The following is a 57,671-nucleotide window of genomic DNA, read 5'->3' on the forward strand; positions in this document are numbered from 1 at the left end:
CCGCTTGCGTTCCTAAGACTCGATATGGATTGGAGCGAATCGGATATCGTGCATCTTCGAAGATCTCATCGGATTCTTTTGGGAATTTTGAATCTTCAGAGTACAGCAAACCATTTACTAATTTTAAATAAGGCGGGGTTTTGATTGCAGAACTTGGAGTGATTTTTCGATCGTATTCTAATTCATATAAAAACTTAGGAATGACTGAAGCCTGGGAATATAAATAAGGTAGTTCTTCGATTTCCGTTATAGGAAAATCATAAAAGGGAGAAATTTTAGAGTGTACTCTTGCTACGGAATCTGGATTACAAAATAGAAAATGATAATTTTCTCCCTCGAAATAGATCATGGGAACTTAGGCGAGATTAATCTTCTTCTATTAAATCCGGATGTAAAACGGAAAGACCTGGAGCTTTTGTTTCTCTTTTCGAAAGTTTAGAAACCAGTTGTTTTTTGAATAGGGTCCAGTCGTAAGTTTGTTTTAAGGAATCCAACTCTTCTTCAAAGCCGTATTGTAGAAAGTCCAGCGTTTCTTCTTCTGATAACCCTGTGACAAGACTGCTATCGGAAACCACCCGCAAAATTTTACGAATATCTCTCTCATTCCAGAGTAGGATTCCTGAAAGCCGTACGACCCAATATTCATGGTCCATTCTTACAGATTCGCCGATTATTTCTCTTTGTTCAAGAGTAAATTAGGATCTTAAAATTTTCTGATCACTATAAGACTCATATCGTCTTGTATTCTTCCGCCTGTATGTTTCACGACGTCAGAAAATAGATCATCCATTAGTTTTCTGATATTCTTTTTAGGAGCGGTTTCCAGAAATTTATATAAATTTTCGCCGTAGTATCCGCCAATACTTCTGTTCTTTTGTTCGAATAGACCATCCGTAAAACAGAATAGAATATCGTCCTTATCCATTTTGAAACTTTGAGAATGTTTTGGTTTTTTAAGGGGCGAATTCATCACTGTGGAAAGGAATTTTCCGTCGGTGCTTACAACGTAAGTTTTGTCTTCTTTACTTTTGTATAAAACAAGGCTTGGATGAATTCCTGAGTGTAAAAAATTGCCCTTATTGTCCGCTCTCATCAAAAGAAAAGTAGCATACAGACTTCTGTGGATATGAGGATAAGTGTTGGTTCTTTCTTCCAAATGTTCCAACATCTGGTCTATGATCTCATGAGGAGTTTCAAATTTATGGACCAGATGACTCATTTGGTTCATGATCATAAGACTGAATAATCCTGCCACATACCCATGACCAGAAGTGTCTCCGATCCCCATCCAATAATTTCCATCTTTGTCTTTTAGAAAATTATAGAAGTCTCCGCCGATCGGATTATAGGTAATACATCTTCCACGGATCTCATAATTTTCATCTACATAGTCCAGAGGAAGAACGTAGTTTTGCATTCTACTATCTCCTCTGCGGAAACGTTTGATTATTTTACCAAACTCTTGTTCCCGGGGTAGGACCTTCTCAGTTAAAAACAAAACGAATGCAGAAAAATTAATAAATAAAGTAAAACAACATACTAAAAGTAGAACGATCGGAACTCTAACAGGGGGAGTATAAAATTTAAGTCCTATTCCTAAAGTTCCTAGAATGGAAAGATTTAGCACGATCAAAACCGGCCAGGCATCTTTCATATACTGTTTGATCGTAGTGGAACTTCTCATCTTACCTTGAAATAGGCATGGCCTTGATATTCCTTCTTGGAATAATTCCTGCGAGCGATCTTAAATAATTCGTCTTCCGCATAAGGAGTATTTGTTCCTTCCACAACTCCGAAAGGTTTTTCTCTGTATCCTGATTCATAGATCATAGGAATTAAGGAATCGTTAGAAGGATCGTAATGATACAATAGTTTATGAGAAGTTTCCAGGAAATTTATTTTAGGACCCGAGATTTGTTTTCCGTCTTTCCAAACGGATTCTTCTTTTTTGATTTTTTGAGTAATTAAAAGCAGCCAATTTCCTCGAGACTCATATTTTCCGATTCCTTCTATTTGGATTCGACGGATTTCTCCTCTTTCTTCGATCTCCCTCAAGTAGTACTTTTGGAAAGATTTTTCTGAATGAGAAAACTCCAATCTTTCAGATTGATTTTCCCTATAAGTGACTGATGTGAAAGGAGAGAAGGGAGGAAGCTTTTTACTATAAATTCCCTTTAGAGTTATATCGCTGGAAGACTCAGGTCTTTCGGGAAGTTCCCGGATCCAAGAAGGAGGAAAACATCCCGTGAAAAGTGAAAGAAGTACAAGTATTCTCAAAACTGTAAGTCTATCTTTCATAGGAAATCTAGAGAAAAGAAACACATTATTCGCGATTTTTAATTCTCGCTTACTCTTCCAAATTCCGCTTTAGGCCAAAGAAAGGCAAACCGGAAATATTGGAATAGTCCGGCTTATAATATGGGCGATTCGTTTAAAATTGGAAGTATATAAATTCTCCGCCTCCGTCCCCGAATATACCCATTAATAAAAGTATGATGATGGAGAAGGAAGGCAATAACCAGCGGAATCGGATTTGAATCTTTTCTCGGATGCTTGGGTAATATTGAACCGCATTCCACAGAAAGGTAAATAGAATGAATGCAGCCAACTCTTCCCAGCGCACAAGTGCCTTGCCACCGACTATATTTAAGAAACCTGTAAAATATTCCCAAGCCAAACTAAGTGAATTTTTACCCGCAGCAGCGGTTCTGAAGAAGATACCTGAGATAGCAAATAAATGAACGATAAGTGCTATTTTCCAGAAACGTTTCCAGCCTCTTGGTTCCTGTTCTTTTTTAGGATCACCAGGTGAGAAGAATCTCTCTACTCCCAAGATCAAACCTAAATAAGCTCCCCAAAGCACATAACCGAAGTTTGCTCCATGCCATAGGCCACCTAAGGTCATTGTGATCATTGAATTTGCTTGGGTTCTCCAGAATCCACCTCTGCTTCCACCTAAAGGAATATATAGATAGTCTCTAAGCCAAGTGGATAAGGTAACATGCCAACGTCCCCAGAACTCTCTGAAACTTGGAGAAAGGAAAGGTCCTCTGAAGTTCTCCGGGATCTCATAACCAAGTAGATACGCAGAACCTCTTGCCATATCAGTATATCCGCTGAAATCACAATAGACCTGGCAGATAAATCCCAATGTTGTTATATATAAACTGAGAAAATTATATTCCCCTGGATGCTGATAAATCCCAGAGATGATCCCGGAAATATTGTCTGCGATCACTACCTTCTTAAATAAACCGGAAAGAATTAGAAAAATTCCCCATTGAACTCGATTGAAATCAATTGCAGGTTTATCCAGTTTAGGAAGGAAGTCAGTCGTTCTCATGATCGGTCCTGCGATCAATTGAGGGAAGAATAGAATGAATAAGAAATAATCTAAGGAAGAGATCCTTTCCGGAACATGGTCCCTATGAATATCCACCTGCAAAGCGATCAGCTGGAATGTATAAAAGCTGATGGCAAGTGGTAATGGAATATGGATCCCTTTTCCGAATTCGGAAAATTGCAAAGAACCTGTGAAGAAGTCCAGTGAATCCAGGAAAAAATAGAAATATTTAAAAAATGCTAGGTTAATAAAATTGAGAACTATAATCCCAATTAGAAGTTTAGAAGTGGATTTACCTTCTCTTTTATTCTCCCAAAGTTTAAGAGAAAAGAAGAAGTTCACTGCAATCACGAGTAAGAAGTGAATAGAGAACGCAGCGCCAGAATAAAAATAGAAAAGAAGAGAAGAAACTAAAAGTAAAGGTTTTCTTCCTTTTTGAGGAAGGCTCCAATACAATAAGAAAGTAAGCGAAAATAAAGCTAGATAGGGTAGGGAATTAAAAAGCATTTTAGAATTATTTTATAAAAACCTTATTCGGGTGAAAATAGATAATGCAATTTATGATCCGGAGAGATCCGGAAGGGAAGCAAAGATTCTAATATAGAAGGACCGATTCCTGTATTACTGTCTATCTGGTAGAAGTTCTCTGGTTGCGGGCCCTTATAAGAATAGAATACGATCTTTGGATTAAGTGCAGAGGAAGCCTTATATCCTGGAAGTTTAGTCATTTGTACGACTGCATCTTCGAAATAACCGATAGAATCGATAAGTCCAGTTTCCAACGCTTGGTTTGCAGAGTAAATTCTTCCATCCGCTAACTTTCTAAGTTCGGATTCTTTTAACTTAGGTCTTCCTTTTTTGATAATACTTAAAAACCTTTCGTAATTTTCCATGATGATATCTTGGAAAACTTTCTTTTGTTCCGGAGTAAATTCTTCTACAGGGTTTCCTGTGGCCTTGTTTGGACCGGAACGAATTGTACTACTCTTGATCCCTAACTTGTCTAAGGCTTCTTTTACGTTGATCCCGAACCTAAGAACTCCAATGGAGCCCGTGATCGTTGTAGGATGAGCCTGGATATGGTCTGTTGCCATACTCAGATAATATGCACCTGAAGCCGCAGTATCCATGAATAGAGAAAGGACCGGCACGTTCTTCTTCTTTTTGAATTCTAAAATTTCGTGATGGATTAGATCGCTCGCAGTAACCGAACCGCCGGGAGAATCTATTTTTAAGATCACACCTTTAATCGCAGGATCCGCAGCTGCCATGGACAAATAGGTTTTAACTCTGCTGACTATGCTGTCCTTTTCTCCGCCTAAAAGTCCTCCAGAGGATTTTTGTCCGGAGATCTCTCCTTCGATCGGGATAAGTAATATTTTATCAGGGCTTTCTGTAGAAGAACCAGTGACTAGTTTTTCTTTAGGGATAGGAGAAGTTTGGTTCGGAAAAGAAAGAAACAAACATTGGCTTAAAAACAAGATTCCTAATACAAATAGAATGGATTTGTGGAAAAGGAATTTCATCTGCAAGCCTCCTGCCCATTCTGGGAGCCCTGGGTATCGCTTCAATTCCTTTCCTTTCAGTTTGGCGGCCAAAAAAAAGTCTCAGATCCGTTTTTTACTTTCCCTCTCAGCTAGTTTTCCCAACCTCCTTCCCGCAATGTATGAATTTCGGACGGAGAACTCTAGTTTTTTGACCGACGGGACCCAATGGTTTTCTTGGGACTGGACTCATCCAATTACTAGGGAAAGTTTTCCGATCATTCTACCTTATGACAAAAACCTAAGTATATTCGAATCCGGTAATTTTCTCATGTTCCCTTGGGTGAATCGCCATGCTTCTACAGAATTCATCCTAAACGGAAAAGAGTGGAATGTTAAGGAAATGATCCGAGATTCCAATCAGTTTCCGGTCCATGGCCTTGTGCATTCTCTAGAGAGAAAACTTTTAAAACTAAAGAATAACCAAAAGGGTGCAGAGTTCAGATTGAACTTTCCAGAAGAATGGAAGGATTCTCCTCTTTCAGGAATTGCAATTCGGGAAGAATATTCAATCGAAGAGACTTCTTCAGGGACTCTTCTAAGTGTGAAGACTAGATTTAATAATCTTAGATCTGATTCTATCAGATTTGCGTACGGTTATCATCCTTATCTAAATTTAGGAAAAAATAATGAAGAATGGAAACTTCATCTTCACTTGGATAAAAATTTGGAGCTGGGAGAAACTCTAGTTCCGATCCAACCAGTTATTTCCAATCCGATTTCTTCCGTTTTGGAAGGAGAGAAGATCCCAAGTCTGGACCATTTGTTCTACGGAAAAGAACCTAGAGTAGTTTTGGAAAATGGGACCAAAAAATATTCTATCACAGTCTTAAGTCCTCCGCCGGAAGAAGGACAGATTCCATTAAATTATTATCAAATTTATACAAAACCGGATCGATCCGCGATCGCAGTCGAACCTTGCAGCTCTCCAGGCAACGCGCTTTTGTCAGGACTGGATCTGAAAGAGCTGAAAGGTCACTCCGAAACCTTCGGAGAATTCAGGATTTTGGTGAGATCGTTATGATTCGGCCTTATAATCGCTTTCTTCTTGACAAGGAAGGGGTCATTTTCAGTCTAAGTTTTAGGGGAGATTCCACGCCGTGAGTAAACCGTTAATCGTTCAAAGTGATAAGACTATGCTTTTAGAGGTGGACAATCCTGAATTCGAAGCCTGCCAGTTAGTCGTATCCAAATTCGCGGAATTAGAAAAAAGTCCCGAATATCTACACACTTATAGAATTTCTCCTCTTTCCTTGTGGAATGCTGCATCTATCAAGATGAGTGCAGACGAGATCGTAGAATGTTTGGAAAAATATTCTAGATACTCGGTTCCGAAAAACGTAGTCAACGAGATCAAAGAACAGATCGGAAGATACGGAAAAGTAAAACTAGTCAAGGAAGAGAATGGGGATCTTTGTATCATCTCCAATGAAAAAGGATTTTTACAAGAGATCTCAAATCATAGAGCGGTCCAGCCTTATATAGAAAAGACTGAGAATGAAAAGATCTATATCAAAAAAGAATTCAGAGGCCATATTAAACAAGCTCTGATCAAGATCGGTTTCCCTGTTGAGGACCTTGCAGGTTACGACGAAGGAAACAAATACGGATTCAATCTAAGACCTACTACCAAGTCCGGTAGAAAGTTCGGAATGAGAGATTACCAAAGAGCCTCCGTGGAAGTATTCCATGCCGGTGGTGGGAACGAAGGTGGATCCGGAGTGGTGGTTCTTCCCTGCGGTGCTGGTAAGACCATCGTAGGTATAGGTGTGATGCAGATCGTGGGAGCAGAAACTCTGATCCTCGTCACGAACACACTTTCTATCCGTCAGTGGAAAAACGAAATTTTAGACAAAACCGATATTCCTGAATCGGATATCGGGGAATACTCCGGAGAAGTGAAGGAGATCAAACCGATCACAATCGCAACTTATAATATTCTCACACATAGAAAGAAGAAGGGAGGGGATTTCACCCACTTCCATCTATTCAGTGCGAATAACTGGGGACTTATCGTTTATGACGAGGTTCACTTACTTCCTGCTCCAGTATTCAGAATGACTTCCGAATTACAGGCAAAAAGAAGATTGGGGCTCACTGCAACTCTCGTCCGAGAAGACGGATTGGAAGAAGACGTATTCAGCCTCATCGGACCTAAAAAGTATGATGTACCTTGGAAAGAGCTGGAAAGCAAATCCTGGATCGCGGAAGCAAAATGTAAAGAGATCCGTGTTTCTATGGAAGACGATCTTCGTATGAGATATTCTATTGCAGACGATAGAGAGAAGTTCCGCTTAGCGTCTGAAAATCCTGAGAAGTTGAAAGCGATCGGAATGATCATGAAAAAACACTCAGAATCTCATCTACTTGTGATCGGACAGTACATCAATCAGTTGGAAGAGATTTCCAAAACCTTCAAAATTCCTTTGATTACAGGAAAAACTCCTTTGGGAGAAAGACAGGAATTGTACGATGCGTTCAGATCGGGAAGGATCAAGTCGCTAGTTGTGAGTAAGGTTGCGAACTTCTCTATCGACTTACCGGATGCGAATATCGCAATCCAGGTTTCCGGAACCTTTGGTTCTCGTCAGGAAGAGGCACAACGTTTGGGCCGGATCCTAAGACCGAAAGGTGAGGATAACACTGCGGTTTTCTATTCTTTGATTTCGAGAGATACGAACGAAGAAAGATTCGGTCAGAACAGACAACTTTTCCTTACAGAACAAGGTTACGAATACGAAATATACACTCTTGACCAATTCAGAGAATCCCTCGAAGAAAAAGTCGGAGCATAATAAAAAGAGAGGTCTAAATGGAATGGAACGCAAGGAGGCTAGATGTAATCGAGCCTTCACCCACCCTAGCAATCAGCGCTAAGGCGGCAGAACTAAAAAAGAAAGGCGAAGACATCGTAAGTTTCGGAGCAGGAGAACCTGATTTCGAAACACCGGCCCATATTAAAGAGGCTGCTAAAAAAGCGATCGATAAGGGAATGACCCGTTACACTGCCGTTTCCGGTACGGTGGAATTACGAGACGCAATCATCACTAAATTCAAAAGAGATAATGGACTGGAATATTCCAGAAACCAGATCATTGTAGGAACAGGCGGAAAGCAGGTTATCTATAATTTCTTCTTAGCTACTTTAAATCCTGGAGACGAGGTTGTGATCCCGGCTCCTTATTGGGTAAGTTATGCGGATATAGTACGTCTGGCAGAAGGTAAGGCAGTTATTGTTCCTACTAGCAAAGCAGACAATTTCAGAATTTCTCCGACACAATTAGAGAAAGCGATCACACCTAAAACAAAGGTAGTGGTTCTGAACTCTCCATCTAACCCGACAGGTTCCGCATATTCCAGAAAGGAATTGGAAGCGATCGGAGAAGTGATCTTAAAACATAAGGTTATGGTTTTAAGCGACGATATCTATGAGAGTATCGTTTTTGACGGATTCCAATTTTCGAATCTGGCAATGCTTTCTCCTGAATTAAAAGAGCTTACATTCGTTGCGAATGGTGTGTCCAAGGCATATTCCATGACAGGTTGGAGGATCGGTTATGGTGCCGGGCCTTTGCATATTATCCAGAACATGGATACGATCCAAAGTCAGTCTACTTCCAATCCTTCTTCTATTTCCCAAGCTGCTGCAGAAGCTGCATTGAATGGAGATCAGGCATGTGTAGCTGAAATGGCTAAAGCATTCCAAAAGAGAAGGGACCTGATCGTAGGACTTCTAAATGAGATCCCAGGTGTGGAAGTGAATGTTCCTCAAGGTGCATTCTATGTATTCCCTTACCTGACTGGAGCTTACGAAACTGACGGTTTCAAAAAATTGCAAGCTGCAAGTTCAGAGACAAGCAAGAGTAAATTATTCTGTGCTCATCTTCTGGATAAGTATAAAGTAGCCGCGGTTCCAGGGATTGCATTCGGAGATGATAATGCACTTCGCCTATCTTATGCGATGGGAGAAGAAGATATCAAAAAAGGTGTCGCAAGGATCTCCGAAATGGTAAAGGATTTCTCCCGTTAAAAGAATGTATGTACGTCGGTTAGTATATCTGATACTGATCGCGACCTGTACATTCTCCATTTCTGCGCAAGGCAGAAAACAGTACATCGTTTTGGATCCGGGGACGGAACTCTATCTGTTCCCGGAAAAAAAATCGGAAGTATTACGTAAACTTTCCTTTGGAGAAATCCTATCTGCAGAAAACCAAAAAGAAGCAGATTCCAAATTCCAATTACTCACGGACAAAGACGGACTCACTGGTTGGGTGGATTCTCGTTCTTTATTTAGAATGGGAAGTAAGGGAAGTTATCCTGTAATCACAAAGGCTATCGAAAAGCTTCTATACCAAGATTCTGGGCCGAATGAGTTAGAATCCGTTTTTACCTATCTAACAAAAATAGAAGAAGGTCCTATCTTCCAAGGAAACGAGTATTTGTTCCTGAAGATACGTAGGTTAGTAGTCTTACAAAGATACTCAGAAGTTTTACAATCACCTGAATACAGATCCAAATCCAGACAAAAGTTAGAAGACCTTTTAAAGAATAATCCGACTGAGCTTGGAGTATATTCCAAAACAGGAAATTGGACAGATACATTGTCCAATGCTCCGGAAGGTTCTAAACTAAAAGTCAGACCCGAAACTTTTTGGAAAGTAGCCGAAGCCTATCCAAATTCTAAACCGGGAGACTTTGCCGCATACTTAGCAGTAAAATACACGCCTGAGATCAGATGTGGAAGAGATCCAATTTGTGTTTTGCAAGACGAAGAAAACCGCAGATTAAAATATCTGCTTCTGCAACCGAACGGCAATTATGCTCCTATCTTCTCTTCTCATTTAGAGAAACGACTACTTCATTTTTCTAAAGATAGAGAGACTTTGGTTTGTGATACCAAACTTCCTAAAGAATCAGGGCTCAAAAATTTCAGAAATAAAGTACAGGAACTTCCTTCCAGATACGGAAAGAAGTTCTATTCTAAACTGAAAGTGATAGAAGAGGAATGTTTAAAGAAGTGAAACTTTTCTTTAAAGAATATCCCGCTAAAGAAACTGCAACTCTTACTACTCCTATCTTAATATTACATGGACTATTCGGTTCTTCCAAAAACTGGGTAAGTGTTTCCGATTTTTTAAGCTCTTATTCCAAAGTATATAGTTTGGATCTTAGAAACCATGGAGATTCTCCACATTCTCCGGAACATTCCCTTAGTTTAATGGCAGAAGATGTAAAAGAATTTATAGAAGATCATGGACTTGAGAAAGTCATTCTACTCGGACATTCTATGGGTGGACTCGTCGCAATGACATTCGCACTTAGGTATCCTGAAAAGGTAGAAGATCTGATCATCCAGGATATCGCTCCCAGAGACTATGAATTCAAATACGAAGGGGAGCTTACAGTTTTAAGAACGGATCTTTCCAATTTTAAGAACAGACAAGAGATAGATTCGGCTACTTCAAAGTTCGTTGATAATCCGTTTATCCGGAACTTTTTACTCATGAATTTGGATAGAACGGAATCAGGACGATATCGCTGGAAATTGAATGTGGATGCGATCTCTAATTCCAAAAATATGTTCCAGGCAGAATTTTCCGGGGCAGATAAACAATATTCTGGGAATACAATATTTATCATTGGAGGAAATTCTGAATATTTTCATACAAGCGATAAGATTGTATGTTTAGAATACTTCCCGAACTCTAAATTTGAAACTATTCCAGGTGGAGATCATTATATCCATTTTACCAAAGCAGATGAATTTCGTAAGATCTTAACTACCTTTATGGATTTTATCGTTTCCGGCTCGGAAAAATAAATCCTAAGATTAGGGCAAAAGTCCAGAATAAGATCATTCCAAGAGGAACGAGAACCGTAAAATTGAAGTTCTTCACAGTTCCCGAAATCCCCGTTATTAAGATAGAACCTGCGAGCGCTAAGGCTAAACCCAGATCGGAAACAATAATCCTTTTTCTTAAGAATGGGATCACCTCTGTTAAGAAGACGGCTACCATTGAGCCAACTGTAAAAGAAGAAATCTTTAATCCTAATTCCAAGAGACCTTTCGTATAAGTTTCGGGAAGGGAAAAAAAGAAGAAGGAGCTAAGGAAAAGTAAAATCCCGAAGAATACAGAAGAAAGTTTTTGCCCTCCTAAATTCCAACCGAAATCTGCTTTCGCAGTTAATGATAAAGAGTTTATAGAACTGGATAATGTAGACATTGTAGATGCCAATATTCCTGAGAGTAAAAGTCCTAAAAACGGTGCTGGAACTTCTTCTATTAGAAATTTAGAAAATACTTTGTCTTGTGCAATTGTCTGTCCGTTAAATTTATAGAACAAGAAAGTCCCAATTGCTAAGAACAAAATCATTTGAAAGAAAACTGCAATTCCCGAACTGATCATCGCTTTTTGGGCGTCTTTTACGTTTCTGGCAGCAAGAGATCTTTGGATAAACATTTGGTCTGCACCGTGAGTTCCTAAACTGAGTAATGCCCCTCCAAGAACTGCCCAAGGCATAAAATAAGTCGCGGAAGCGTTTTCCCATTCTAGGACTTTCAGTTTGTTTCCTTCCCAGGCAGAAGTTAGGATTGTTAGCGGTTCCGAACTTGCTTGGTAAAGTAAAACTAATGCGAATACTCCACCGAATACATATACAAAATATTGTAATGTATCCACCCAGACAACGGATCTGAATCCACCTTGCATCGTATATAAAACAGTGATCAAGGTAACTATTGCTAAGGTCCAAACTCCGATCGAATATTGGGTAAACGAATAGGGTAGAATTTTAGGAAGTCCTAACTCCAATAACATTGCCACTGGCAGTGTGGACGCATAAAGCCTGACTCCATCTCCCAAGACTCTAGTTACCGAAAACAAACCCGACATCGTTTTTTGGGATTTTCTTCCGAATCTAGTTCCTACCCATTCGTACACGGAAAGAAAATTATGATGGTAGGTGAGCGGGATCAGAAATAAAGCAACTACTGTTCTTCCTAAAATGTATCCGAACACCACTTGCAAGAATGTGAAATTTCCTGAATATGCAATTCCCGGAACGGAAAGGAAGGTCAATGCAGAGGTTTCCGTCGCTACAATGGAAAGTGAAAGTGGAACCCAGGAAAGAGATCTGTTCGCTAAGAAGAATTCCTTGGATTCTGAACTATTACGTCCGGATTTATAACCGGAATACAAAACGATCCCAAAATAGAAAAATAAAACAAGAGCATCGGACCAAGCAAAATGCATACGCGAGCATTCTTTCTTTCGTGAAGTTAAGCGCAAATCAGAATTCTTTCTATTTTAGAAAAGCAAATGACGATCGGAGAAATTCCCAAAAGATGGCAGAAAATCCGGATACTCGGTTATGAGCGCGCCAAAATACAAATTCCAAATTAAGGTCCCAGGAACTTCCGCTAATTTAGGTCCTGGTTTCGATCTATTGGGATTGGCATTCCAAATTTATAACGAGTTCAGTTTTGAATTCGGAAAAACTTCAGAGTTCACTAGAAAGATCAAAGGATCTTCTGCTCCTGTCTTTACCGATGATGAGGATCTAGTTTTACAATCTTATAAAACGTATTTTTCCGTATTTGTATCTCCGCAAACCAAGTCTGCCTCTTCTCCCATTCCTTATTCTGTGACTATGGAACTTGGACTTCCTTTAAAGGGTGGTTTGGGTTCCAGTGCGAGCGCAGTGGTTGCCGGATTTTCTGCTGCAAGATTCGCTCAAGAGAAATATTTTCCGGATACAAAACTCCCGAGTGAGTCGGAGTTTTTATACCAACTCGCTTTGTTAGAAGGCCATCCTGATAATACAACTCCAGCTTATTTAGGTGGATTTGTTTTCTCTTATTTCGCAGAAGAGAAACTGTATTATTTTAAGAAAAAATTCCCTAAGAATGTACATTGTTTTTTCCTAATTCCTGAATTAGAGATATCAACAAATCATTCTAGGAAATGCCTTCCTGATACGTATCCAGTTTCTGATATTATTTTTAATTTGAGTAGAATGTCTACTTGGTGGGAATTTTTAGAATCAGGCGAACCTGGACTTCTAAAAAGAGCGTTGGAAGATAAGATCCATACTCCTTATAGAATGAATTCTGAATTTCCTCTTTTACCTTTGGTGCAAGAGATCGAAAAATTTGCGATCGGTGTTTCTCTTTCCGGAAGTGGTCCAGCTGTTCTTGTTTATACAAGAAGAAAAGACTCTAAAAGATTGGAGAAAAAGTTCTCAGAACTTACAAAACAATTCACTGAAAAATCTGGCATAACTTGCAGATTAGTCCATCTTTCTCCAGATACAAATGGAGCTAAAATTTCTTTTAAGAAGATCTCTTAATCTTCTTCCGAAGATCTTTCTTTTCCGAAAGAGTAGAGTCCTTTTTTATCTCTGGATCTGGTAGCAAGCCCAGGATGGATCTTTTGGACCGAGAATACGAATCTCATTCTTTCCTTACCTAACTTATTCATAAAGAAGTTTGAAGTAATCCCGATCTCGAAGTATTGGGTCATACGATCTTTGATGATCTTATCAGAAATCCTAAAAGATGCAGTTTGCCCTATGATCTCATGGCTTTCTAGTTTTTCCTGGGATTCCATTTTGGAAAAGTACTGCATACGAGGAGGTTTCATAATTGCAGGACCGGAACGATTGATTAGAATATCATAATCTTCCGTATCTTTCCCTTTTTTTAAAATGAATACTAAATGATCATCTTGTATGGACTTACAGAGAGTAGGGATGTCTCCATAGACTTGGCCTACTGAAAATTTATAAATACGTGTGCTTTCCGGAACTACAATCTCGTAGACGTCTCCTTCTTCAGGAGGGTCCATTTGGCCTGGGCGTGTTTTGGCGGCGTAAGGACGTAGTACTTCCCAATAAAAAAAGAATCCCATGCCTGAAACTGCAATGAGTGACAGGACGCCTAAGGCTAAATCCAGCTTGGGTGAAAATACAAGACCTAATTCAAAAGACAAGTGTTAGCCTTTTAAATCAATCTTACCGCGACCGGTTTTCGTTTCTGAGAGGGAGCTAAATCTGGAACTTACGATCATAGATAAAAGATCTTTCATTTGTTCCGGACTGATCACTTGGCTCAATCTTTCTTCTGCGCTCACTGGACTCGGTTTCATTACCAATTCGTCTGCTTTTGGTTCGTTTTTCAGTTTGATTCCTTTCCAATCGGGTGTTTGGATATCCAATACATCGCCGGCTGGTTCTTGTTCGGGTTTGATTTCTCTCTGCACCGGAGACCAAGTCACCGGATACTGTCCCGAATGTATCCCATTTACGTTCATAAACCTAAACCTCCGTTTTCAGGTCTCTATTAATTCCTATCGGAAATCCGGTTGCTTGCTTAATTTTTTTTCGAAATAATTCCTTTATAAGCCTTAATTTGAACGTTTTTTTTCCAATGGATTCTCGCGAATTCCTGCCTTTTTCATCCCCCGAATTATTCGTTTGCCTCCCATACTCAGCTTTCTAAATTGGCTGGTAGGGGAGCTTTTCTCCCTTTGGTAAGGATATTATGTCTGAAGAAACTTCTTCCACTCTACTCGACCGACTTTTCGGCGAGAAATTCAAGGCGGCACTTCCTTGGGTCTTTTTAGGTTACGTTCTATTATCCATTTATCCTATAGTAAAGTTCTTCATCCCTGAACATTATATGAGGATCGGGACTTTCGGGTTTTATACCATCTCCGATATAAAAAAGGATAACCCATCCGCTTATCGTAAATACCTGCAAGAAAACAATCAGCAGATGTATAGAATGTTTTCCCAGCTTGCTTCTCAAGAGATCTTAAAAAAAGAAGCTGCTGCGAAAGGAGTTCCTGTTGAAGAGCTGACTAAATTTGGAAGAGGATACGAGCCTGTTCCGGATGAAATAGTCGCAGCATATAATCAATTCAAGAATGAGCCAGGCTTAAAAGGAAAATCCTTAGCCGAAGTTAAAGTTGAAATTGCAAAGTACTTAAAAGCAGTCCAAGCAGATAGAGAAAGACAAGCATTCTTCGGAAGAATGAGAGAAGAGTATAATACAGAGATCATCGGACCAGAACTTCCTCCCCCTACAAGAGTTGCGATCGAAGCTAGCGAGAATCCAACGATCGGGCCAGATGATGCAAAAGTTACTATAGTAGAATTTTCAGATTTTGAATGTCCTTACTGCGCGATGAGCCAAACCACTACTAAAGCTCTGAGAGAACAATATAAGGATAAAATAAAATGGGTCTTTAGGGATTTTCCTATGGATTTCCATAGAAACGCAATGTTCGCTCACGTTGCTGCGAACTGTGCAATCCCTCAAGGAAAATACTGGCAGTACAATAGTCTCCTTTTTGAGAACGGAAGAAAATTAGAAAAAGGGAATGTAATCAAACTAGCCGGGCAAGTCGGTCTAGACATGGGAGCATTCAATCGTTGTATCGCTGACGAGGAAAAGATCAAAGGCGAGATCGAAGCTGATATGCAAGCAGGACAAAGTTACGGAGTAAACGGAACACCTGCATTCTTCATTAACGGTATTTTAGTGGAAGGCAATATGCCGATCCAAAATTTCACGAAGATCATCGACGAAGAGCTAAAAAATAACTAAGCTCTTCTATATAAAAAGTTAGGAGTTTCAAATGGCAAAAACAGTTAAGGTAGCAGTTACGGGTGCCGCAGGGCAGATCGGATATTCATTATTATTCAGGATCGCATCCGGTCAAATGTTCGGAGCGGATACACCTGTAGAGATCCAAATGTTGGAACTGGAAGCGGCTCTTCCTGCTGCTAAAGGTGTTATCATGGAATTGGAAGACTGTGCCTTTCCTCTTTTGCAAAAAGTAAGTGTTTCCGCGGATCTAGACGTCGCTTTTAAAGACATTAACTGGGCGCTTCTTGTAGGTTCCGTTCCAAGAAAAGCAGGAATGGAAAGAAGTGACCTTCTTAAAATTAACGGCGGAATTTTCGTAAACCAAGGAAAAGCAATCGAGAAAAACGCTGCTTCCGATGTAAGAGTTTTAGTCGTAGGTAACCCTTGTAATACTAACTGCCTTATCGCTATGAATAATGCGAAAGGAGTTCCTACAGATCGTTGGTTTGCAATGACTAAGCTGGATGAGAACCGCGCTAAATCCCAACTTGCTATCAAGTCTGGAAATTTAGTGAAAGATGTAACTAATGTTGCGATCTGGGGAAACCACTCTTCTACTCAATACCCTGACTTCTATAATGCTAAGATCGGTGGAAAAGTGGCAACTGATGTGATCAAAGATCATGATTGGTTAAAAGGCGATTTCATTAAGAATGTTCAACAACGTGGAGCAGAGATCATCAAAGCAAGAGGAGCTTCTTCTGCTGCATCTGCTGCTAACGGAGTTGTAGATACAGTTCGCCAGATTATCACTCCTACCCCGGCAGGAGATTGGTTCAGCGTTGCTGTGACTTCCGACGGTTCTTACGGTGCGGACAAGGGTCTGATCTTCGGATACCCTGTTAAGTCCGATGGTAATAAAGTTGAGATCGTTAAAGGATTGGAATTGAACGACTTTGCAAAAGAGAAGTTCAATATCACTCACGACGAACTTAAATCAGAAAGAGACGAAGTAAAAGGGATGTTATAATCCCTTTCGGAAAACCCGTGCAGGAAACTCCATCCACGAAACTTCCTTTCTTTTCGGAGCTTCCTGCCTTCTTTTCCAGGTTAGAATCTCAGAATAGGATCCGGACCTTGGATCCTCCTTCTGGCCTGGACCTCTGCTCCAATGATTATCTGGGGCTTTCTACTCATCCTGAAATCATCCAAGCTTTAAAAGAAGGCATCGATATCTACGGCGCAGGTTCTAGTGCGAGTCGATTGGTTCGAGGCCATAGAACAGTATTCGAAGAATTAGAGAACGATTTTTCGAACTGGGTGAAATCCGAAGATTCTCTTTTCTTCGCGAATGGTTATGCAGCGAATTTAGGAACAATTTCTTGTGTTGCTGATCCTTCTTATATAATCTTTTGTGATCGTAAAAATCATGCTTCTTTAATGGACGGGGTTCGACTTTCCGGAGCCAAAAAAGTATATTATAAACATTCCGACCTAAACGATCTGGAAAATTCTTTAAAAAAGTATTCCGGCACTAAACATAAGATGATCGTCACAGAGTCCCTATTCAGTATGGATGGGGACAAAACCGATATTCGTGCATTAATCGATTTGAAAGAAAAATATGGGGCACTTCTTTATATTGATGAGGCGCATGGAATCGGACTTTTCGGAGAAGAAGGCGCCGGAGTTTCCTTAGAAGGAAATTCATCTCGAATATCTGAAATAGATTTTAGAATGTCTACCTTAGGAAAAGCATTAGGGTTAGAAGGTGCTGTTATATCTACCACTAAGGATGCCAGAAAATATTTACTCCATTCTGCTCGTACTTTCGTATTTTCGACAGGCCCACTTCCTGCGATTGCCCATGCGGGTAGAGTTGCGATCCGTCTAGCAAGACAGATGGAGAATGAAAGAAGAATATTAACTGAAAATTCTGAGTTCTTCCGCGATTCTCTTCATCAAATTGGAAGAGATACTGGAAATTCTAATACTCAAATCATACCTATACTTTTAGGTTCAGAAGAAGAAGCGCTGCAACTTTCCTCTCGTCTAGAGCAAAACGGATTCCAGGCCAAGGCGATTCGTCCTCCTACGGTCGATATTTCTAGGATCAGAGTTTCACTTAACTCTAAGATCCAAAGAAAAGATCTGGAAAAATTCATACAATTGGTTCGGGAGAATTAAGTTTGTCCATTTTTGTAACCGGAACCGGGACCGATATTGGTAAAACATTTTTCTGCTCTCTTATAATGGCTAAGTATGCGGAAGAGCTTGGTCTAAAATATCTTAAGCCAATCCAAACAGGCACAGATTCAGACAGAGTGAAGATCATGAATCTTACCGGTCTTAATGAATCTTATTTTTTAAAAAATTATTATACATTCGAACTTCCTGCTTCTCCACATTTAGCTTCTGAAATGGAAAATACAAGTGTAGATACTGACGAACTTTCCAGGCATTTATTCAGTATCAAAGACGCTAAAATTTTGGTAGAAGGTGCTGGCGGCTTATATGTCCCTCTTAACCGTTATTATTTTACTGTAGATCTAGTGGAGCAGGCGAAAATTCCATTGGTGCTAGTTGCTTCTACAGAACTTGGAACAATCAATCATACATTATTGTCGATTGAGGCTCTTAGAAAAAGAGAGATCAAGGTTTTAGGAGTCTATTTTATTGGCCCTGAAAATCCACTTCGTTCAGACAATATCAGGACAATCATAGAAGCGGCTGAAATCGGACTTTTAGGGACATTTCTTCTTCCTGAAAGAAAGTTGTCTAGAAAAGAATTCTTAGATAAGGTTGCAAATGAATTCGATCCGGATAGGATCCTCCCGGACTTACTTTTCCCTTGATCTGGCATCCATACACAATCCAACTAGATTCTGATCCTCCTTTAAAGATAGTTTCTGCAAAAGGTGAATTTCTCTATGATGAGAATGGAAAAGAATATATAGATGCGATCTCTTCCTGGTGGGTAAGTATCCACGGCCATAATCATCCTAAACTTGTGGAAGCTGTGAAAAAACAGTTGGATTCTTTGGATCATGTACTCCTAGCAGGCTTTACTCATCCCCCCGCATTAGAACTGGCTCATGAACTTTTAGAATTCACTGATTGGAATTTTCGCAAAGTAGTCTATTCAGACAATGGTTCCACTGCATTGGAGATCATGTTGAAGATAGCTCTGCAGTATTTCAGGAATCAAGGAAGAGAGAAGAAAAAGGTATTTATCAACTTCTCCTATTCATATCATGGAGACACTATTGGTGCAATGAGTGTAGGAGGGGACTCAGTTTTTAATAGAGTTTTCCAAAGTCTCTTATTCCAGACCAAAAATTTTCCTTCTCCTGCCTGCCATGATTGTCCTGTTTCGAAATCCCCTCATTCCTGTATGGAAGATTGTTTGGATGAACTGGAGGCATATTTATCCGCTCACTCCGAAGAAGTAGTAGGAGTGGTCATGGAACCTTTGATCGCAGGCGCTGGCGGAATGTTATTCCATAAACCAAGCGTTCTCACTAGGCTAAGAGAGATTACTGAACGTCATGATGTGCTTCTTCTTTTGGATGAGGTATTCACAGGATTCGGAAGAACGGGTACAAACTTTGCCTACCAAAAGGCAGGCATTCGCCCCGATATGGTGGCGCTCGCAAAAGGACTGACAGCGGGAATTCTGCCCTTAGCGGTAACCCTAGTCAGAGAAGAAATTTATAAAGAGTTTTTATCCTCTGAACCTATGAAAGCATTCTATCATGGACATACTATGACCGGATATCCTCCAGGTTGTGCTTCCGCGCTTGCATCATTACGAATTTATAAAGAAGAAAATAGACTCGCAGATGTAAAACAATTGGAGTCTTATTTGGAAGAAGGTTGGGCCAAACTAAGGGCTGAATTTCCCGATAAGATCAAGAACACAAGAGTGCTTGGTTCAGTAGGTGTAGGAGAACTTTTTACGGGAAAAATGAGACCAGGTTATGTGAATCCATTCGCTAGAGAATTTCGCAGGATATGCCAAGAGAAAGGTGTTATCCTTCGACCTTTAGGGAACGTGATATATATCACTCCTCCATATAATATTTCTAAATCGTCTTTGGATAAGGTATTCCAAGCGATCCGAGAAGGTCTTTCCGCTTACAAAATCCAAGAGTAACGAACGCCTGTTTTTAAGGCCGAATATAGATTGCCAAGAAAAACACTGCCTCGGAAGCTATCGGCAGAATGAAACTTAGTCTAGAAACTCCTCCAGTCGCTGAAGAAAAAGTATTTTCAGAGGTACCAAGTATTATTGATCGGGAGGAAACACATGCAATTCTAAGTGGTCAGATCCCTTTGACAGAGGCTTTGGACAAGGCATACAAAGTCCGCGAAAAATACTTCGGTAAAACAGTCAGAATTCATGTTCTAGACAATATTAAGAACGGACATTGTCCGGAAGACTGCGGTTACTGCGCACAAAGAAAGAATGCAGGTTCCGGAGTCCAAGAATACTCTATGAAATCTCCTGAGGAGATCTTCCAGGATGCGGTCCAAGCTAAGGAAAACGGTGCGTACCGTTTTTGTATGGTTACTGCAGGAACGGGACCTAATTCCTTAGCTACTGAAAAGCTAGCATTCACTATCGAAAAGATCAGTAAAGAACTTGGACTAAAAGTATGTTTGTCCGCCGGTCTATTAGACAGAGAAAAAGCAGAACGTTTAAAAGCCGCAGGTCTAGACAGATATAATCATAATCTGAATACTTCTAAGGCACACTATCCAGAAATCTGTGACACACATACCTACGAACAAAGAGTGGAAACAATTACTCACCTGATGAAGGCAGGAGTAGGAATGTGTTCCGGTATCATTGTAGGAATGGGAGAGTCTCTTTGGGATCTAACTGATGTTATATACGAGATCAAAAATCTAAAAGTGATCTCTATCCCTGTGAATTTTTTCATCCCAGTTGCTGGCCATGCGATCAAAAATCCGCAAAGCCTAACCCCTGAATTTTGCCTCAGGACCCTCATAGCATTTCGTTTAGTGAACCCTGACTCGGAAGTCCGGATTGCTGCAGGAAGAGAAGGGCATTTAAGAGGACTGCAAGGAATGGCCTTATACGCAGCGAATTCCTTGTTTGCAAGCGGGTATCTGAATGTAAAAGGTTCCGATGCAGCAGACACGATCCGAATGATCTTAGATTCGGGATTCTATCCTGAGTTCTCTTCGGGTGTGGGAGAAGAAATAGATTGGGAATCCGCTCTTGGAAAAGATCATCCTTACGCGCCTGAAAATTTCCCGGAACTTTACAAATATCGGAAATCCTTGAAATAGATTTTTTCAAGTTGAGAACCAAAATCGTATAGCATTTTCCAACCTAGTATGGGAAGATTCCCAGGCTCGGTGGTTTTCCAAGATTAATTTCGGAATAGATTGAAACTCTGGTAGGGGTGAAAATCCTGGATATAACGGAGATTGTCGGATGAAATATAAAATAGAGATCAATAAACTAAAAAACGGCTATATTGAAGCTAAATTGATCGATACTGTTTCCAACAACCCAATTGAATTTCGTATTTGTGATACAGAAGAATATCTGCAAGCTCAGATCGCAGACTGGCATAAACGATTTCATATGAAAGATTCCGAGAACTGAGAGTTTTAGAGGGATTTGTCAAATGAAAGTATTAGGGATTTGTTTTTTTCTACTTTCCCTAATCTCTTGTTCTGTTTTCCAAACTCGTACAATATACGATTATTATAACCCAGATTTCAAATGTGTGGACAAGGTCGGGATCAGAGATTCCGACGATTGGGAAACCTACCAGAAACTGTACCTGGAAGCAGTTTTACTTTACACGAATGAGAATGAAAAATTAAAAAAAGCGAATATAGTTTTCGTAGGAAATAGCCTGATAGCTGCTATTCCGCCTGATCTGATCCAAGCAGACTTCCCAGGTTCAGTGAACCGAGGAATTGCAGGGGATATGACAGAGCTTCTTTTAAACCGTTTGGACTCGACGGTTCTAAATCTAAAACCTTCTACCATCATCCTTGAAATTGGCGGAAATGATATTCGAGATGGTAAATGTTTGGATTATATAGAAGGGATCCATAGACTTCTGATCCAAAAGATAAGGACAAGCCTGCCGAATACAAAGGTGCTTATCCTAGGGATTCCGCCTGTTTTGAGCCGAAATGTGAATTCTATCTCCCCAATCGTAAACGCTTGGCTTTTACGGATCGCGAATGAGAACCAAAATGTTCAATTTCTGGATATCTGGCCTGAGTTTAGACAGAAAGGAATTCCATTTATCCGAGAAGAATTGGCTTTCTCTATTGGTGAAAAAAAAGATCCGATCCATATCAATCGAGACGCCTATATCATCTGGCTTCGCAAAATTAAATCTCTCGTTAAATAACCGAAGTGATCTTATTTTTCAGTCCTAAAAACGATTCGGATCCCCAAAGATTATCGGAAGTACTTTCTGATCGATTCAAACAGCCTGTGTTTATCGAAAGAAAGCAGGAAATTTCTAAAGACTTTGTATGCGATGTTTGGAATACGGATCACTCTCTTCCAAGAGAAGAATTGCTTTATCTTAGACAAGAATTACAAAGATTCCGTAAAATTGATCTAATACAAATCTCTTCTTTTCTAAATAGCGGAGCATTATTCTGCTTCGATATGGATTCTACTTTGATCAGAGAAGAAGTTATAGACGAACTTGCAAGATATGCAGGCGTTTATGAAGAAGTGGCATATGTAACCAAAGAAGCAATGGAAGGAAATTTGAACTTTCAAGAAGCTTTGCAAAAAAGATGCTCTTATTTGAAAGATCTTCCTGTTTCCGTATTCGACGAATTATATTTTAAATTACATCCCAATCATGGTGTCCCGGAACTATTCCATGGTCTAAAGAAAAAAAATGCAAAAACAGCCGTATTCAGTGGCGGTTTCACAGACATATTAGAAAGATTTAAACAAGAATATTCGATAGACGAGATCCGTGCAAATTATCTAGACAGGGGAGAGGATAAACTTTTAGGAACAGTATCCGGAACTGTGGTAGATAAAAATATCAAAAGAGATTCTCTTTTAGAACTTCAATCCCGATTTAAATTGGGAAGGGAAAACATTGTAGCCGTAGGTGACGGTGCAAACGACCAACTGATGTTAGAGGCTTCCGGTATCGGCATAGGTTTTCACGCGAAAGAAGGCCTTAAGTCCAATATTTCCAATTGGATAGACTTTGCATCCATGGATGTTCTTCTGTATTTGTTTGAGGAGTGAATCCGTTCTGTTTTTCGCGGCTTTGCGTGAGAAAAGTGTGGAACCGCCTTCGTCTTAGCCCCTTGAGCTAACTCTTTTCTTCCAATCATCCAATAGTTTTAAAGCTTCTATTGGAGTCATGGAATCAATCGGAAGATCTGTGATCTCTTTTTTGAAGTCTTGCCAGAATTGAGTATCACCATTAGGCGCGCTCATATCTTGGAATAGAGAAGGTTCTCTGGTTTGGATACGTATTTCCTTCTTCCTGGATTCCATATCTGTAAGAATTTCAGCGGCTCGTTTTACAACGGAATCAGGAACTCCTGCAAGTTGAGCCACATAGATACCGAATGATTTTTTAGCCTTACCAGGTTTGACTTTTCTTAGGAAAATTACCTTATCATCCTTTTCCACTGTTTCCATATGAAGATTCCAAACTCCTGGGAGCCTGGAAAGTTCAGTAAGTTCATGATAGTGGGTGGCAAAAACCGTTTTGGGGCGAGGAAACATTTCTGAAAGAGATTCCAAGATCGCCCAAGCAATACTCATCCCGTCATATGTGGAAGTTCCTCTTCCTACTTCGTCAAAAAGTAATAAAGATTGAGAAGTGCAGTTTTTGAGAATATTCGCAGTCTCTTTCATTTCCACATAGAATGTGGATTCTCCCGCATTCAGATTATCTCCCGCACCGATACGTGTGAATAGCTTGTCTAAAATAGGAAGTTTTGCAGTTTCTGCGGCAACACTTCCTCCGATCTGGAAGAGAATTTGGTTGATCGCGATCTGCCTCATGAATGTGGACTTACCGGCCATATTTGGACCTGTTAAGATAGCGATTGAATTCTCTTTTCCGTCTAGACCCACATCATTCGGAGTAAATTTTGCACCAACCGGGAGGCTTGCTTCTACAACAGGGTGCCTGGAGGATTTCATTTCCAAATTGGAATCCTCGCTTAGTTCAGGACGTATCCAGCCGAATTTTTCTTCTGCTTTTAAAAGAGATATTTGGAAATCCAAATCTCCGAATTCTTCGGAGACAAGTAAAAGTTCGGAAGAATATTCCAAAACGGTTTGGACCATTTTTTCGAATTCTGCCTTCTCCACTTTTTGGATGATCTCATCCGCTTCTAAAATAGTTCTTTCTATCTCTTCTAATCTTGCAGTAGTAAATCGTTCAGAGGTAACTAGGGTCTGTTTTTTGAGGTATTCTTTAGGAGCCTGTTCCGCTTGTGCACGAGAGATTTCTATAAAATATCCGACGATCTTATTATATTTGATCTTGAGAGTGGAAAGTCCTGTTTTTTTCTTCTCTTCTGTTTCTAATTCTAAGATCCAATCTGCACCTTTGGATCCAGCCTCTCTTGCTCGGTCCAGGTTTTTATCAAAACCATCTTTTAGAAATTTACCATTTCCTAATATAACAGGTAGTTCCTCGGTATGGATCCTTCCTTCAATATAATCCTTAAGCGTATCCAATCTATCTGGTTTTGAAATAGGATATCCAAGAGGAGAAAGTAGGCCGATCAAAGAATCCAAGGTTTGGATAGAAGATAGGATCGTCTTGAAATCACGAGGATAAGCCTTGTTTCCTCTAAATCTGCCCAGGATCCTTTCCAGATCTCCTAGGTCTTTGAGCGCCTGGGTTAAATGAGCAAGAGGGATTTTTTTGATGATGTCTTGTTTTTCCCATCTGGATTTTAGAATGGCAGGATCGGTTTCCGGAAATAAGATCCTTTGTTTCAGAACTCTTTTGCCCTTAGCCGTACTACAAAAATTCAGGACCGAAAATAGAGTATGACCCTTATCTTCCTTTTCGTTTTCGATAAGTTCCAGGTTTAGGATGGTCTCTCTGTCCATTTCCAAATAAGAACCGGTTTGTAAGATACGGGGCTCTCTTAAGGTTAGAGTTCCGTCCCTGTAATTTTCTCTAATATAATATTCTAATGTTCTGGTAACGGTTTGGAATGGATCATTAGAATTTTCCGATCCAACTTTAGTAGCGTCTAAAACAGTTAATTCTCTTTCTCCGAAATTCTGCCAGGTCCTAATTCTTTCTAAATCTTGGGAGAATACACAAATTTCACTAGGCCTAAATTTTACGAACTCAGATTCTAATACTTGGGTTCTGGAAATTGGAACTGCAAAATGTAAAACTTCTCCGGTAGAAACATCTGCCATTCCCACAAAGATCAATGCAGCTTTTGGGACTAGTACGCATAGATAATTGTTTTGGAAACCTGAAAGTAAATGTTCTTCTATGACTGTGCCGGGAGTGATGATCCTCACCACATCCCTGGTCATCAATTTTGTGTTTCCATCTTCCGGTCTGGATTGTTCGCAAACCGCTATCTTCTTTCCTGCAGAAAGTAATCTGGAAATATACCCATCCTTGCTATGGTATGGGATCCCACACATTGGAACTGAGTTTTGTCTTTTGGTAAGCGCTATGTCTAAAATGCTTGAGGCAATTTTTGCATCTTCCAAAAACATCTCATAAAAATCTCCCATTCTAAAGAATAAGATAGAATCAGGGAACTTGGCCTTGATCTCCAGATACTGCCTCATCATAGGAGTATCCAGCGCTTCTTTTAGATCGGGGAAATTAGTTTCCGTTGTAAGAGAATCGTTTTGCATTTCTGATAAAATTCCGAATGAGTTCCTGGTCCTTATTTCCTGGAGAAGATTCCACACCGCTTGCTACGTCTACTCCATACGCCTTAGTTTGGGAAAGTGCCTTTGCGACATTTTCAGGTGTAAGACCTCCTGCGAGTAGATAAGGTCTTCGAACTTCGGAGACCTGGTCCCAAGGAAAACTTTCTCCGGTTCCTCCGCCGGCATCCGATTTATAACTATCTAATATCAATAAATCTGAATTTAGGAAATGTAGAGAGTCATCGTTTACTTTTCCTCGTACACGATAGGAAAGAATTCTGGAATCCATGGTTTGATAGAGTGGGGAAGTTTCTCCGGGAGCCAAAGAGTCATCGCTAACGTATTGGACATAGTCGTGTTGCAAATTTTTTAAAAGTGCTTCTATATATTGGGTTGAAGATTTATAAAAAAGGAATACGATTTTCGGACGCAAAAATAAAGGAACAGAAGTATATAGGTAAGTGATAAGGATTTCCGCTTCTTTAGGAGAAACAAGTCTTGGACTGGAAGAAACAAAATTGATCCCGATAAGATCGGCTCCTTCTTCCACGCAGATTTTCAGATCGTCTACTTTTCTTATTCCGCAGATTTTTACTTTAGGGGTTTGGGACATGGGATTTTTTTTCCGGGACTATGTTTCGGTTCCGTTTTACGGCTCGAAATATTTCCTCTCTTTTCTATACAAGACCAGGACTTCCCCAAGTCAAGTATGATCGATCATAGATTTTTTCTAGAAGACAAAAGAAGCCTTAGGCTTTTGATCCTGGGAAACAAAGAAGCTTCCGGAGATCCAAACGATCCGAATTTTATACGAGAAAGGGTTCTCCAGGCCTCGGGAGTCGCGGGCGCCGAAGTGTTCTTCATGAACCAGGAACATGGAACTACCATCCTGGAAGCAAACGGATCTCCTAATTCCGAAATTCCTACAGGGGACGCTCTATTTACCACCGAACCTAAAAAGATCCTAGTCGTAAAAACAGCGGATTGTATGCCTATATTCTTTTGGACTGGAAGACCTGCTCTCGTGGGTGTGATCCATTCTGGTTGGAAAGGAACTCTTGCCGGAATTACGGAAAAAACCTTGGCTCAGGTTCAAAAAAGATACGGAGTAGATCCTGAATTAGTTCATTTCTATTTGGGACCTTATGCCACCGGCAAACATTACGAAGTCGGAGAGGATGTTGCTTCTCTCTTTAGAAAAGAAGTTCCGAATTCTCTCAAAACATTAGAAGAACCTGGAAAGTTTTTGCTAGAGCAGAAAACTTTCTTACTTTATAGGATTAAAGGTCTGGGGATCCAACCTTTTCTGGAGACTGCTGGGGTTTGCACCATGTCTCCCAATTCTAAATTTTTCAGTCATAGAAGGGGAGATACTGGTAGGAATTTAAATTGTATCTGGTTGGAATAAGATCCTAAATCGGAAAATTTAGGATCAGATCTTGATTGTCTTACGAACGGTAGCGTTCGCTTTTTCTAAAACCTTCTCTCTTTTGATAGGTTTTACTAGATAATCCATGATGCCGTCATCAGTGAGAGACTTGATAACTGCAGGAGTGTTTTCGTCGGTAATCACAATTACTCTAGGAAGAACTCCCATTTCTTTCATCTCGTGAAATGCAGCAAAACCGTCTATCACAGGGAGGTGAAGGTCTAATGTAATTAGGTCAACCTTTCGGTTTTCTTTGTACATATTCAGGAGTTCTTTGCCGGTTTCTGCAAAGCCGACCACTTCGTAACCTTCGGATTCCAGGATCTGAGCCAATTGTTTGGCTTGGAATTTAGAATTTTCCGCAATGATTACCTGATAAGGTCTTCCTGATGGAGCTACTCCGCCTTTCATCCAGTCACCGTCCCCGTTAATTCAAGAAATTTCCAGAAAGTTTCATACTTTCAGTATTTATATACGTAAAAATATGAAATTTCCAAGCATCGAATCAATTCCAGGCTTTATAAAACCTTCTCAATTTCTATTCCGATTTCTTCCGTTCCCAAAATTTCGGCGCCTTTCTCGGCGATATCTCTGGTGCGTTTTCCTGCGGAAATCACTTTACGGACCGCAGTTTCTATCTTTTGTGCTTCTTCTTCCATAGAGAAAGAATAACGTAAAAGTAGCGCGGCACTTAAAATCTGGGCGATCGGGTTTGCAATTCCTTTGCCTGCGATATCCGGAGCGGATCCACCGGAAGGTTCATATAAACCGAAACCGGATTCCGAAAGGGAAGCGGAAGGAAGCATTCCAATGGAACCCGTGATGATAGAAGCCTCGTCGGAAAGAATATCCCCGAACATATTCTCGCAAAGGATCACGTCGAATTGTTTCGGATTTACGATCAACTGCATCGCCGCATTGTCTACATAAAGATGGGATAATTGGACGTCGGAAAATTCTCTTTTGTGGAGATCGATCACCACTTCTTTCCAAAAAACGGAAGTGGTTAATACGTTTGCCTTATCGATACTCGTGACTTTATTATTTCTTTTTCTAGCCGCTTCGAATGCAACTCTTGCCGCTCTTTCGATCTCTCTGCGGGAATATCTCATAGTATCAAATGCAAATTCTTCTGCTCCGCTTCCTTCTCTACCTTTTGGCTGACCAAAATAGATCCCAGAGGTTAATTCTCTTAGGATAAGAATGTCTAGGCCTTCTCCAATAATTTCAGGTTTGATTGGAGATGCATTTCTAAGTTCAGGATAAATGATCGCAGGTCTTAAATTCGCAAATAGATCGAAATGTTTACGTAATGGGAGAAGAGCTCCTCTTTCCGGTTGTTTTTCTGGAGGAAGAGATTCCCATTTAGGACCTCCGACAGATCCGAATAAGATAGCATCTGATTCTTCACAAAGTTTTAATGTTTCCGGAGGAAGAGGTCCTCCGGTTTTATCGATGGCGATTCCTCCTACAAGTGCTTCTGTAAATTGGAAGTCGGAGGCTTTGGAGCCGAGCGCTTTTTTAAGAACGGATAGGGCCACCTTCATGACCTCGGGGCCGATTCCGTCCCCTGCTAATACGGCTACTTTTTTCATAGAGAATATTGTTTTCCTTTTTATTTCTGTGTGTCTAGGACGGATTCTAGAATATCCAATCCTTCATTCAAATATTGTACTGAGATCGTGAGTGGTGGCATGATACGAATGACAGTGTCTCCTGTTGCATTTACGATCAGTCCTTTTTCCAAGCAGAGTTCAGCGATCGGTCTAGAAGGAACAGTTAATTCTACTCCTATATGCAAACCCTTTCCTCTGATCTCTTTTATGATCTTATTCTTTTGTTTCATCTGATTCAGACGGCTGAATGCGATCTCAGAACATGAGTTTACGTTTGCAAGAACATCTCTTGTCTGCATGATCCGGATGGTTTCATAAGCAATTGCGGCACCCAAATGATTTCCACCATAAGTGGTTCCATGAGTTCCTTTCGCTAAAACGTTTTGGTATTTTTCCGCAACAATAAGAGCGCCTATCGGGAATCCGGAACCTAGACCTTTTGCAAGAACCATTACATCCGGAGAAAATCCGTAAGTCTCGAATGCAAACATGGTTCCTGTTCTTCCGAATCCTGTTTGGATCTCGTCTAGGATAAGAAGCGCCTCGTTTTCCAAGGTTAGTTCTCTTACCAAGTTCATGTATCCGTGATTGAGCGGAATGATCCCGCTTTCTCCCAGGATCGGTTCTGCAATGAATGCTACCACTCTACCTGCAAATTTTTCGAATACGTCTACAAGTTCTTCTTCGTTGTTTGGAGTAACGAATTCGATACCTTCTAGAAGTTTTCCGAAACCGGTATGAAGTTTTTTCTGTCCTGTTAAACTGATCCCGGAAACCGATCTTCCATGAAAACTTTTGTGAAGAGAAATGATAACCGGATCATGGACCTGTTTTTGTTCCGCGTAGGCTCTTGCAAGTTTGAATGCGGCCTCAATTGCCTCTGTTCCTGAATTACATAAAAATACTTTTCCCGGAAAAGTATTCAAGACGAGAAGTTCTGCTAAACGAGATGCCTCTTCCGAATAGAACCAATTGGAAGTATGCATAAGTTTGTCGATTTGGTTGCGAATCGCTTCTATAATATCAGGATCGCTATGGCCCAGATTTGTAACCGCAACACCTGCTAAAAAGTCAATGTACTGCTTATTGTTTTGATCGAATAATAATTCGTTCACTCCGTAACGGAATGCTACAGGGTAACGATTGAATAAGTCTAAAAGATACTTATCTGAAAGTTCTTTTGTAGTTTGAAAATCTGATGCAGTTTCGTTCATGATAAACCCGCCAATTGTAAAAATAAGGACTCTGTTTCTTTCAATTCTTCTAATAAACTTTCAGTGAGTTTTGGGATCTCAGTTTTGGTCTTAGGAGAAGTCCTACTTTTGAAAGAAGAATAAATTTTGATCTTAGGTTCAGTCCCAGAGGGACGGATGGTCAGCTTTGCCTGATCTTCTAATTCTAATTGGATTACATCGGAAGAGGGAAGACCAGAAAACGCAGATTTCGATGCACTTCCTTTTGCGACCTTATTCTTAAAATCTAAAAACCCGGTAACCTTTCTTTTACCTATAGATTTTCCGATCAGATCGGTATCGCGTAGAGATTGTAGTGAATCTTGGATTTTCTTTTTACCTGCAAGACCTTCTAAGGTTAAGGACTTTAGACTTTCCTGGTACAAACCATATTTCAGATATATATCATCCATATAAGATAGAAGGTCTTTTTTTTCGGAAAGAACTTCCATCAAAAGAAGTGCAGATGATAAACTATCCTTATCTCTTACGAAATCCACCGGTAGATAACCGTAGGATTCTTCTCCTCCGAATAGGAAATATTGGTTTTTGCTTTTATCCAGTTTTCCCATAACTTCTGCGATAAATTTAAAACCTGTTAGAACATTCTTAAGTGCGATCTTGTTTTTCTTTGCGATCTCTGCTTGCAAGTCAGTGGTTACGACTGTTTTTACGAGAACCGGCTTTTTTCCTTTTTTAGGTTTTGAACCAACCTTCTCCGCTAAGTACGCTGCAAGAATAGAACCGATCTGGTTTCCGTTTAGAAGTGCGTAGCCCCCTTTCGGATCTTTCACTCCAATCCCGAGTCTGTCTGCGTCGGGATCGGTTGCTATAAATGCGTGAGCTCCAATCTTTTCGGAAAGTTTTTTACTCATCTCCAAAGCTTCCGGTTCTTCCGGGTTGGGGAATTTAACCGTAGGAAATTCTCCATCCGGATCTTTTTGTTCCGGAACCAAGGTCACGTTTTTGTATCCGAAGTCTTGTAGTAATTTCTTCATATATTTTCCGCCGGTTCCATGCAGAGGAGAATATACTAATTTTGTTTGGGATCTTTCTTTAGGAGTGACCTTAGCCGATACAATTCCTGATTTTTTAAGCGCTTTTAAATAAGAAGAAAAACAATCTTCACCCGCTTTTTGGACTAACTTCTTGTATTTTGCATCTTTAGAAGAAAGAAATGGGATCTCATTCCAGTCTTGGACTTTGTCGATCAAAGAGATGATTTTTTTATCATCAGGAGGAGCAAGTTGTTCTCCTTTAGAAAGATACGCTTTGAATCCATTGTACTCGGGTGGATTATGAGATGCAGTTAAAACCACACCACCTGTTGCCTTATAATAACGAACTGCATAAGAGAGTAACGGCGTTGGAGCTACTTCGGAAAATAAGATTACCTTGATCCCGAAAGACGCAGCCACACCTGCGGTGACCTCTGCAAATTCTCTGGACCTTCTTCTGGAATCGTAAGCGATTACTAAGATTGGCTTTTTGGATTTTTGGATCAGATATCTTGAAAAGCCTAGGGCAGCTTTTCCGACGGTGAACTCGTTCATTCTGCCGATCCCGTTTCCGATCCTACCTCTCATTCCTCCTGTTCCAAACTCTAAAGGAACAGTAAATGCCTCGATCTCCAGGCCGTTTGTTTCTCCGTTTTTATATCTGTCCAGGACGGCCTTGGCTTCTTTTTGCACCTGGGGAGAAAACGGGGATTTGGTCCAGGATTCTATGTGGGATTCTGCGCTCATATATTTCTCTAGTTCACCCTATACTTGGAATAAAAAATCTAGTTCTTCCTGGTTCAAGACGTTTTTTCGCCGATTCTATAAGTATGGAATCTAATGAAATTTCCCGAGAACAACATAGGGAACTGGACTCACTTAGGGCAGTATTACGGAACATTTCCTTCCTTCTATTTTTACTTTCCGGAATTTTAACATTTGGAGCCTTTTTGAAGGAAGCTCCCGGAAAGATTGTAATCCAAGCTATGTCAGCGGTTTTATTTTTTATCTTGGGAATCTTGGGTTACGGAGCTTCTCTTTCTTTCCGTAAATCCTTGGCCTTGGAAGAGAAGGATCCGGAACAGATACTATTCGCTCTCAAGGACCTGCGATTTTTCTTAAGTGGACTTGGTTGGATATTACTCGGTCTATTTTTACTCTCCTTTTTTGGAGCTTTTGCATTGCTTCTTTCCTGAGCTATTAGTCTTTTTCCTCTTTCGAGCTATGTGTGAAATTCAAATACTTTCAATTTTTCGCACAGAGGCACGGAGCACACAGAGTTAAAATGACCAATCTCTCTGCGTCTTTGTGTCTCTGTGTGAGAAAAACTTCGCGACTTTAGGCTACAAATGTATCAAGGTCGAAAATTAGGTATTTTGTGGACTTAAGGGAATTTTTCATAGAAGATCGTCTGGAAAAATTTAGGACGGAAGCTTCTTGTAATCTAGGAGAGAGCGGAATTCGTAATCTGGACCTGGGCCATCTCGCAGAATATCTAAATTTAGATCTGAGGGAACTCGGAAAACTTTCCTTAGCGGATTCTCCCAATTCAGGAAGGAAAGATTTAAGAGAAGAAATTGCAAAACTTTATAAGAACGTTTCTCCCGATCAGGTTTTGGTAACGACCGGAACTGGAGAAGCTTTATTCATCGCATTTCATTTACTTTTACAAAGTGGAGATATTGCATCCTTATTTTGGCCGGCGTTTCAGGCACTGTACGAAGTTCCAAGATCTCTCGGTGGGAATCTACAAAAAGTAAACCTTCTTCCCAGATTAGAAAGTCAAGAATTAGGATTTGGAAAAGAGAACGTAAATTTGCTCTTTCAGAATTCTCCTAAACTTATTGTATTCAATCATCCGCATAATCCAACCGGGATCATAGCGGAAGAAGAAGATAAAAAAGAAATTCAAAAACTAGCTGCGAATTTTCCGAATTGGATCTTATTTGATGAACATTATAGATTTCTTTCGGAAGAGGAGGACTTGGGTTGGAGCGGTTTTGGTATTTGCGAAAATTCAATCTCTACCGGTTCTATTACAAAATGTTTTGGCGTAATGGGACTTAGGATCGGTTGGTTGATTGGTCCAAAAAACTGGATCGTACAAGCAAGGTCCATGAAGGATTATCTGACTCATACAGTTTCCCCAATATCTGAGTTTTTAACTTTGAAACTTTTACAAAATCGTAAAACTTTACAAGGTAAGATAAAAGAAACTCTCAATGCGAATATACGAAACTTCGCCCATGCAGCGGCCTCGGATAAACTTCCTGGCGTTGTAAGTTTCAAAGAACCAAGAGGCGGGGTAGTCGGTTTTGCAAAATTGCAAACAGGTTTAGATTCTAGAAAATTTGCGGATCTTCTATATGAAAAGGCGGGAGTATTTGTTTTACCGTCTGCGGATTTTGAAACGGAAGGTTATATCCGACTTGGATTTGGAGAAACTGAAGAAAGATTTCGTTTAGGTCTTGAACGTTGGAGCAATTTAGGATCTGAGGTGATCGCTCTTTTGAATAAGTAAGCGATTTGTCTGTCTCTACTAAATGTTTCCGACTCCAAGGTGAAATAAGATTTTCCTAGAAATACATGAGGACTTTCTAATGTACTTTCGAATTGGGAATTTTCTTTAGCAGGTTTCCAGTTCCATTCTAACCCTCTGATCCCAATTTTTAAATTTTCACCTTGTATCTTCCAGTATGTGGGGCCAGTTCTAAAGGGTAAACCCTGTCTGAGCCTCGGATCTTCTTCTTTTAAAAGTTCTGGAGAGATCCAAACTCCAAGAGGAAATAGCATAGGTCTTTCCGGATCGATCTCTTCTTCTTTCGTATGTCCATAGACCCAGACTTCCGTTCTATAAACTCTATTAGGACTTGGATAAGTATCCTCGTATAAATTTCCTATTTGGTGAGAAAGAACTCTCATGGATTGGATTCTCACCTTCCATTTTCCCGGTTCTCCTACCGGAAGAACGGATTCGGGCAAACAATCTTGGAACAGATCGGAAGGAACAGAGGTCTCCCAAATTACGAATGGAGAAAGTGTAAGAGTACTTATTTGGGGAAACCAAACTTCCCAGAAATATGGTTTGTTTCGGAGATGGAAATTTTCCTTTTTGCGGACCTTCTGATTCACTACTTCTTTGAATAAATTTTCTCCGGGATGAAATGCTTTGAAAGAAGGTTCTGATTCTTGGATCTTGGATTTCCAAGGAAGAAAAAATAATAAGGACCAGAGTGAAACCCTATGCTTTCGGACCCTGTGGAATTTTCTTTTTGCGTTTGGAAAAATTTCCTCTGTTTCCGTTTCCGTAAAGGAGAAGGGCGGTAGGTTTTGCGACCAGTCTTCGGCCGTGGCAGATTCCTTTCCGTTTAAATTGCGAAAATTACTAGAACTGGACTCGGATGTTACGTAAGGATCCAGTCTTTTTTGGAGTCTGATCTTTCCCGCTTCCCATTTAATGGTGAGGTGGAAAAATAAAGACCGGAACCGGGAGAAAATTTTTTCTTTTAAACTTCTTAGTCCGATCATTCTTGGAGATAGGTTAGTAGATAGAGTTGGGAAAGGCAAGCCTAACTTCCCCTAAAAAAAGGAAAGAAATATGGGAAGAACGTCCTTAGAACATGATGAGTTTTTGAAATCCATAGATGCGTTCCATCTAAGGGTGCTCGCGGAGATTGATTATCCTCAATCCCTTTTTAGAGAAGGAAAGATCCAGGATACAATTTGTTTATTCGGATCCGCTCGGATCTTAAGTCCGGAAGAATGTAGAGAGAAAGAAACAAAGGATCTCACTGAATCAGAAAAGAAATTATTCCAAAAACAAAAAGAGATGTCCGTTTATTATGAGGCTGCCAGAAAAACCGCAAGTCTCATCACTTCTTGGGGAAAAGAAATTTCAAAAGATACCAGAAGAATGGCCATCTGCACAGGCGGCGGACCAGGCATTATGGAAGCTGCGAATCGCGGGGCCAAAGAAGCAGGAGGCCCGAGCCTTGGTTTGAATATCAGACTTCCTTTTGAACAATTCGTAAATCCTTATGTGGATCCTGAAATCAGTGTGGAATTTCATTATTTCTTCATGAGAAAACTTTGGTTTTTGAGATTATCCATGGGAGTAGTGGCTTTCCCTGGAGGATTTGGAACTGTGGATGAGTTATTCGAGACATTGACTCTTATACAAACAGGTCGCAATAACCGAAAGATCCCAGTTATTCTATATGGTACCAAATTTTGGAACGATATATTCCAATTAGAAAATATGAAAGAATATGGACTTATTGATCCGGACGACCTGAACCTGATTACTTACTGCGATACTCCTGAGGATGTTTTGGAAACATTAAAGAAAAAGGTCCCGCTGGATGGCGAATAGACCCAAAAGAGGGAGAAATTCTAGGATTTTTCCCAAATCTTTTTGGATTCCTTGACATAAGCAACTTACAGAAAACTATGGTCGCAGTATGGCCAGAAAATGTGTTGTGACAGGGAAAGGTACGATATCCGGAAACAATGTTTCCCACTCTCACCTTAAAACCCGTAGAACCTGGAAAATCAACCTAATCAAAAAACGTATCTTCTTGGAAGATGAGAATCGTTGGGTAACAGTTCGTATCTCTACTCGTGCTTTAAGAACCCTTAAGAAAAAAGGGATCAAAGCTGCGATCAAAGATAACGGCGAATCACTAAAAGCACTTGCCCCGAAAAAGTACGTCGGAATCCAAAAAAAGGCAATCTAGTCCTTCTTTTTCCGCGACCCCTGAATATGTTTCTCGAATTTACTTCCTACTCAGGAAGGAATTCGGGGACGTAAATTCTCCTCTCCAATATTCCAAAGACTACGAATTTGCGATCTCGGTAATTCTTTCCGCTCAGTGTACTGATGAAAGAGTAAACCAGGTTACTCCTATTCTTTTCAAAGAGTTTCCTACATTGGAATCTCTTGCTTCTGCTCCTTTGAAGAAGATAGAAAAGCTAATTTATTCTACGGGCTTTTATAAGAATAAGGCAAAGTCAGTTTCCGGTTTTGCAAACCTTCTTCTAAATGAGTACGAAGGCAAATTGCCTAAGAGTATCAAGGAACTAATCAAACTTCCAGGTATAGGAAGAAAAACAGCAAACGTTGTATTAAATGAAATCCATCATATTTCGGAAGGATTCGTGGTGGACACTCATGTTAAAAGAGTTTCTAAAAAGTTAGGTCTTACAAAACAAACAGATCCGGTAAAAGTGGAGAAGGACCTAATGCAAAATGTGCAGTCCGAATACTGGATGGATCTGTCCTTGTATTTTATATTTTTAGGAAGAAAATACTGCAAGGCGCATAGGACATTCTGCGAAACTTGTATTCTCAGAAAAGAATGTCCTTCTTCCACTTCACCAAAAGATTAAAGAGGTCAAAATGAACTCAGAAGTATTTTTAGATGAAAAAATCCAAGGAATGGAATTAAGCACTCAACATATAGTCATGTCCAGGGACTTAAACCAACACGGTTTTCTTTTTGGTGGGCAGATGCTTGCATGGATCGACGAAGGTTGTGCAATGTTCGTCATCGAAAAAATTGGATATTCTAATCTTGTTACAGTAACGATGGATAATGTGATCTTTAAAAGCCCTGGATTACTCGGTGAGATCATTCAAATTTTTTCTAAAATAGAAAAAGTAGGAAGGAGTTCTATCACCATCCGAAGTGCTGCTATTGCAAAAAATCAGAAGAAAAAAGAAATAAGAGAGATCATAGATTGTAGGGTAACCTATGTATGTTTGGATGATTCCGGAAAACCATTCCCTTATTTCAGTCAATTCGATCCGGAAGAATTTTTAAAAAGATAAAATGGCCGTTCTATTCCCGGTCTCTCCGGAAAAAGCGAACCTTCTTCTTTCCAGAATGAAAAAGCTGGGCATCGAAGAATCCGACCTGGAAGAAACTTTTGTAAGAAGTGGAGGCAAGGGCGGTCAAAACGTAAACAAGGTTTCGACTGCTGTCCGATTGTTTTATAAAAAAACAGGTCTCGAAATTAAATGTTCCATTCATCGCACCCAAGGTTTAAACAGATATAAGGCTAGAATTCTTTTATGTGATAAAGTAGAGGCCGAAATTTTAGAAGCTTCTAAAATAGAAGATCCTAAACTTGCAAAGATCAGAAAGGCCAAGGCGGATAAGGCTAGAAAAGCCAAAAGAAAGGCCGCTTCCAAGACTTTGGCAGGTCTAAAAAGAAAAACCTCTCCTGAAAATGATTGGGAAGAGGGATATTAGAAGTTCGTTTTTAGAAAGTCAAATTATTTAGATCATTATGCCGGAAGTAGTTAATCATACTCTGATCGTAGAAAAACTCAAAAACCTTACGGGTTCTCCTGGATGTTATCTTTGGAAGAATTCGGAAGGAGAGGTGATCTATGTTGGCAAGGCTAAAAATTTAGATAAGAGGATCCGTAATTATCTAAAAGAAAAACAAACGGATCTAAAAACCAGACATCTTCAGAGAGAAATTTTCGATCTGGATTGGTTTGCAACCTCCACAGAAAAAGAAGCTTTAATTTTAGAAGCTACTCTGATCAAAAAACATAATCCGAGATATAATGTTCGTTTAAAGGACGATAAAAAATATCCCTATATATGTGTTTCACTTTCCGAACCTTATCCAATGGTGTTTATCACACGTAAAATAAAGGATAATGGTGATAGATATTTCGGTCCTTTTACGGATGTAAGGACTACTCGCGAAATTTTAGATGTGATCCTGAGGATCTTTCCGATCCGAAAGGTCAGACAAAAACTACCGCTTCCTAAACCGAAACGACCTTGTTTGAATTTTCAAATGGGAAGATGTTTGGGTCCTTGCCAAGGAACGGTCCCGGAAGACGAATATGCAATTATTGTAAACCAAATCATCCAATTTTTAGAGGGTAAAAAAGAGATCCTAGCAAACGAACTCACAAAACGTATGGATGAGTATTCCGGAAAAATGGAATTCGAGATCGCTGCCCGTTACAGAGATATGCTTGGAAGACTGCAGATCTTCCGCCAAAAACAAACTGTAGTGAGTATGGATGGTGGCGACGAGGATGTAATCGCATTCGCTCGTAAAGAAGACGAGGGGCAAGTAGTTCTTATGGAAGTTCGCGGAGGACTTTTAGATAATAAAAAGTCGTTTCCTTTGCAAGGTGTACAAGATTCCACAGAAGAGGAAATATTATCCTCCTTCTTCCGAGACTATTATATGGGAGCAGGGATGATACCTGCGAGTATAGTGGTTCCTTTCGGTTTAAAGGAAGAAGGTGAGACTGTACTCGACTTCCTACAAGAGAAAACAGGTTTCCGACCTAAATTAAGATTTCCTAAAGCAGGAGAGAAAAAGTCCCTCTTAAAAATTGCAGAAAAAAATGCAGAACTCGGACTTACGGAAAGACTTCTTGCGACTCATTATAAGGACCAGACTGTTGCCTTAAAAGAAATTCAAGATATGTTCCAACTTAAAGAACCTCCTCATATTATAGAATGTTATGATATTTCCCATTTCCAAGGATCATTTCCTGTTGCAAGCGGTGTGATGTTCGTAGAAGGAAAACCTTTCAAACAAGGTTATAGAAAGTATAATATTCGAGGTTATGAAGGGATCAATGATCCTGGAATGATGCATGAGGTAATTTCCAGAAGGTTGCAAAGGATCATCAATGAAGATGGTGTGATGCCGGATCTTATTGTGATTGATGGAGGTCCTACACAGCTTGGAAGAGCATGCGAGGCAGCAGTAGAAGCAGGTGCGGCAAATCTTCCTATGGTTGGTCTTGCCAAAAAAAGAGAAGAGATCTATTTCCCTGGAGAAACTTCTCCGTATAGTTTTGATATGAATTCACCTGGGATGAGATTACTTCGACATCTTAGAGATGAAGCCCATAGATTTGGAGTGGAACATCATCGTTCTAGACGAAATAGAGAAGCATTGACAGGCCTGATCCGAGAAGTTCCGGATATAGGTTTGAAAAGAAGTAAACTATTGCTTAAATCATTCTCCGGACAGAAAAAAATAGAAGAAGCAAATGTAGCGGAACTAATGAAAGTTCCAGGAATAGGGGAAGCATTAGCAGAGAAAATTTATAATTATTTCCATTCTAATGTAAACCAAAGCAGTGAGACGGGCGGAATCATAATTCCGGAAAATTTAAACTCTAACTCCTAAAATTCGCAAGTAAGAAGTTTTTCCCCAGACAAGTAGATCTGGAGGGAAAAATGCGAACAATATTACCGGCTTTCAGCCTACTTATCTTCTTTATTTCCGCTTCCTGTAAGCAAGATCCTAGGCCTGAAATATTCTGGGAAGAAAAAGTAAATTCTGTAAACTTCCAATACGATCCGATCCAGGTAGAAGATTCAAAATTCATTTCCGATCTAATCAATGAGAATGGGCAGACTTGTTTTGTCTCTGGAGAGGACCCAAATTTTAAGATCCGGATCTGCATTGGTGATACAGGAATTTCAGAATTTGCAGAAATTCTTTCTGCTTGGAAAGAAGGATCCCTGATTCCTGAATTTCGTTCTACACTTTCAGATGATTCTGAATATAGAATAGGAACATATCCATTTTCTGAAGTAAAAAAGAAGATTGAAGGTTCCAGATTCGCGCTGGTAGGGGACAAAAAACTAAAATCGATACTCGCTGAAACTATATCTTGGGACAGAAGGAATTTTAATCTCAAGAATCATTTAAAAACATTCAGTATATTCACATTTTCGAATGGAACTTCTCTTTTAGTTCTTTCTCCTCATGTAGAATCGGAAGTTTATCTAGGATTATCTTTTAAATCACCAAACTTGGAAAGAGAGATCCAGAATTTGGTCACGGCTAAAAACAAAATCGGATTGGAAACTTGTGTCTCTTCTTTTCCAATCATCACTGAAATTTTTGGCGAAACCTCGAGTCTTGGAAGATGGATTGAGATTAATAATCCAAACGATTCCCCAATCTGCGAAGAAGGATTAGAATTCAATTTATTAGGAAACAAGGTTTCACTTCCGAAAACAACAGGTTTTATCTCTCCTTACGAAACACGGATCTATGCGGAAGATTCCACTTCTTTAGAACATATTTCTCTTTCAGGGTTTAAGTGGGGAGATCTTAAGAAGGTCGGCAAAATTACAGTAGGTCGAGGGGATCAATCGTTAGAGTTTAATCTTCCTGGAAGTGGATATCTATTCGGAGAAACGTATTATTCGTGGAAAGGAAATACATTCTCTAATTGTAAAACCACTTCCAAGTTTTGTATGGACCCTGGAGAGAATCGTACTTCTAACTTGGAGAATGAATCTGCTTGTGATCCGGATGAATTCGAATTAGAAGAATTAAATCCGAATGGATTATTGCATAAGAAAACTCTGCAGGCAGATTGGAAGTATATAGATCTGATCTATAAAGGAAGTAAAGTTTGCGAACCTTCTTCTTTAAAAATTGTCTGGGGTAAAAATCTTTTCCCGATCCGGATCTATAAGAAAATTTCGGAGGGAGAAATACTTAGCATAGGGAATCTTCCTTTTTTATTAGGAAAGCCTTCTTATTCTTTTGCGAATTTTAAGTCAGTCACTACGAACGATCTTGTTTCCATATCGGATTCGAAAGGAAATGAGAAAATTCTCTGGGACGGTATCTTTAGGACTTCCAAAGGAATTCCGACTCGTATCGTACTCCAAAAGACAAATGGTCAAACTGTAAGTATTTGTTTTGAGAATGGCCAGACATTTCTTCATCCATATTCAACAAATTCATACTTAAACAATGATCCACAGTTTGTTTTATCACAATCAACTATAGTTACAGAAAATCCCAGAACTTCTGCATCTAGAAAATTTTGCCAAAGATCTCAGGCTATAAGCAAAGCCGGTTTTTCAGAAGTTTCCTGGATGGGATCTTACCAAGGCCCCGATCCGATTTCTAAAGATAGATTTTTGGAATTTGTATCTGTTACTGAAAATTCTCCTGATTCTGTCTATTTAGAGATCATCCAAGATAATGGAACTGTAAATTCTATTCTTTTACCTTTAGAGAAAGAAGGTTTGAGCTTAGTTTCGTCCGGAAAGTCGACCTGTTTTCCAGAAACAGAGTTTTGGAAGGACACAAGTTTCAGTTTACCTTCTTCCGGATCAAATCTTCTGAAAGTGTATGATCCTTATACAGGAGAGCTTTGGGATGAGTTTGCTTATAGTTCTTCCGGTCCCGGGGTAAATGATACCAGAAACAAAATTAGAAGATCAGCATATTCTAAAATTGAATCTGGCATGAGGGTTTGGTCTGTAAGTTCCTATTCCGGGAAACCTTATCGCGATTCTAATTGCGCTTTGACGGATGCTCATCCCGGAATTTCGGAATAAGAAGTTTACTCATGAAAAGAATCTTCTTCTTATTCCTATTTTTCTACGCCCAATTTATATCCTCAGAAGAAGTTCGGAATCCTTCTTTAGAGATATATTTCCAATGGATCTTGTTTAGAACGCAGGGAAGGATATCGGAAGAAAAAGAAAGTTCTAGAATTTCTTCCTTAATATCTCCTGCTGTCTTCGGTTTTAAATTTGAGAAATACACTGAAAGATTTCGAACAGACTTGGAATGGAGTCTGATTACTACAGCAAATTCAGGAACATTTTTCTTACCCGGTAAAAACTCTTATATTGGGATTTTTTACAAAGGATTATTATGGGGGGTAGGAAGAAAGTCTGACTCTGAAGAATTTCCAGCTTGGTCTTCTTGGAAGGATGGTGTAGAAGGGTTGTTTGCGGAGACTGACCTGGATCATATCAAGATCAGATTCGATCTTTTGGATCTATACAGAGGATTTCCTTTATTGGAAAACCAATGGTTGAAACTGCAAGGAAGAGAATATTTTCTTCCGAAACAAGCAAGAGATGAACTGATCTCCGAAAAGGACAGAGCAGATTCGTCTCAATTCAGATACAGAGCTGGGATAAGCCTGACAGGAAATAAAGAAGATCGTTTCGTATATAGATTCAGAGTTCGTTATCTTTCCTTGGGAGACTGGGGGAGATTTGGCTCTGATACAAAAGAATCTAAAACAGAAACAATAGAGGGAGATAGAGATTATCTCGTAGAATGGAGGCTGGGGCTTGGATTCCTCTGGAAATATTTTTATGTTTCCGGGGACCTGTTTCTTTCCAGAGGAATTGATAAAACAGGATATCATCCGGCCCGGCCTGAAAGATCTATTCCAATTACCGGAGAAGCTATTAGATTTGATTTAGGTTTTTATAATACATATGGAAAAATTTGCATTTTCGGATTTATACCCGATAGAGAGAAAAGATCCTCTCAAGGCGAAATTTTAGAATTGGGTTTTGTAGGAATGGGAGCTTCACCCATTTCAAACCCAATCCTGCAACAGGTCTGGGGATTTTATCCTTCTACTTGGATTACAGATAAGGGGCTAGAAAGAGAAGAAACAAATTTTCCCGGTAAAAGGCCTGCGAGCTTATTCGGTTGGAAAGCAGAAGGGAAGTTTTTCGGGATATCTCCGAGTATTCATTTCACCTATATAGGATTTTTGAAGGAAGAAAATTCTTCCTCAGGTCTTTGGTCAATTTCTTCTAAAAATATACAAAATAAATTCCTGAGAGAAGCAGGTGTAAGTATTGCTTGGTCTCCTTTGGAAGATGATACCACAAAGATTGAATTTGATCTAGGTGGTTTTGAATCTGACGAAACAACAGGACTCAAACAATGGTACATGCTCTTTCGTATAGGAGGAGTCTTGAAATGAAGAAATTTAATTTATTCTTATTGATCGGCCTTTGTTTCTATTCCTGTGAAAGAACGGATGAAGATGTTTCTCTTTTCTGGGAAGATGAATTATATCCGAAGATTTTCTTTTCTTATCCAGGCAGGTTTGTTCCTTCCGGAAAGAAGAGAATTGTCCGAGAAGAGATCCTACGAATTATTCGAGAAACGAATGATTCTATCTATATGCATATTTATTCATTAGATGATCCGGAGATAGAAGAAGAGCTCATCCATGCAAGCCATAGAGGTGTTCATTTAGAATTGATGGGGGAATGGGGTAAAACATATCCGGTCTCCATATTACCATTTTTGAAATATTGGAAGGGGACAGGATTACAACATACAAAGGTTTTGGTTTCCGATAGATCACTGGTGTTTATGGGAACGGGTAATTTTACCTACTATGGTTTGGAACAGGACCATAACGGGTATATAGAATTTAAATTAAATCGAAAAGAATGGGAAAACTTTCACTCTTTCCTAAGAGAAGAATATCCATTTCCTGTTTTAAAAATTGGTGGATTAGAATTTTGGAATTCTCCTCGAGAAGGAAATTTGATCCAGAATAGACTTTTGGATTCTGTTTTTTCTTCGGAACATTCTATTCGATATTTGATTTTCGATCATTATGATCCGATTTTAAGTTCCGGATTTACTCGGACAAATCATGGATTTATCAACGGAATCTATAATCGTCCTATTGATCCGGAAGGTACTATTCTTTCGAGCAACTCCAGGATGGAGATTTGGGAAGATGGAAATGAAGATATTTTGGATGACCCCACGATTGGAAAAGGAGGACTTCTTCATCATAAGTCTATGATCTTAGATGACATAGAAGTATTAACTGGATCATATAACTACTCTCTGAGTGCAAGGGATTCTAATCGGGAGATTCTCATTCGAATGAAGAATTCTCGAATTTCCAAAGAATTCCAACAAGAATGGGAGAATATACAAAACAAAGCGAAACGTATAGATGTCTCCCAACAAAATTTGCACCTGAATACTAATAACACTTACAGTTTTGACTCAAGTAATGATCAGATTTGCAGATCTCAAGTTCAGCAAGAGGATTCCTTTTTAGAGATCGGATTTGTTTGGTTTCGTTGGAATAATTTTTACCGATGGAAAGAAGAATCTTGTAAATCAGTCGCAGATTATGAATCGATTAGCTCCCGATTCTTTGGAGGAAAAAGTGAGTTTCCAACGGATGCTGTAGATAATTTAGGAATCCAATCATTTACTAGATCAGGAACGAAAGGTTTATCTCTGCCTAAGTCGGATCTGATGAAGGAGTTTCATTCAGCGATCTTAAAACCTTCTATCTTTTTACGACCATCCCAATTTTTAGGAACAGAAGCTGCCTGGGTTTTTCCGGATGATACAGAACTGAATGAATTTCTCTCTGAAAATTCTCCAGGACAAGTTTGGATTTTAGAAAGAGGAAAACTTCCTAAGAAGGTCGGAATCGAAGTAGAAGAAGGAGTGTACTATCTTTCGGAAGGTGTAAATTCGAATTCGGGTGTTCTAATACTGGAATACGAGAACTTTGGTCTATATTTCTGTTATAAATCTATCAATTATAATCTGAACTGGCCGGAGCAGATTTTATTTGCAGCTTATAATTTTAGAGAAATTTCTAATATTTCGGGAAGGTATTCTAAATCCGATTTGGAATTTTTTGCAGAAGAAGGGCTTCCGAACCAAAGGAAAAAAAATCTATGTGTTGTCTCCCTTTGATAATAGGACTTCTCCTTTTACAAAAAGGCCTAATAGAATCCAAAACAGGATCACCACTTCGTCATCCTGGAAATAACACTGGAATAGACCTGAGACAAAAAAGCCAATCAATCCATAAAAGAATACTAATGCTTGAAATTCTTGTTTGGATTGGAATAGATAGGCAAGTAGGATTGCGCCCAATCCCAAGTAGATCAATGCAGCAGGGATACCGAACACGGACGCCAAATGAAAATAATCATTATGAGCATGCCCTCTTTGTGTGACTTCGTAAAAATACGAGAGTTCGGAATATTCTTCTGAATGAGTAATCCTTACTTTTTCGATCTCTTTATTATAATTTCCGGGACCAACTCCAAGGATTGGATGTTCTTGGATAAGTGGAAAACTAGAATCCCAGATGAATGTTCTTCCGGAATCAGTATGTTTTTCTTTTCCGAAAAGTGGTCCGATCACTTTTTTACCCGCAGGACTGAATGTAAGTACTAGTCCTATCAAAAATAGTAATCCTAAAAATAGGGCAGCACCCTTGATCAAAAAGGATTTTGAAAATTCTTTTCTAATAAAAAATAAATGCACACCCGCAAAGAAGATACTTACTCCAGCTCCGATCATGCTGGACCTTGCTTGGTTTAATAAGAATACCAGGCAGTATAAAAATAGAAGAAGTCCTGCTATTAGTATCTTCTTTTTGTCCCCTTGGATCAGAGTTCTTAAAAAGCCAAATACTGCAAAAGCGGAGAAAAATTGTAACAATCCTCCGAAGGTCAAATGAGTGTTCATCAAACCAATCGAAATATAAAGAGGAATAGAAGAAAGTGAACCTAATGGATGAGTAAATCTATAACTGCTGGAAGTTTTGTATAGATCACTGATAAGCCTCGAAAGTCTCACTGGAGTGAAACCTCCTACGACTCCAGTAAATACAAGGAGTAGAAAAAGCCAAAAGAGTGCTCGGTAAACTTTCGGTAAGTCTTCCTTTGTAGTAAATCCTACTGAGAGAAATCCGAAAAATAGGAAGAAGTCTTTGAGCTCTCCATTCCAAGCTGCTTTCGCATATCCGAGGTTAGAATTGTCGAATACAAGGTGGATCAGAAATACGATCCCATACCAAAGAAAAAGAGAAATGGAAATTTTAGAAACAGGATGATTTGGTAGGATCTCCTTCCAATTTCTTGCTTTTAGCTGATCCGCTAATCCGAAAAAAAAGGAAAGCAGGAGAAACCCCTGGCTGAGGCTAACCGAAATTCCAATGGAAGGAAGGGTCGCTAGTAAACAGAATAGATGTGCCTTTTTCAAAAACTCTTTCATCTGAATTCTGGAAATAATCTCACTGAACTGTTCTTTGTAAATTCGATTATTTTTCACATAGATTTCTGTAATGGAGTGGTAAAATCCATATTATAGAGGAGATTGGTCCCGCATTAGGAACCTAGATGAAGATTCTTTATTTTTCGGACACCTTTCTACCCAAAATTGACGGGGTCGCTATTTCCATGAGAAATTTTGCGGAAGCCCTTGCAGAAAGAGGACATGAATTTTTGATTTGTTGTCCACGTTATGGAGAAGGTGATTTTGATAAAATGGGGGATCATATCCGTTTGGAAAGATTCAGAAGTGGATACCTTCCTAGTTACCCTGATATCAAAGTTGTTTTACCTTCTCCTTCTAAGATCAAAAGAGCGATCAAGGAATTCCAACCCGACCTAGTACATATTCACACTCCTGGACTCATGGGGGTCTATGGGATCAATGCTACCGAAAAATATGGGATCCCGAGTATCGGAACTTATCATACTTTGATGTCCGAGCAGGACATGTATCTTTCTTTTTATCGCCTTCTTAAGTTAGATAAACTTTTCATGAGAATTGGAAAGTTAAATAAGAAGATCAAGATCAAAGATTTGGTGAAGTTCGAAAAACTTGATAAGTTTAATATCCGAAAAAAGATCATTCTGAAAATTACGAATAATTTATACGATCGTTGTGATCTGATCATTTCTCCATCTCACCTAATTAAAAAACAGTTAGAAGAGTTCGGATTAAAGAAGCCAGTAGCTGTTATCTCTAACGGCCTGGACCTTTCTCAATTTAAGGGAAGTCCTAAAACTCTTTCTGTAAGTCCGAAATTACTGCATGTTGGTCGTATATCCTACGAGAAAAATTGTGATGTGATCATTAATTCCTTCAAGCTGATCCTTGAAAAGGTTCCATTGGCAACTCTTACAATCATAGGAGATGGACCTGCGTTGGCTTCTCTTAAGGTCCAGGCCCAAAAGCTTGGGATAGACCAAGCAATTACCTTTACAGGTTTTATAGATAGAGCTGAACTTCCAAATCATTATCCGAATTACGATCTATTCTTGACTGCTTCTACTATGGAAACCCAAGGGCTTGTGATCCTGGAATCAGTGGCCTGTGGTCTTCCTGCAGTAGGCGTGGATTCATTTGCGATCCCTGAACTAATTCATGATGGAGTGAACGGATTTATAGCAAAACCGTTCGATGTAAGAGATATTGCAGAGAAGACGGTTCGAATTTTAGAAGATCCTGCAATGTATGCTGCCTTCTCCAAGGAATCTCTGAAAATTTCACAAAGCCATGAAATGAAGGCATGTGTGGACAGAATGGAAGAAGTATATAAATCAGTCGCTGATCAAAAAAATAAGAAGAAAAAAAGATCTATACTAAATACGATCTTCTCTTTGGACCCTTTCGGGATCTTGGGCTGATCAGAAAAGTGTATTAATATTCTTGATAACGTTGATACGTTTGATCACGTCTTCCGGAGTAATTCTTTCCATGCAGGCAAAGTCTTTTCGGTAACAGGTGGTATTTCCGTAAATACTACAAGGCCTGCAAGACAGGTCTTCTATCTGTAAAACTCCAGTGTCTTCCTGACCGAAAGGTGCAAATCCGGAAAGTGGGTGAGTAGTCCCGAATAACGCAATTACGGGGCGTTTCAGAAGTGCAGCTATGTGAATGTTCGAAGAATCCATTCCGATGATCACATCCATTCTTTCCATGATCCCTAATTCACCTCGTATTCCTAGTTTACCACCGGAAACGATTGTCATGGACTGGTCCCCATTTCTCCATTCTTCCATTTGAACGGCTTCTTGTGAGGAACCGAATAAGAAAATTCTAATATTCGGGAATTCTTCCTTTAATAGTTTAAGTAGTTCGAGGCTTTTTTCCAAAGGCCATTCTTTCAGTTTATGACCTGCGAAAGGTGCATAACCCACCCATAGTCCTTCTTTTTTATCTATCTTTCTTGCGAGAAGAAAGTCTTTGGCATAAATTTTGGATTCAGGATCCACGTTGATCCAAGGTCCTTTACGAACTGCAGCAGGAAATCCTGCTTTTTCAAAAACCTTAAGATATCTGTCCACAGTGTGGGGAAGTTTGCGCAAAACTTTTCTGGTCCTGCGTATCTGGCGCATCTTCTCCCTTCTTCCTTTGATGATCCTGAAAACGGAAACACCTCTGATCCAAAAGAAAAAACTGATAAAGCGAGATCTAACGCTGGAGTGAAGGTCTACGATCTTTTCATAAGGACCTAGTTTATTCAATTCTTTGAATAAACGATACAGACCGGAGAGACCTTTATATTTTTTAAGATTAATCCCTATTACATGAACATTCGGGATATTATAAAAGAAGGGAGCATAGTTCCCTCGAGTAACAACTGTGAGTTGTATATTCGTATACTTGGCGGCAACGGCAATCAATGCCGGAGCCATCAAGGCAACATCTCCCATCGCTGAGAATCTTAGCACCAAAAGATTCATGCTTGTTTTGTATATAAGGATGGGTTCAGGTTTTTGTCGTTATACATTTTCATCTGCCTATACACCTTATAAAATTTATCTCCTTTAGATAAATCGTCCAGAAGTTCATCCAGACATTTGGAAAGATCAGTCCTTTGTTCCAGCAAAACATTCAACTTGTTTTGGCAGGTTTGGATATGTTCAGGACTCACGTCCTTTCTTTCCGTTTGTTCTTTCATATGATAAATTTTGAGTTCCAGGATGCTCATTCTGTCTATTAGCCAAGCGGGGGTTTCAGAATTCATTCTGGCGTTTGGCTTTCTTTCCACAGACTTGTACATTGCAGAGATCTGGTCATCTATCTGCTCAACAAGGTCTGTCCTTTCCTGGTTCAAGGCATCTATTTTTCTTTTGAACTGGACAAGTTCCTTATCCGGGAGGTCCGGCCTTCTTATCTCGTCTTCCACATGCCATTGGATAGTATCTATCTGGTTTTTTTGGTAAAATAGGAATTCAAGGGAGGACTGAGGGAATGGATTTGGAGAAAGTGTTTCCTCTTTATGCCAGTCCGTGACGGAATTTTTGAATATCTCAACCACTTTGGCCGATTCTAACTTCATCGGAGCTAGAATTTACGCGATAGACCAAAAATCAAGAGGATTTCCTATTGTCGTTCCGTCGGCTAATACCAGAGTTACGATCTAGTTCCGCTTTACAAAATAAATTTCCCAGGTTAGGATTTTGCCCGCATGAAAAAAATAGTACCTCCGGAAGCGTTGCAATTTTTGGCGTCTATCCCATTGTTCAAGGGTCTCCCGAGAAAATTACTAGTCTTACTTTATGGCCATATAGAAGAGCGAAACGTTCATAATCACACTGTCATTTATTATAAGGGAGAGATCTCCAAGGAACTTTATATAATCCGACACGGAGAGGTAATGATGACCTTGGGCGAAGCAGGCAAAACTGTTCGTTACTTGGGAGAAGGTGACGTATTCGCTGAAAATAGCGTTCTGACAAGAACTGCTCATACAGGTTCTGCAACCGCAATTCTGGATACATTATTATATGTTTTAGATGGAGAATATTTTCTTAAACTTGCCGCAAAAGAAAGAGTACTTTCCCAGAATTTGATGAGGCTCATGGGAATGAGAATGAGAGAAGTTATGGAAGATTCTTCCAGCCAAATGCATTCTCCAAGAAGGCTTGTATGTCATATTCCAATAGAGGAAGTAGAAGATTTCAAGGTACATCTAGAGTCCATTGTAGACAACGGTAGGAAGTCCCACGAAGGACATGTTTCACTTTTGAGAATGGATACATTCAAAGGAAAATCCGTTTCTGAGATGATCCGAACAATCGCCGGGCTTAGAAAGAAGTCTTCCATACTACATCTCTATTTTAAGAATCCGGTGATCCAACCCGAGTTGGATAAGCTTGTTCAACAATGTGATCAGATCGTTTTTTGGGAGGAAAAACCGGAAAGAAATCTGAAACAGAAAAATGAGATACTTGGCTATTGGGAACCACGGATACGGAATTTTTCCGGAAGGACTTCTCGCATTATTGTTTCCGAAAACGGATTAAGCAAACACGAAGAGTCGGCAAACCAAAAGATATTTTATAAGGGAGAAACTTTCGCAAGGTATTTGGTATCTAGGACCAGAGGACTTGCACTGGGTGGAGGAGGAGCAAGAGCGCTCGCCCACGTAGGTTTATTGAAAGTTTTAGAAAGAGAAGGGATCCGTTTTGATTTTGTTAGCGGTTCCTCTTTTGGAGCTGTGATCGGAGCGTTATACGCAAGAGGAGAAAGTACTGATTCCATTTTTAAAATGATCGGTAAGTTCTTCGGCGGAATAGAAAAGCCGTTTGATCCTACCATCCCGCTTATCTCCTTCTTCAAAGGAAAACGAATGCTCAGAATGTTAAAGGATGCATTCGGTACACAATTAATAGAAGATCTAAAGATCCCATTTGCAACTTCAGCAGTAGATCTTCATAGCGGGCAAGAATATGTAATGGACCAGGGCCCCGTTTGGGAAGCGCTCGCTGCAGCAATGAGTTTGCCTGGTATGTTTCCTCCCGTATTCAAAGGAGATCATCTTTTGATTGATGGGGGAGTAATCAATAATGTTCCGGAGAACTTGATCCGGAGAAAAGGTGCAGATGTGATCTTATCCGTGAACGTTTCCCCTCTGAGAGATGAAGGGATCGTTAGACTTTTGGAAGATAGAAAGGTAACCGGAAAATCATTTTTCAAAAATCTCTGGGAAGATATTACTTATCCTCCAATTCTTAAGATCATGGCAAGAGCGATCACATTAGAGGGAAGAGAAATCACAAAATTGAGAAAAGAAAAAATGGATCTTTTTATCAATTTACATATTGAAGAATTTGCATTTACAGACTTTGGAAAATATAAGGAAATCATTAAGAAAGGAGAATTAGAAACGGAAGCCGCGATCGGTGATATCCGTAAATTATTCTTCCCGTCTGAAAAATAATCAGAGATAACTTAGGATCTTTTCCTGGAGCCTATCCGAATGTTTTCTCCAGGAAAGTTTCCATTCTTCACTTCCTTTTGGACCTACCTTGTTTGTAAGCGCGAATATGGTTCCGAAAGGAATATTAAATAGATTGCATACTTTTGCAAGACCGAATGCTTCCATATTCTCGAAACCTAAACTTTCTCCTTTAATTCTCTCCAAAGCTCTTGGACTCAAATCTTCTAATGTGACCGAACCAGTTCCATTGGTTGCAGATTCCACAAAATCGTTTCCATCGAAGGGAAATTGTAAGTCAGGAAATTCGTATTTAAAAGTTATACTTTCTGGAAGTCTGATCTTTTTGTCCAAGAAGGCGATCTGGTAGTTTGCGAATACTTTTGAAATTCCGAATTTGCCTTCCCAATCTTTTCTAGGGATCCAGTTATAAACTCCTGCGGAGCCTATCCCCAAAATCGCCTTAGGTTTCCAAGTGGAAGGATCTGAGAGATATTTCTGGAGATTGATTGCGGCTTCTAATTCGCCGATGCCTGCTTCGAAGGTATGGATCCTTGGATCCGATTTTAATTTGTCTATTTCTCCCGCAAAAGCTGCGCAGAAAAGAATGTCCTGGATTTTAAGATCGCTCATCTGATTAAAGAAAGATCGTTTTTATCAGATCAGCATAGAGTTCTGCAACCTTATTTCTTTTCACTTTCATGGTTTCGGTGAGTTCTTTTCCTTTTTCGAACTCCTTGTCTAACAGGCGAATCTCACCTATTTTTTCGAAATTTTTAAATCCGTTCTTTTCGGAGATCGTGTTCTTGATCAGATCCTTGTAAAACTTCAGGACTTTTGTATCTTGGACCAGGTCTGAATTATCGTTAGGTAGACGAATTCCTTGGGAGGAAAAATGATCCCTAAGTTTGGCAAAGTCAGGCACAAGTAAAATCGCCAAAAACTTTTGGTCTTGGCCTACAACTACGGCATTTAACGCCCAACCGGTCTCTAATATTTTTCCCTCGATTGGTTCGGGCTCTACATTCTCTCCTGAAGAAAGAACGATTGTATCCTTTGCTCTACCTGCAAATTTTAACTCACCTGTTTTGGTCCAGACGAATAAGTCACCTGAGTTAAACCATCCATCTGAAAAATTGGACTGAGTTAGCTCTGCATTTTTATAATACCCCGCTGTTACATGCGGACCCTTATGCCAAGCAATACCTTTATCTCCTGGTTTGGAAACTACAACATTCTGCTCATTGACTAACTTGATATGTGCTCCAGGAAACACAGGTCCTATAGACCCGGTTTTCGGAATAGGAAAACTTCCTAATGCTCCCATTCCTGTTGTCTCAGTCATTCCGTATGTTTCTATTATAGGAACTCCCATAGAACGAAAGAAAAATTGGATCTTAGGAGGCATCGCTCCTGCACCACAAAATGCAAATTTAAGTTGTCCGCCGAATAGAGCTCTCACGGGTGCGAGCACTTTCTGAGCTAGAATATTCAAAGAATAGAATATAGGTAGAAGTAGGGTAGAAACGACTGTATCAGTTAATTTATCTTCTTTATTTGATTCTTCTGTTTCCGAATAATTTCCAGTCACAGTATCCAAAAGAGAATTATACGTCTCTGCGATTCGGACTGCCATTTTAAAAACAGTAAGTTTTGCAGGAGAAGATTTTGAAACCTTATCCCAAATCCTACGATACAATGCTTCCCAAACTCTAGGCACGGAAACAAGAACTGTAGGTTTGATGATCTCGAAGTCACGAGTCAGCTGAGCAACATTAGAGCAGGCGAGTGAGGCTCCCCAGGATAGAAGTGCTGTTTCTAAAATCCTTTCTGCGATATGCCAAGGTGGAAGAAAGACCACAACTCTATCCGAATAATTTGCAGGCACAAATTGTTGCAACTGATCAATCGTCCATGTGAAGGACCTATGTTTTAATACAACACCTTTGGGTACTCCAGTGGTTCCTGAAGTATAGATGATCGTTGCAATATCGTTCTCGGTCAAAGATTCTCCAATTGAATGAAGAAGTGATTTTCCCTTCTTTTCAACCCAGGCTCTTCCATGAGCGATCGCAGTTTCCAGATCTATAAATTCGATTTTAGGGTAAGCAGCTTTTAATTTTGCCAGAGAGGCAAAGTTCTCTTCGGATTCTATGAGTATTACAGTTTCCAGATGTTTTAATCTGGTTAGAATATTTCCTAATTTGCTCAGGACCTGTTCTTTTTCTATAAATGTGATCTTGGATTCCGTATGGTCTAGGATATAGAATATCTCTTCTTCGCTTGCATCACATCCTCTTGGAACATCCGCACCACCGGAGCACATTACGGAGAAGGAGCATAATGCCCATTCTGTCCTATTATCACAGAATAAGCCTACCTTATCACCTTTGTTTAGATTTTTCTGTCTGAAAAACCCGGAAAGATTTTCCAAATTTAAAAACCATTCGGAATAGGAGATCCCGGAGAATGATTTCAACTTTTCATCCCAGATCCATTGGAAGGGTCTGTCTTTGTAATGGATACAGGAGTCCCTGACAAGATGATAGATACTTCTTTTTTCCATAGGGATTAGGAAAGTAGGCCCAGAGTTTCCGGCTCGTCCAACATTAAATTTATATTTTGTAAAGCCTGGCTAGCAGCTCCTTTCATTAGGTTGTCCAGAGCGGAAACAATTGTGATATTCTTTCCTCTTTGCCTTAGGCTTATATCTAAGAAGTTAGTATGTTGCACTTTGGCTAGATCAATCTCTTCCGGAGTTTTTCTGATCCGGATAAATGGTTCTGATTTAGAATTTGCAGTCAGAGTCTCTAAGAAAGGTAGATTTTCGGAATTCGCTTCCAAATAGATCGTGGATAAGATCCCTCTATACACAGGAAGTAAATGAGGCACAAATAAAATTTCAGGCTCAGAAAGTCCCGATCCGACAAAACAATATTCTTGGATCTCAGGTTCATGTTGGTGGCTTAAAATTTTATATGCTCTAAAGTTTTCATGTACACCATTGAAGGAAAATCCTCCGTCTTCTACTCTTCCCCCAGCTCCACTAATCCCTGATTTACAATCTGCTACGATCCTTGGTTTGATCTCTTTTCTGAGATTTCCTAAAAGATACAAAGCTAGGATCACTGAAGTGGAGAAACAACCTGGATTCGAAACAAAGTCGGCACCTTTCAATTGGTCTCTGAAAATTTCCGGAATACCGAATACCGCTTTTGCAGTTAAATGGAAGCTAGTATGCTTTAATTTATAATTTGTTTCGAATTTTTCTTGGTTATGAAGACGATATACGCCGGAAAGATCTATTACCTTATGACCTTTCTCCAAGAACTTAGGAGCTAATTCCAAAGAAGCATCATTCGGAACTGCAAGAACTACGAGTGAACCTTTCGGGACCTCGTCTTCATGTTTTTTAAAAACAAGATCCTTAGGTGAGATAAGATCAGGAAAAACTTCTGAAAGAGATTTGCCTGCAAGTTTATCGCTAGTAACATGCACAGCTTTGTATTTTGGATGGCGAGCGAGTAATCCTAATAACTCTTTTCCTGTGAATCCGCCTGCTCCGATGATGCTGATCTCTGACATGTATCTTCCTTTTGACTAGCGTTTGAAACAATCCTAAAAATCGGGATTAGGCTTGGAATAAAAAAACGCCGGATGAGTTTTCATCCGGCGGTCAATGGTTTCTAAAAAGAAAGCCAGTAGTAATTAGCCTGCTGCTTTTTGGGCTTCTTCTGACGGCGGAGCAGGTGGTAGTTTGCCGTCAGGTGCTAAAGGGGGTAATCCATTCAGATCTCTTACCATATTTTCTACTTGGAATGCGATCTCTGGATTTGATTTCAGATATTCTTTAGCTGCTTCTTTTCCTTGGCCTATCTTTTCCGTATTATAGGAATACCAGGCCCCGGATTTGCTAATAATGTCGTGTTTTACCCCTAAGTCAACGAGAGAACTTTCTCGGCTGATTCCGGTGTTAAAGATTATGTCGAATTCCGCCTGGCGGAAAGGTGGTGCCATTTTGTTTTTTACAACTTTTACACGCACTCTATTCCCTGTGGCTTCTTCCTTCTCTTTAAGAGTTTCTATCTTACGAATATCTAAACGGATCGTACTATAAAACTTTAATGCATTTCCACCAGTAGTAGTTTCTGGAGAACCGAACATAACTCCGATCTTCATACGGATCTGGTTAATGAACACTACAACAGTTTTTGACTTAGATATAGTTCCAGTTAGTTTACGAAGTGCTTGGGACATAAGTCTTGCTTGCAGACCCATATGAGAATCTCCCATATCGCCTTCGATCTCTGCCTTAGGAACTAATGCAGCAACCGAGTCTAAGACCACGATATCAATTGCATTACTTCGAACTAGAGATTCACAAATTTCTAATGCTTCTTCCCCGTTGTCAGGTTGAGAAACTAATAATTCCTCTAAGTTGACTCCCAACTTTTTAGCATAGGCAGGATCCAAGGCATGTTCCGCATCGATAAACGCTGCAACTCCGCCTCTCTTTTGGCATTCTGCAATTGCCGAAAGTGTAAGAGTGGTTTTACCGGAAGATTCCGGACCATAGATCTCAACGATCCTTCCTAATGGATAACCGCCAATTCCTAATGCGATATCCAGATCCAAGGATCCAGTAGGAATAACAGGGGCAACTACGCTTGCAGATGCAGATCCCAAACGCATAATAGAACCCTTACCGAATTGTTTTTCGATCTGGGTCATTGCCTGATCAATTGCCTGACGTTTGGAATCGTCCAACGCTTCTTCTTTTTGCTTCTTCATGGACTCTTTAGCTCCTTCTCTTGCCAAGACCCGGTTCCCCCTCAGATAAAACTGCGTGTACTTTTTTAAAGGGAATCAATCTTTTCTAATAGGAAGGATACTCTTAGTCCCGGACAAATTCCAGGTCGGATCTAAAAAACCTTCGGATTCCCTGGGAAAAGTTTCTCGCGAAATCACTCTTATGTCACCCAAAAAATTAGAAGAGGGTTGAAAAAAGTGCAAATATTTGTATAGTAAATATGATTGTAGTAAATTGGGCCTCTAAAAATAAGGCCTAATCGGATAAAAATCCATTCTCAGCCTTCTCCTTATCCGCTAAAAACGAGACTTCTGCCTTATGACTTCTACGAGTTTGTTCTAAAAGGAATCTCCAGAACTTTCCAGCATATAATATAAATATAATGAAAGAGGAGAATACCAATAGTATTTTAGAGAGAAGTAATATATAGAACGGAACCAGGTTATGATTTGGGAAATAGAATAGTTCCGTTTTGTTTTCGGAGAAGTTTTTCACATTTCCACCGTGCTTTTTATCTTCTTCGAAGAATGTGCGGACTTCTCGGATGTCCAGATCCTTTATAGGAAACTCTGGAGTTGTTTTATATAATAGAAGTGCTCCTGACTCTGAGAAGAGTAGAAAACTTCCTTGTAGTTTTAATTCTCCCCATTTAGGCAAAGGGCGGTATATTAGATTACGAAATATATATCTGAAGGAAACAGGACCGGTCTCGAATTCGTAATAAGAATCCGGGAAATTTCCCTTATTGTAAAATAGGGTCTCCCATTCTTTTCCTGCGAATTTGATCTGAACCCCTTCGAACCTTTCCAGGCTTTCTAGATCTTTTCTTAGTTTCTCTAAACCGGGCTTTTGGTTTTGTCTTTTGTCAGGTTTTAGATCATTTTTTAGAAACAATTCCAAACTTTGTTCGGAGTCTTTTTTTAACTCTATAATATATTCGGCAGTTATATTACGAACTATCCTTTCTTCCGTTAAAATTGGATGTCCGGACCATTCTAAAAACGAGTTTAATAACTCTTCCGAGGATTTTTCGGAAGCAGTAAGGCTTAAGGGATAGGAGAGAAAGAAAAGCAAAAAGAAGAATCGGAAAACCTTTGACATAGGCGGCTTTTATCCTGTAATACTCAAACCATAATCGAAAACCCCAAACTGAAAAGCTTTAAAAAATATATGAGCCTGTTAGAACTACATAAAATACAAACCACAAAATCTTCCTGGCAAGACTTTGTGGAATATAGCATCCAAACTCCTTTTTATACCGAAACAAAGGCCAAAACCCAGTCCTTGGTAGAGGCGATACAACTCACATTATTCCACGATTATCTCTCCACATTTTCAGCTGAAGAGAAGTCAGAATTTCTTGCTTCTCCGAATGCTTTCCAAGCATCAGCGGAAAAGTTCGTGAATATTCTAGAGGGTGTGCGTTATTCCCAAGACGGATATAATCAAAAGGAAAGATCCCTATTTTTAGGAATGTTAAAGTCCTTATTAAAAGAATATAAGGTGGATGAGAACGGAGAAAGAAAGGATCTGGAAAGATACCATTTCTATAGATGTATTATTCGTTTTTGCTCGGATAAGGATTATATCTTTAGAGTGTACGAAAAGTATAAATCTTATCTTTCTCAGGGCAGCGGGGTGTAATGGCCCAAAAGACATTAGTCGTTTCTCCAGATTGCCCCATTTGCGCAGTGTTGCGTGGGGCAAAGATCCCAGGTTTAATCCACCAAAATTCTTCTTTTATCATTCGTCATGCACCTGAGGATAAAAAAATCCCAGGTTATCTGTACATTGAACCAATTTCTCACAGAGAAAAATACTCAGACTGGGACCCTAAAGAATTCAAGGACTTAGGAGAGACACTCCAATTTGCAACTGATTGGATACAGAAGAAGTATTCTCCTCCTAAAATTTATACAGTCTTGGTCGCAGAAAAAGTAGCTCATATGCATTTTCACTTAATCCCTAGATACGAAGATATCAAGGGACCTGAATACATTCGATTAGCATTAGAAGGTCTTGCCTCGGCTCCGGTCGGTATACCATTCCCTAAATTCGAATGATCTGTTTTCCTGTCCGTTATTATCAAAAAATTTCTGTCTAAAGTAAAAGGTTATGAATCAATCCAATATAGAAACCCTGATTGACGCGGGTAAAAAAAGAAAAGCAGACTTTGTAGAAATTTACGAAGAAGAATCCAGGAATTCTTCTATCTCGCTGAGAGACCAGAAGATAGAACAATCACTTGCGGCAACTGATTACGGGATCGGGATCCGATTGGTATATGGGACTGATGTTTTGTATGCATATACGAGTAATGACGACCAACAACATTTACTTTCTTTAATTCACTTGCTCGCTGACTCAAGGGGAGAAGTTGGAAATGGCTCGAGCACATTT

General features: G+C 39.7%; 56 protein-coding genes (2 of these 56 cut by a window edge). 32 read left to right on the forward strand and 24 right to left on the reverse strand.

The window, feature by feature from the left end:
- The 6 genes from EHO65_RS13020 to sppA all read right to left on the reverse strand — a co-directional run.
- Nucleotides 1–349, reverse strand: the start of a protein-coding gene (locus tag EHO65_RS13020) for a hypothetical protein (RefSeq protein WP_135774945.1). It extends 944 nt beyond the left edge of the window; 349 of the gene's 1,293 nt are visible here — the first part of the coding sequence; its start codon is at nt 347–349; the stop codon falls past the left edge of the window.
- Between the two features lie 16 nt (nt 350–365).
- A complete protein-coding gene (locus tag EHO65_RS13025; protein WP_135774947.1) occupies nt 366–653 on the reverse strand; it encodes a hypothetical protein in 288 nt (95 codons plus the stop codon).
- Nucleotides 654–703: 50 nt separating this feature from the next.
- The gene (locus EHO65_RS13030) at nt 704–1,684 is read right to left on the reverse strand and encodes a PP2C family protein-serine/threonine phosphatase (protein ID WP_135774949.1); all 981 of its coding nucleotides are present in this window, start codon (nt 1,682–1,684) and stop codon (nt 704–706) included.
- Nucleotides 1,681–2,298: a hypothetical protein gene (locus EHO65_RS13035; protein WP_135774951.1), complete on the reverse strand. Its 618-nt coding sequence runs from the start codon at nt 2,296–2,298 to the stop codon at nt 1,681–1,683. Before EHO65_RS13035 ends, EHO65_RS13030 begins: the two co-directional genes overlap by 4 nt.
- A 133-nt stretch (nt 2,299–2,431) precedes the next feature.
- Nucleotides 2,432–3,850: an MBOAT family O-acyltransferase gene (locus EHO65_RS13040; protein ID WP_135774953.1), complete on the reverse strand. Its 1,419-nt coding sequence runs from the start codon at nt 3,848–3,850 to the stop codon at nt 2,432–2,434.
- A 23-nt stretch (nt 3,851–3,873) separates the two neighbouring features.
- On the reverse strand, nt 3,874–4,869 hold the full coding sequence (gene sppA / locus EHO65_RS13045; protein WP_135774955.1) for a signal peptide peptidase SppA: 996 nt from the start codon (nt 4,867–4,869) through the stop codon (nt 3,874–3,876).
- Nucleotides 4,870–5,038: 169 nt separating this feature from the next.
- Between sppA and EHO65_RS13050 the strand changes: the two genes are divergently transcribed.
- The 5 genes from EHO65_RS13050 to EHO65_RS13070 all read left to right on the forward strand — a co-directional run bounded on the left by EHO65_RS13050 (nt 5,039) and on the right by EHO65_RS13070 (nt 10,711).
- Complete coding sequence (locus EHO65_RS13050) at nt 5,039–5,911, forward strand: aldose epimerase family protein (protein ID WP_135774957.1); 873 nt, start codon at nt 5,039–5,041, stop codon at nt 5,909–5,911.
- Nucleotides 5,912–5,987: 76 nt separating this feature from the next.
- Nucleotides 5,988–7,682 carry a DNA repair helicase XPB gene (locus EHO65_RS13055; RefSeq protein WP_135650802.1) on the forward strand — a complete coding sequence of 565 codons (1,695 nt, stop codon included), beginning with the start codon at nt 5,988–5,990 and terminating at the stop codon, nt 7,680–7,682.
- Nucleotides 7,683–7,699: 17 nt separating this feature from the next.
- On the forward strand, nt 7,700–8,917 hold the full coding sequence (locus tag EHO65_RS13060) for a pyridoxal phosphate-dependent aminotransferase (RefSeq protein WP_135774958.1): 1,218 nt from the start codon (nt 7,700–7,702) through the stop codon (nt 8,915–8,917).
- Nucleotides 8,918–8,921: 4 nt separating this feature from the next.
- Nucleotides 8,922–9,911: an SH3 domain-containing protein gene (locus EHO65_RS13065; RefSeq protein ID WP_135774960.1), complete on the forward strand. Its 990-nt coding sequence runs from the start codon at nt 8,922–8,924 to the stop codon at nt 9,909–9,911.
- Nucleotides 9,896–10,711 carry an alpha/beta fold hydrolase gene (locus EHO65_RS13070; protein WP_135774962.1) on the forward strand — a complete coding sequence of 272 codons (816 nt, stop codon included), beginning with the start codon at nt 9,896–9,898 and terminating at the stop codon, nt 10,709–10,711. The genes EHO65_RS13065 and EHO65_RS13070 overlap by 16 nt, the downstream gene beginning before the upstream one ends.
- Here the strand turns inward: EHO65_RS13070 and EHO65_RS13075 are convergent.
- Nucleotides 10,686–12,143 (reverse strand): sodium:solute symporter family transporter, encoded by a 1,458-nt coding sequence (locus tag EHO65_RS13075; protein ID WP_135774964.1) that lies wholly within the window; start codon nt 12,141–12,143, stop codon nt 10,686–10,688. The genes EHO65_RS13070 and EHO65_RS13075 overlap by 26 nt on opposite strands.
- 118 nt (nt 12,144–12,261) lie before the next feature.
- Here EHO65_RS13075 and thrB point away from each other — a divergent pair, with 118 nt between their 5' ends.
- The gene (thrB, locus tag EHO65_RS13080; RefSeq protein WP_135774966.1) at nt 12,262–13,239 is read left to right on the forward strand and encodes a homoserine kinase; all 978 of its coding nucleotides are present in this window, start codon (nt 12,262–12,264) and stop codon (nt 13,237–13,239) included.
- Here the strand turns inward: thrB and EHO65_RS13085 are convergent.
- Together EHO65_RS13085 and EHO65_RS13090 are read right to left on the reverse strand one after the other, a co-directional pair.
- Complete coding sequence (locus tag EHO65_RS13085; RefSeq protein ID WP_135774968.1) at nt 13,236–13,880, reverse strand: hypothetical protein; 645 nt, start codon at nt 13,878–13,880, stop codon at nt 13,236–13,238. The genes thrB and EHO65_RS13085 overlap by 4 nt on opposite strands.
- Before the next feature lie 3 nt (nt 13,881–13,883).
- Nucleotides 13,884–14,201, reverse strand: a complete 318-nt coding sequence (locus EHO65_RS13090; RefSeq protein WP_135774970.1) for a hypothetical protein — start codon at nt 14,199–14,201, stop codon at nt 13,884–13,886.
- 230 nt (nt 14,202–14,431) lie between these two features.
- On the opposite strand from EHO65_RS13090, the gene EHO65_RS13095 reads away from it, so the two are divergent.
- The 9 genes from EHO65_RS13095 to serB all read left to right on the forward strand — a co-directional run bounded on the left by EHO65_RS13095 (nt 14,432) and on the right by serB (nt 22,760).
- A complete protein-coding gene (locus EHO65_RS13095; RefSeq protein ID WP_135774972.1) occupies nt 14,432–15,499 on the forward strand; it encodes a DsbA family protein in 1,068 nt (355 codons plus the stop codon).
- A gap of 31 nt (nt 15,500–15,530) precedes the next feature.
- A complete protein-coding gene (locus EHO65_RS13100; protein WP_135774973.1) occupies nt 15,531–16,511 on the forward strand; it encodes a malate dehydrogenase in 981 nt (326 codons plus the stop codon).
- A 17-nt stretch (nt 16,512–16,528) separates the two neighbouring features.
- On the forward strand, nt 16,529–17,668 hold the full coding sequence (locus tag EHO65_RS13105; RefSeq protein ID WP_135774975.1) for an aminotransferase class I/II-fold pyridoxal phosphate-dependent enzyme: 1,140 nt from the start codon (nt 16,529–16,531) through the stop codon (nt 17,666–17,668).
- Nucleotides 17,669–17,670: 2 nt separating this feature from the next.
- A complete protein-coding gene (bioD, locus tag EHO65_RS13110; RefSeq protein ID WP_135774977.1) occupies nt 17,671–18,336 on the forward strand; it encodes a dethiobiotin synthase in 666 nt (221 codons plus the stop codon).
- The gene (gene bioA, locus EHO65_RS13115; protein ID WP_135774979.1) at nt 18,333–19,637 is read left to right on the forward strand and encodes an adenosylmethionine--8-amino-7-oxononanoate transaminase; all 1,305 of its coding nucleotides are present in this window, start codon (nt 18,333–18,335) and stop codon (nt 19,635–19,637) included. The genes bioD and bioA overlap by 4 nt, the downstream gene beginning before the upstream one ends.
- Before the next feature lie 68 nt (nt 19,638–19,705).
- The gene (bioB, locus tag EHO65_RS13120) at nt 19,706–20,800 is read left to right on the forward strand and encodes a biotin synthase BioB (RefSeq protein WP_135774981.1); all 1,095 of its coding nucleotides are present in this window, start codon (nt 19,706–19,708) and stop codon (nt 20,798–20,800) included.
- Between the two features lie 148 nt (nt 20,801–20,948).
- The gene (locus EHO65_RS19935; RefSeq protein ID WP_165780245.1) at nt 20,949–21,122 is read left to right on the forward strand and encodes a hypothetical protein; all 174 of its coding nucleotides are present in this window, start codon (nt 20,949–20,951) and stop codon (nt 21,120–21,122) included.
- Nucleotides 21,123–21,144: 22 nt separating this feature from the next.
- Nucleotides 21,145–21,888, forward strand: a complete 744-nt coding sequence (locus EHO65_RS13125) for a GDSL-type esterase/lipase family protein (protein ID WP_135774983.1) — start codon at nt 21,145–21,147, stop codon at nt 21,886–21,888.
- Nucleotides 21,889–21,893: 5 nt separating this feature from the next.
- Nucleotides 21,894–22,760 (forward strand): phosphoserine phosphatase SerB, encoded by an 867-nt coding sequence (serB, locus tag EHO65_RS13130; protein ID WP_135774985.1) that lies wholly within the window; start codon nt 21,894–21,896, stop codon nt 22,758–22,760.
- A gap of 54 nt (nt 22,761–22,814) precedes the next feature.
- Here the strand turns inward: serB and mutS are convergent, their stop codons facing one another.
- Both mutS and EHO65_RS13140 read right to left on the reverse strand, forming a co-directional pair.
- On the reverse strand, nt 22,815–25,373 hold the full coding sequence (gene mutS, locus EHO65_RS13135) for a DNA mismatch repair protein MutS (protein ID WP_135774987.1): 2,559 nt from the start codon (nt 25,371–25,373) through the stop codon (nt 22,815–22,817).
- Nucleotides 25,342–26,004: a phosphoribosylanthranilate isomerase gene (locus EHO65_RS13140; protein WP_135774991.1), complete on the reverse strand. Its 663-nt coding sequence runs from the start codon at nt 26,002–26,004 to the stop codon at nt 25,342–25,344. Before EHO65_RS13140 ends, mutS begins: the two co-directional genes overlap by 32 nt.
- A gap of 96 nt (nt 26,005–26,100) precedes the next feature.
- Here EHO65_RS13140 and EHO65_RS13145 point away from each other — a divergent pair, with 96 nt between their 5' ends.
- Nucleotides 26,101–26,799 carry a purine nucleoside phosphorylase YfiH/LACC1 family protein gene (locus EHO65_RS13145; protein WP_135774992.1) on the forward strand — a complete coding sequence of 233 codons (699 nt, stop codon included), beginning with the start codon at nt 26,101–26,103 and terminating at the stop codon, nt 26,797–26,799.
- Nucleotides 26,800–26,823: 24 nt separating this feature from the next.
- On the opposite strand, the gene EHO65_RS13150 is transcribed toward EHO65_RS13145, so the two are convergent.
- From EHO65_RS13150 to EHO65_RS13165, 4 genes are all read right to left on the reverse strand, one after another.
- The gene (locus EHO65_RS13150; protein ID WP_135774994.1) at nt 26,824–27,231 is read right to left on the reverse strand and encodes a response regulator; all 408 of its coding nucleotides are present in this window, start codon (nt 27,229–27,231) and stop codon (nt 26,824–26,826) included.
- A gap of 107 nt (nt 27,232–27,338) precedes the next feature.
- On the reverse strand, nt 27,339–28,415 hold the full coding sequence (gene leuB, locus EHO65_RS13155) for a 3-isopropylmalate dehydrogenase (protein ID WP_135613419.1): 1,077 nt from the start codon (nt 28,413–28,415) through the stop codon (nt 27,339–27,341).
- A gap of 20 nt (nt 28,416–28,435) precedes the next feature.
- A complete protein-coding gene (locus EHO65_RS13160; RefSeq protein WP_135774996.1) occupies nt 28,436–29,650 on the reverse strand; it encodes an acetylornithine transaminase in 1,215 nt (404 codons plus the stop codon).
- The gene (locus EHO65_RS13165; protein ID WP_135774998.1) at nt 29,647–31,413 is read right to left on the reverse strand and encodes a phospho-sugar mutase; all 1,767 of its coding nucleotides are present in this window, start codon (nt 31,411–31,413) and stop codon (nt 29,647–29,649) included. The genes EHO65_RS13160 and EHO65_RS13165 overlap by 4 nt, the downstream gene beginning before the upstream one ends.
- Nucleotides 31,414–31,496: 83 nt before the next feature.
- Between EHO65_RS13165 and EHO65_RS13170 the strand changes: the two genes are divergently transcribed.
- Nucleotides 31,497–31,862 (forward strand): hypothetical protein, encoded by a 366-nt coding sequence (locus EHO65_RS13170; protein ID WP_135775000.1) that lies wholly within the window; start codon nt 31,497–31,499, stop codon nt 31,860–31,862.
- 182 nt (nt 31,863–32,044) lie between these two features.
- Nucleotides 32,045–33,187 carry a pyridoxal phosphate-dependent aminotransferase gene (locus EHO65_RS13175; protein ID WP_135775002.1) on the forward strand — a complete coding sequence of 381 codons (1,143 nt, stop codon included), beginning with the start codon at nt 32,045–32,047 and terminating at the stop codon, nt 33,185–33,187.
- Here EHO65_RS13175 and EHO65_RS13180 read toward each other — a convergent pair.
- The gene (locus EHO65_RS13180; RefSeq protein ID WP_135775004.1) at nt 33,085–34,233 is read right to left on the reverse strand and encodes a hypothetical protein; all 1,149 of its coding nucleotides are present in this window, start codon (nt 34,231–34,233) and stop codon (nt 33,085–33,087) included. The two genes, EHO65_RS13175 and EHO65_RS13180, sit on opposite strands and share 103 nt — an antisense overlap.
- 31 nt (nt 34,234–34,264) lie before the next feature.
- Between EHO65_RS13180 and EHO65_RS13185 the strand changes: the two genes are divergently transcribed.
- The 9 genes from EHO65_RS13185 (at nt 34,265) to EHO65_RS13225 (ending at nt 44,190) form a co-directional block, all read left to right on the forward strand.
- Nucleotides 34,265–35,038, forward strand: a complete 774-nt coding sequence (locus EHO65_RS13185) for an LOG family protein (RefSeq protein ID WP_135775006.1) — start codon at nt 34,265–34,267, stop codon at nt 35,036–35,038.
- A gap of 88 nt (nt 35,039–35,126) precedes the next feature.
- Entirely contained in the window at nt 35,127–35,402 is a 276-nt protein-coding gene (gene rpmB / locus EHO65_RS13190; protein WP_008590546.1) for a 50S ribosomal protein L28, read from the forward strand.
- Nucleotides 35,359–36,054 (forward strand): endonuclease III domain-containing protein, encoded by a 696-nt coding sequence (locus EHO65_RS13195; RefSeq protein ID WP_135775008.1) that lies wholly within the window; start codon nt 35,359–35,361, stop codon nt 36,052–36,054. Before rpmB ends, EHO65_RS13195 begins: the two co-directional genes overlap by 44 nt.
- 10 nt (nt 36,055–36,064) lie before the next feature.
- A complete protein-coding gene (locus tag EHO65_RS13200; protein WP_135775010.1) occupies nt 36,065–36,496 on the forward strand; it encodes an acyl-CoA thioesterase in 432 nt (143 codons plus the stop codon).
- Nucleotide 36,497: 1 nt separating this feature from the next.
- Nucleotides 36,498–36,920, forward strand: a complete 423-nt coding sequence (locus EHO65_RS13205) for a peptide chain release factor family protein (RefSeq protein ID WP_135775012.1) — start codon at nt 36,498–36,500, stop codon at nt 36,918–36,920.
- Nucleotides 36,921–36,957: 37 nt separating this feature from the next.
- The gene (gene uvrC, locus EHO65_RS13210; RefSeq protein ID WP_135775014.1) at nt 36,958–38,844 is read left to right on the forward strand and encodes an excinuclease ABC subunit UvrC; all 1,887 of its coding nucleotides are present in this window, start codon (nt 36,958–36,960) and stop codon (nt 38,842–38,844) included.
- 50 nt (nt 38,845–38,894) lie between these two features.
- Entirely contained in the window at nt 38,895–41,027 is a 2,133-nt protein-coding gene (locus EHO65_RS13215) for an LIC11755 family lipoprotein (RefSeq protein WP_135775016.1), read from the forward strand.
- Between the two features lie 11 nt (nt 41,028–41,038).
- The gene (locus tag EHO65_RS13220; RefSeq protein ID WP_135775018.1) at nt 41,039–42,427 is read left to right on the forward strand and encodes an LA_2168 family protein; all 1,389 of its coding nucleotides are present in this window, start codon (nt 41,039–41,041) and stop codon (nt 42,425–42,427) included.
- Nucleotides 42,424–44,190, forward strand: a complete 1,767-nt coding sequence (locus EHO65_RS13225; protein WP_135775020.1) for a phospholipase D-like domain-containing protein — start codon at nt 42,424–42,426, stop codon at nt 44,188–44,190. The genes EHO65_RS13220 and EHO65_RS13225 overlap by 4 nt, the downstream gene beginning before the upstream one ends.
- Here EHO65_RS13225 and EHO65_RS13230 read toward each other — a convergent pair.
- On the reverse strand, nt 44,170–45,501 hold the full coding sequence (locus EHO65_RS13230) for an O-antigen ligase family protein (RefSeq protein WP_208744091.1): 1,332 nt from the start codon (nt 45,499–45,501) through the stop codon (nt 44,170–44,172). The genes EHO65_RS13225 and EHO65_RS13230 overlap by 21 nt on opposite strands.
- A 125-nt stretch (nt 45,502–45,626) precedes the next feature.
- On the opposite strand from EHO65_RS13230, the gene EHO65_RS13235 reads away from it, so the two are divergent.
- Nucleotides 45,627–46,922 (forward strand): glycosyltransferase, encoded by a 1,296-nt coding sequence (locus tag EHO65_RS13235; protein WP_135775024.1) that lies wholly within the window; start codon nt 45,627–45,629, stop codon nt 46,920–46,922.
- Here the strand turns inward: EHO65_RS13235 and EHO65_RS13240 are convergent, their stop codons facing one another.
- On the reverse strand, nt 46,923–47,981 hold the full coding sequence (locus tag EHO65_RS13240; RefSeq protein ID WP_135775025.1) for a glycosyltransferase family 9 protein: 1,059 nt from the start codon (nt 47,979–47,981) through the stop codon (nt 46,923–46,925).
- Complete coding sequence (locus EHO65_RS13245; RefSeq protein WP_135775027.1) at nt 47,978–48,580, reverse strand: DUF4254 domain-containing protein; 603 nt, start codon at nt 48,578–48,580, stop codon at nt 47,978–47,980. Before EHO65_RS13245 ends, EHO65_RS13240 begins: the two co-directional genes overlap by 4 nt.
- A 129-nt stretch (nt 48,581–48,709) precedes the next feature.
- On the opposite strand from EHO65_RS13245, the gene EHO65_RS13250 reads away from it, so the two are divergent.
- On the forward strand, nt 48,710–50,464 hold the full coding sequence (locus EHO65_RS13250; protein ID WP_135775029.1) for a patatin-like phospholipase family protein: 1,755 nt from the start codon (nt 48,710–48,712) through the stop codon (nt 50,462–50,464).
- Here EHO65_RS13250 and EHO65_RS13255 read toward each other — a convergent pair whose 3' ends face one another.
- The 5 genes from EHO65_RS13255 to EHO65_RS13275 form a co-directional block, all read right to left on the reverse strand.
- The gene (locus EHO65_RS13255) at nt 50,465–51,094 is read right to left on the reverse strand and encodes a phosphorylase (protein ID WP_135775032.1); all 630 of its coding nucleotides are present in this window, start codon (nt 51,092–51,094) and stop codon (nt 50,465–50,467) included.
- A gap of 4 nt (nt 51,095–51,098) precedes the next feature.
- Nucleotides 51,099–53,027, reverse strand: a complete 1,929-nt coding sequence (locus EHO65_RS13260; RefSeq protein ID WP_135775034.1) for an AMP-binding protein — start codon at nt 53,025–53,027, stop codon at nt 51,099–51,101.
- A gap of 5 nt (nt 53,028–53,032) precedes the next feature.
- A complete protein-coding gene (argC, locus tag EHO65_RS13265) occupies nt 53,033–54,046 on the reverse strand; it encodes an N-acetyl-gamma-glutamyl-phosphate reductase (RefSeq protein ID WP_135775036.1) in 1,014 nt (337 codons plus the stop codon).
- 123 nt (nt 54,047–54,169) lie between these two features.
- Nucleotides 54,170–55,252 carry a recombinase RecA gene (recA, locus tag EHO65_RS13270; protein ID WP_135775038.1) on the reverse strand — a complete coding sequence of 361 codons (1,083 nt, stop codon included), beginning with the start codon at nt 55,250–55,252 and terminating at the stop codon, nt 54,170–54,172.
- Between the two features lie 274 nt (nt 55,253–55,526).
- A complete protein-coding gene (locus tag EHO65_RS13275) occupies nt 55,527–56,372 on the reverse strand; it encodes a hypothetical protein (protein ID WP_135775040.1) in 846 nt (281 codons plus the stop codon).
- Nucleotides 56,373–56,441: 69 nt separating this feature from the next.
- On the opposite strand from EHO65_RS13275, the gene EHO65_RS13280 reads away from it, so the two are divergent.
- The 3 genes in view from EHO65_RS13280 to EHO65_RS13290 are tightly spaced (at most 52 nt apart) and all read left to right on the forward strand, a layout consistent with a single transcriptional unit that may run on beyond the window.
- Nucleotides 56,442–56,915: a hypothetical protein gene (locus tag EHO65_RS13280; RefSeq protein ID WP_135775042.1), complete on the forward strand. Its 474-nt coding sequence runs from the start codon at nt 56,442–56,444 to the stop codon at nt 56,913–56,915.
- Nucleotides 56,915–57,334, forward strand: a complete 420-nt coding sequence (locus EHO65_RS13285) for an HIT family protein (RefSeq protein ID WP_135775044.1) — start codon at nt 56,915–56,917, stop codon at nt 57,332–57,334. The genes EHO65_RS13280 and EHO65_RS13285 overlap by 1 nt, the downstream gene beginning before the upstream one ends.
- Nucleotides 57,335–57,386: 52 nt before the next feature.
- Nucleotides 57,387–57,671, forward strand: the start of a protein-coding gene (locus EHO65_RS13290) for a TldD/PmbA family protein (protein ID WP_135775046.1). 1,098 nt of this gene lie beyond the right edge of the window; the window shows 285 of its 1,383 coding nt (coding positions 1–285); the start codon lies at nt 57,387–57,389; the stop codon falls past the right edge of the window.

It is taken from the genome of Leptospira andrefontaineae, assembly GCF_004770105.1.
In the GTDB taxonomy this organism is placed as follows: domain Bacteria; phylum Spirochaetota; class Leptospiria; order Leptospirales; family Leptospiraceae; genus Leptospira_B; species Leptospira_B andrefontaineae.

Excerpts from the sequence above, each read along its gene's own strand:
- EHO65_RS13025 (WP_135774947.1), bottom strand. The coding sequence starts at position 653 with ATGGACCATGAATATTGGGTCGTACGGCTTTCAGGAATCCTACTCTGG.
- EHO65_RS13030 (WP_135774949.1), bottom strand. The coding sequence starts at position 1,684 with ATGAGAAGTTCCACTACGATCAAACAGTATATGAAAGATGCCTGGCCG.
- EHO65_RS13035 (WP_135774951.1), bottom strand. The coding sequence starts at position 2,298 with ATGAAAGATAGACTTACAGTTTTGAGAATACTTGTACTTCTTTCACTT.
- EHO65_RS13040 (WP_135774953.1), bottom strand. The coding sequence starts at position 3,850 with ATGCTTTTTAATTCCCTACCCTATCTAGCTTTATTTTCGCTTACTTTC.
- sppA (WP_135774955.1), bottom strand. The coding sequence starts at position 4,869 with ATGAAATTCCTTTTCCACAAATCCATTCTATTTGTATTAGGAATCTTG.
- EHO65_RS13060 (WP_135774958.1), top strand. The coding sequence starts at position 7,700 with ATGGAATGGAACGCAAGGAGGCTAGATGTAATCGAGCCTTCACCCACC.
- EHO65_RS13065 (WP_135774960.1), top strand. The coding sequence starts at position 8,922 with ATGTATGTACGTCGGTTAGTATATCTGATACTGATCGCGACCTGTACA.
- EHO65_RS13070 (WP_135774962.1), top strand. The coding sequence starts at position 9,896 with ATGTTTAAAGAAGTGAAACTTTTCTTTAAAGAATATCCCGCTAAAGAA.
- EHO65_RS13075 (WP_135774964.1), bottom strand. The coding sequence starts at position 12,143 with ATGCATTTTGCTTGGTCCGATGCTCTTGTTTTATTTTTCTATTTTGGG.
- thrB (WP_135774966.1), top strand. The coding sequence starts at position 12,262 with ATGAGCGCGCCAAAATACAAATTCCAAATTAAGGTCCCAGGAACTTCC.
- EHO65_RS13090 (WP_135774970.1), bottom strand. The coding sequence starts at position 14,201 with ATGAACGTAAATGGGATACATTCGGGACAGTATCCGGTGACTTGGTCT.
- EHO65_RS13095 (WP_135774972.1), top strand. The coding sequence starts at position 14,432 with ATGTCTGAAGAAACTTCTTCCACTCTACTCGACCGACTTTTCGGCGAG.
- EHO65_RS13100 (WP_135774973.1), top strand. The coding sequence starts at position 15,531 with ATGGCAAAAACAGTTAAGGTAGCAGTTACGGGTGCCGCAGGGCAGATC.
- bioB (WP_135774981.1), top strand. The coding sequence starts at position 19,706 with ATGAAACTTAGTCTAGAAACTCCTCCAGTCGCTGAAGAAAAAGTATTT.
- EHO65_RS19935 (WP_165780245.1), top strand. The coding sequence starts at position 20,949 with ATGAAATATAAAATAGAGATCAATAAACTAAAAAACGGCTATATTGAA.
- EHO65_RS13125 (WP_135774983.1), top strand. The coding sequence starts at position 21,145 with ATGAAAGTATTAGGGATTTGTTTTTTTCTACTTTCCCTAATCTCTTGT.
- mutS (WP_135774987.1), bottom strand. The coding sequence starts at position 25,373 with ATGCAAAACGATTCTCTTACAACGGAAACTAATTTCCCCGATCTAAAA.
- EHO65_RS13140 (WP_135774991.1), bottom strand. The coding sequence starts at position 26,004 with ATGTCCCAAACCCCTAAAGTAAAAATCTGCGGAATAAGAAAAGTAGAC.
- EHO65_RS13145 (WP_135774992.1), top strand. The coding sequence starts at position 26,101 with ATGATCGATCATAGATTTTTTCTAGAAGACAAAAGAAGCCTTAGGCTT.
- EHO65_RS13150 (WP_135774994.1), bottom strand. The coding sequence starts at position 27,231 with ATGAAAGGCGGAGTAGCTCCATCAGGAAGACCTTATCAGGTAATCATT.
- leuB (WP_135613419.1), bottom strand. The coding sequence starts at position 28,415 with ATGAAAAAAGTAGCCGTATTAGCAGGGGACGGAATCGGCCCCGAGGTC.
- EHO65_RS13160 (WP_135774996.1), bottom strand. The coding sequence starts at position 29,650 with ATGAACGAAACTGCATCAGATTTTCAAACTACAAAAGAACTTTCAGAT.
- EHO65_RS13165 (WP_135774998.1), bottom strand. The coding sequence starts at position 31,413 with ATGAGCGCAGAATCCCACATAGAATCCTGGACCAAATCCCCGTTTTCT.
- EHO65_RS13170 (WP_135775000.1), top strand. The coding sequence starts at position 31,497 with ATGGAATCTAATGAAATTTCCCGAGAACAACATAGGGAACTGGACTCA.
- EHO65_RS13185 (WP_135775006.1), top strand. The coding sequence starts at position 34,265 with ATGGGAAGAACGTCCTTAGAACATGATGAGTTTTTGAAATCCATAGAT.
- rpmB (WP_008590546.1), top strand. The coding sequence starts at position 35,127 with ATGGCCAGAAAATGTGTTGTGACAGGGAAAGGTACGATATCCGGAAAC.
- EHO65_RS13200 (WP_135775010.1), top strand. The coding sequence starts at position 36,065 with ATGAACTCAGAAGTATTTTTAGATGAAAAAATCCAAGGAATGGAATTA.
- EHO65_RS13205 (WP_135775012.1), top strand. The coding sequence starts at position 36,498 with ATGGCCGTTCTATTCCCGGTCTCTCCGGAAAAAGCGAACCTTCTTCTT.
- uvrC (WP_135775014.1), top strand. The coding sequence starts at position 36,958 with ATGCCGGAAGTAGTTAATCATACTCTGATCGTAGAAAAACTCAAAAAC.
- EHO65_RS13215 (WP_135775016.1), top strand. The coding sequence starts at position 38,895 with ATGCGAACAATATTACCGGCTTTCAGCCTACTTATCTTCTTTATTTCC.
- EHO65_RS13220 (WP_135775018.1), top strand. The coding sequence starts at position 41,039 with ATGAAAAGAATCTTCTTCTTATTCCTATTTTTCTACGCCCAATTTATA.
- EHO65_RS13225 (WP_135775020.1), top strand. The coding sequence starts at position 42,424 with ATGAAGAAATTTAATTTATTCTTATTGATCGGCCTTTGTTTCTATTCC.
- EHO65_RS13230 (WP_208744091.1), bottom strand. The coding sequence starts at position 45,501 with ATGAAAGAGTTTTTGAAAAAGGCACATCTATTCTGTTTACTAGCGACC.
- EHO65_RS13235 (WP_135775024.1), top strand. The coding sequence starts at position 45,627 with ATGAAGATTCTTTATTTTTCGGACACCTTTCTACCCAAAATTGACGGG.
- EHO65_RS13240 (WP_135775025.1), bottom strand. The coding sequence starts at position 47,981 with ATGAATCTTTTGGTGCTAAGATTCTCAGCGATGGGAGATGTTGCCTTG.
- EHO65_RS13245 (WP_135775027.1), bottom strand. The coding sequence starts at position 48,580 with ATGAAGTTAGAATCGGCCAAAGTGGTTGAGATATTCAAAAATTCCGTC.
- EHO65_RS13250 (WP_135775029.1), top strand. The coding sequence starts at position 48,710 with ATGAAAAAAATAGTACCTCCGGAAGCGTTGCAATTTTTGGCGTCTATC.
- EHO65_RS13255 (WP_135775032.1), bottom strand. The coding sequence starts at position 51,094 with ATGAGCGATCTTAAAATCCAGGACATTCTTTTCTGCGCAGCTTTTGCG.
- EHO65_RS13260 (WP_135775034.1), bottom strand. The coding sequence starts at position 53,027 with ATGGAAAAAAGAAGTATCTATCATCTTGTCAGGGACTCCTGTATCCAT.
- argC (WP_135775036.1), bottom strand. The coding sequence starts at position 54,046 with ATGTCAGAGATCAGCATCATCGGAGCAGGCGGATTCACAGGAAAAGAG.
- recA (WP_135775038.1), bottom strand. The coding sequence starts at position 55,252 with ATGAAGAAGCAAAAAGAAGAAGCGTTGGACGATTCCAAACGTCAGGCA.
- EHO65_RS13275 (WP_135775040.1), bottom strand. The coding sequence starts at position 56,372 with ATGTCAAAGGTTTTCCGATTCTTCTTTTTGCTTTTCTTTCTCTCCTAT.
- EHO65_RS13280 (WP_135775042.1), top strand. The coding sequence starts at position 56,442 with ATGAGCCTGTTAGAACTACATAAAATACAAACCACAAAATCTTCCTGG.
- EHO65_RS13285 (WP_135775044.1), top strand. The coding sequence starts at position 56,915 with ATGGCCCAAAAGACATTAGTCGTTTCTCCAGATTGCCCCATTTGCGCA.